The organism is Ureibacillus acetophenoni (assembly GCF_900220965.1).
Lineage (GTDB): Bacteria > Bacillota > Bacilli > Bacillales_A > Planococcaceae > Ureibacillus > Ureibacillus acetophenoni.
The window spans coordinates 1-57,671 of the sequence record NZ_OBQC01000010.1 but is presented as its reverse complement, the minus strand read 5'-3'; the positions used below and the strand labels follow the sequence as shown (position 1 = coordinate 57,671).

Annotated in this window: 45 protein-coding genes, 18 tRNA genes, 2 rRNA genes and 1 riboswitch (1 of these 66 running past the window's edge); of the genes, 9 read left to right on the top strand and 56 right to left on the bottom strand. The window is 36.6% G+C overall.

All coding sequences use genetic code 11. From position 1 onward, the window contains the following. The 9 genes from CRO45_RS13195 to CRO45_RS13155 all read right to left on the bottom strand — a co-directional run. Positions 1-3,102 carry the 5' portion of a helicase C-terminal domain-containing protein gene (locus tag CRO45_RS13195; RefSeq protein WP_097150105.1) on the bottom strand. It extends 333 nt beyond the left edge of the window, so 3,102 of the gene's 3,435 nt are visible here — the first part of the coding sequence; its start codon is at positions 3,100-3,102; its stop codon lies off the left edge, out of view. Next, positions 3,102-5,024 carry a 3'-5' exonuclease gene (locus CRO45_RS13190; RefSeq protein WP_097150104.1) on the bottom strand — a complete coding sequence of 641 codons (1,923 nt, stop codon included), beginning with the start codon at positions 5,022-5,024 and terminating at the stop codon, positions 3,102-3,104. The genes CRO45_RS13195 and CRO45_RS13190 overlap by 1 nt, the downstream gene beginning before the upstream one ends. 385 nt (positions 5,025-5,409) lie before the next feature. After that, positions 5,410-6,192, bottom strand: coding sequence for a DUF6339 family protein (locus tag CRO45_RS20290; RefSeq protein ID WP_235864595.1), 783 nt, complete (start codon positions 6,190-6,192; stop codon positions 5,410-5,412). A gap of 3 nt (positions 6,193-6,195) precedes the next feature. Further along, positions 6,196-7,041: a hypothetical protein gene (locus tag CRO45_RS13180; RefSeq protein ID WP_097150103.1), complete on the bottom strand. Its 846-nt coding sequence runs from the start codon at positions 7,039-7,041 to the stop codon at positions 6,196-6,198. After that, positions 7,031-8,962, bottom strand: a complete 1,932-nt coding sequence (locus tag CRO45_RS13175; protein WP_097150102.1) for a hypothetical protein — start codon at positions 8,960-8,962, stop codon at positions 7,031-7,033. Before CRO45_RS13175 ends, CRO45_RS13180 begins: the two co-directional genes overlap by 11 nt. A gap of 226 nt (positions 8,963-9,188) precedes the next feature. Continuing rightward, a complete protein-coding gene (locus CRO45_RS13170) occupies positions 9,189-9,437 on the bottom strand; it encodes a hypothetical protein (protein WP_097150101.1) in 249 nt (82 codons plus the stop codon). 207 nt (positions 9,438-9,644) lie between these two features. After that, complete coding sequence (locus CRO45_RS13165) at positions 9,645-11,549, bottom strand: PDDEXK-like family protein (RefSeq protein WP_097150100.1); 1,905 nt, start codon at positions 11,547-11,549, stop codon at positions 9,645-9,647. A 118-nt stretch (positions 11,550-11,667) separates the two neighbouring features. Then, positions 11,668-13,323 (bottom strand): restriction endonuclease, encoded by a 1,656-nt coding sequence (locus CRO45_RS13160; protein ID WP_097150099.1) that lies wholly within the window; start codon positions 13,321-13,323, stop codon positions 11,668-11,670. Positions 13,324-13,527: 204 nt separating this feature from the next. Beyond that, positions 13,528-14,304: an NERD domain-containing protein gene (locus tag CRO45_RS13155; protein ID WP_097150098.1), complete on the bottom strand. Its 777-nt coding sequence runs from the start codon at positions 14,302-14,304 to the stop codon at positions 13,528-13,530. Between the two features lie 205 nt (positions 14,305-14,509). On the opposite strand from CRO45_RS13155, the gene CRO45_RS13150 reads away from it, so the two are divergent. After that, complete coding sequence (locus tag CRO45_RS13150) at positions 14,510-15,421, top strand: endonuclease NucS domain-containing protein (protein ID WP_097150097.1); 912 nt, start codon at positions 14,510-14,512, stop codon at positions 15,419-15,421. A gap of 275 nt (positions 15,422-15,696) precedes the next feature. On the opposite strand, the gene CRO45_RS13145 is transcribed toward CRO45_RS13150, so the two are convergent. Then, positions 15,697-16,299 (bottom strand): class I SAM-dependent methyltransferase, encoded by a 603-nt coding sequence (locus CRO45_RS13145; protein WP_212613431.1) that lies wholly within the window; start codon positions 16,297-16,299, stop codon positions 15,697-15,699. Positions 16,300-16,517: 218 nt separating this feature from the next. On the opposite strand from CRO45_RS13145, the gene CRO45_RS20455 reads away from it, so the two are divergent. Next, positions 16,518-16,601 carry a putative holin-like toxin gene (locus CRO45_RS20455; RefSeq protein ID WP_408057151.1) on the top strand — a complete coding sequence of 28 codons (84 nt, stop codon included), beginning with the start codon at positions 16,518-16,520 and terminating at the stop codon, positions 16,599-16,601. Between the two features lie 184 nt (positions 16,602-16,785). Here CRO45_RS20455 and CRO45_RS13140 read toward each other — a convergent pair whose 3' ends face one another. The 6 genes from CRO45_RS13140 to CRO45_RS13115 all read right to left on the bottom strand — a co-directional run bounded on the left by CRO45_RS13140 (position 16,786) and on the right by CRO45_RS13115 (position 22,487). Continuing rightward, positions 16,786-17,247, bottom strand: coding sequence for a hypothetical protein (locus CRO45_RS13140; protein WP_097150095.1), 462 nt, complete (start codon positions 17,245-17,247; stop codon positions 16,786-16,788). A gap of 56 nt (positions 17,248-17,303) precedes the next feature. Further along, positions 17,304-18,641 (bottom strand): replicative DNA helicase, encoded by a 1,338-nt coding sequence (locus tag CRO45_RS13135; protein WP_097150094.1) that lies wholly within the window; start codon positions 18,639-18,641, stop codon positions 17,304-17,306. Between the two features lie 19 nt (positions 18,642-18,660). Then, entirely contained in the window at positions 18,661-19,572 is a 912-nt protein-coding gene (locus CRO45_RS13130) for a conserved phage C-terminal domain-containing protein (protein WP_097150093.1), read from the bottom strand. Next, positions 19,569-19,976 (bottom strand): ORF6N domain-containing protein, encoded by a 408-nt coding sequence (locus CRO45_RS13125; protein ID WP_170949489.1) that lies wholly within the window; start codon positions 19,974-19,976, stop codon positions 19,569-19,571. The genes CRO45_RS13130 and CRO45_RS13125 overlap by 4 nt, the downstream gene beginning before the upstream one ends. Positions 19,977-20,293: 317 nt before the next feature. Then, the gene (gene deoD, locus CRO45_RS13120) at positions 20,294-21,013 is read right to left on the bottom strand and encodes a purine-nucleoside phosphorylase (protein WP_097150091.1); all 720 of its coding nucleotides are present in this window, start codon (positions 21,011-21,013) and stop codon (positions 20,294-20,296) included. A 181-nt stretch (positions 21,014-21,194) separates the two neighbouring features. Next, the gene (locus CRO45_RS13115; RefSeq protein WP_097150090.1) at positions 21,195-22,487 is read right to left on the bottom strand and encodes a GntP family permease; all 1,293 of its coding nucleotides are present in this window, start codon (positions 22,485-22,487) and stop codon (positions 21,195-21,197) included. Between the two features lie 415 nt (positions 22,488-22,902). On the opposite strand from CRO45_RS13115, the gene CRO45_RS13110 reads away from it, so the two are divergent. The 5 genes from CRO45_RS13110 (at position 22,903) to CRO45_RS13090 (ending at position 27,658) form a co-directional block, all read left to right on the top strand. After that, positions 22,903-24,312, top strand: coding sequence for a YfcC family protein (locus tag CRO45_RS13110; RefSeq protein WP_097150089.1), 1,410 nt, complete (start codon positions 22,903-22,905; stop codon positions 24,310-24,312). 12 nt (positions 24,313-24,324) lie between these two features. Then, entirely contained in the window at positions 24,325-25,482 is a 1,158-nt protein-coding gene (locus CRO45_RS13105; protein ID WP_097150088.1) for a M20 metallopeptidase family protein, read from the top strand. Positions 25,483-25,757: 275 nt separating this feature from the next. After that, positions 25,758-25,958, top strand: coding sequence for a PLD nuclease N-terminal domain-containing protein (locus CRO45_RS13100; RefSeq protein ID WP_235864594.1), 201 nt, complete (start codon positions 25,758-25,760; stop codon positions 25,956-25,958). Positions 25,959-25,988: 30 nt separating this feature from the next. Next, the gene (locus CRO45_RS13095) at positions 25,989-26,894 is read left to right on the top strand and encodes an ABC transporter ATP-binding protein (RefSeq protein WP_097150086.1); all 906 of its coding nucleotides are present in this window, start codon (positions 25,989-25,991) and stop codon (positions 26,892-26,894) included. Then, positions 26,891-27,658: an ABC transporter permease gene (locus CRO45_RS13090; protein ID WP_097150085.1), complete on the top strand. Its 768-nt coding sequence runs from the start codon at positions 26,891-26,893 to the stop codon at positions 27,656-27,658. The genes CRO45_RS13095 and CRO45_RS13090 overlap by 4 nt, the downstream gene beginning before the upstream one ends. A 256-nt stretch (positions 27,659-27,914) precedes the next feature. On the opposite strand, the gene CRO45_RS13085 is transcribed toward CRO45_RS13090, so the two are convergent. From CRO45_RS13085 to CRO45_RS13075, 3 genes are all read right to left on the bottom strand, one after another. Beyond that, a complete protein-coding gene (locus tag CRO45_RS13085) occupies positions 27,915-28,811 on the bottom strand; it encodes an alpha/beta fold hydrolase (RefSeq protein WP_097150084.1) in 897 nt (298 codons plus the stop codon). Between the two features lie 259 nt (positions 28,812-29,070). Continuing rightward, the gene (locus CRO45_RS13080; RefSeq protein ID WP_097150083.1) at positions 29,071-29,925 is read right to left on the bottom strand and encodes a chemotaxis protein; all 855 of its coding nucleotides are present in this window, start codon (positions 29,923-29,925) and stop codon (positions 29,071-29,073) included. A 252-nt stretch (positions 29,926-30,177) separates the two neighbouring features. Beyond that, positions 30,178-30,912, bottom strand: coding sequence for a glucose 1-dehydrogenase (locus CRO45_RS13075; RefSeq protein ID WP_097150082.1), 735 nt, complete (start codon positions 30,910-30,912; stop codon positions 30,178-30,180). 208 nt (positions 30,913-31,120) lie between these two features. Between CRO45_RS13075 and CRO45_RS13070 the strand changes: the two genes are divergently transcribed. Beyond that, a complete protein-coding gene (locus CRO45_RS13070; protein ID WP_097150081.1) occupies positions 31,121-31,768 on the top strand; it encodes a TetR/AcrR family transcriptional regulator in 648 nt (215 codons plus the stop codon). Between the two features lie 803 nt (positions 31,769-32,571). Here CRO45_RS13070 and CRO45_RS13065 read toward each other — a convergent pair. The 14 genes from CRO45_RS13065 to CRO45_RS13000 all read right to left on the bottom strand — a co-directional run bounded on the left by CRO45_RS13065 (position 32,572) and on the right by CRO45_RS13000 (position 47,935). Further along, on the bottom strand, positions 32,572-32,880 hold the full coding sequence (locus tag CRO45_RS13065; protein WP_097150080.1) for a hypothetical protein: 309 nt from the start codon (positions 32,878-32,880) through the stop codon (positions 32,572-32,574). Beyond that, positions 32,877-33,806: an HD-GYP domain-containing protein gene (locus CRO45_RS13060; protein WP_097150079.1), complete on the bottom strand. Its 930-nt coding sequence runs from the start codon at positions 33,804-33,806 to the stop codon at positions 32,877-32,879. The genes CRO45_RS13065 and CRO45_RS13060 overlap by 4 nt, the downstream gene beginning before the upstream one ends. Before the next feature lie 485 nt (positions 33,807-34,291). Then, the gene (locus CRO45_RS13055) at positions 34,292-35,602 is read right to left on the bottom strand and encodes a M14 family zinc carboxypeptidase (protein ID WP_097150078.1); all 1,311 of its coding nucleotides are present in this window, start codon (positions 35,600-35,602) and stop codon (positions 34,292-34,294) included. Between the two features lie 52 nt (positions 35,603-35,654). Beyond that, positions 35,655-36,677 (bottom strand): M14 family zinc carboxypeptidase, encoded by a 1,023-nt coding sequence (locus tag CRO45_RS13050; RefSeq protein ID WP_097150077.1) that lies wholly within the window; start codon positions 36,675-36,677, stop codon positions 35,655-35,657. 476 nt (positions 36,678-37,153) lie between these two features. Beyond that, positions 37,154-38,023, bottom strand: a complete 870-nt coding sequence (locus tag CRO45_RS13045) for a MetQ/NlpA family ABC transporter substrate-binding protein (RefSeq protein WP_097150076.1) — start codon at positions 38,021-38,023, stop codon at positions 37,154-37,156. Positions 38,024-38,035: 12 nt separating this feature from the next. After that, entirely contained in the window at positions 38,036-38,698 is a 663-nt protein-coding gene (locus CRO45_RS13040; RefSeq protein WP_097150075.1) for a methionine ABC transporter permease, read from the bottom strand. Next, entirely contained in the window at positions 38,688-39,713 is a 1,026-nt protein-coding gene (locus CRO45_RS13035; RefSeq protein ID WP_097150074.1) for a methionine ABC transporter ATP-binding protein, read from the bottom strand. The genes CRO45_RS13040 and CRO45_RS13035 overlap by 11 nt, the downstream gene beginning before the upstream one ends. Before the next feature lie 87 nt (positions 39,714-39,800). Beyond that, positions 39,801-39,899, bottom strand: a riboswitch (SAM riboswitch). 283 nt (positions 39,900-40,182) lie between these two features. Then, positions 40,183-41,403, bottom strand: a complete 1,221-nt coding sequence (locus CRO45_RS13030) for a Zn-dependent hydrolase (RefSeq protein WP_097150073.1) — start codon at positions 41,401-41,403, stop codon at positions 40,183-40,185. Positions 41,404-41,594: 191 nt separating this feature from the next. Continuing rightward, a complete protein-coding gene (locus tag CRO45_RS13025; RefSeq protein WP_097150072.1) occupies positions 41,595-43,088 on the bottom strand; it encodes a tripartite tricarboxylate transporter permease in 1,494 nt (497 codons plus the stop codon). A gap of 16 nt (positions 43,089-43,104) precedes the next feature. Next, positions 43,105-43,554, bottom strand: a complete 450-nt coding sequence (locus CRO45_RS13020) for a tripartite tricarboxylate transporter TctB family protein (protein ID WP_097150071.1) — start codon at positions 43,552-43,554, stop codon at positions 43,105-43,107. Between the two features lie 13 nt (positions 43,555-43,567). Next, entirely contained in the window at positions 43,568-44,554 is a 987-nt protein-coding gene (locus CRO45_RS13015) for a tripartite tricarboxylate transporter substrate binding protein (protein ID WP_097150070.1), read from the bottom strand. Between the two features lie 174 nt (positions 44,555-44,728). Then, complete coding sequence (locus CRO45_RS13010) at positions 44,729-45,424, bottom strand: response regulator (RefSeq protein WP_097150212.1); 696 nt, start codon at positions 45,422-45,424, stop codon at positions 44,729-44,731. 10 nt (positions 45,425-45,434) lie between these two features. After that, positions 45,435-47,030 (bottom strand): sensor histidine kinase, encoded by a 1,596-nt coding sequence (locus CRO45_RS13005; protein ID WP_097150069.1) that lies wholly within the window; start codon positions 47,028-47,030, stop codon positions 45,435-45,437. Positions 47,031-47,074: 44 nt separating this feature from the next. Next, positions 47,075-47,935, bottom strand: a complete 861-nt coding sequence (locus CRO45_RS13000; protein WP_097150068.1) for a LysR family transcriptional regulator — start codon at positions 47,933-47,935, stop codon at positions 47,075-47,077. Between the two features lie 135 nt (positions 47,936-48,070). On the opposite strand from CRO45_RS13000, the gene tcuA reads away from it, so the two are divergent. Next, positions 48,071-49,570, top strand: coding sequence for an FAD-dependent tricarballylate dehydrogenase TcuA (gene tcuA / locus CRO45_RS12995; protein WP_097150067.1), 1,500 nt, complete (start codon positions 48,071-48,073; stop codon positions 49,568-49,570). A gap of 135 nt (positions 49,571-49,705) precedes the next feature. On the opposite strand, the gene CRO45_RS12990 is transcribed toward tcuA, so the two are convergent. From CRO45_RS12990 to CRO45_RS12880, 23 genes are all read right to left on the bottom strand, one after another. Beyond that, a complete protein-coding gene (locus CRO45_RS12990) occupies positions 49,706-50,608 on the bottom strand; it encodes a GGDEF domain-containing protein (RefSeq protein ID WP_235864593.1) in 903 nt (300 codons plus the stop codon). Between the two features lie 413 nt (positions 50,609-51,021). After that, positions 51,022-52,527, bottom strand: coding sequence for a right-handed parallel beta-helix repeat-containing protein (locus tag CRO45_RS12985; protein WP_235864600.1), 1,506 nt, complete (start codon positions 52,525-52,527; stop codon positions 51,022-51,024). A gap of 181 nt (positions 52,528-52,708) precedes the next feature. Continuing rightward, positions 52,709-54,796 (bottom strand): beta-glucosidase family protein, encoded by a 2,088-nt coding sequence (locus tag CRO45_RS12980; protein ID WP_235864599.1) that lies wholly within the window; start codon positions 54,794-54,796, stop codon positions 52,709-52,711. A gap of 982 nt (positions 54,797-55,778) precedes the next feature. Next, positions 55,779-55,850, bottom strand: a tRNA-Glu gene (locus CRO45_RS12975). Position 55,851: 1 nt separating this feature from the next. After that, positions 55,852-55,926: transfer RNA gene (locus tag CRO45_RS12970), tRNA-Asn, on the bottom strand. 11 nt (positions 55,927-55,937) lie between these two features. Continuing rightward, positions 55,938-56,014 (bottom strand) — tRNA-Ile (locus CRO45_RS12965). A gap of 13 nt (positions 56,015-56,027) precedes the next feature. Beyond that, positions 56,028-56,101, bottom strand: a tRNA-Gly gene (locus tag CRO45_RS12960). A gap of 3 nt (positions 56,102-56,104) precedes the next feature. Continuing rightward, a tRNA-Phe gene (locus tag CRO45_RS12955) sits at positions 56,105-56,180 on the bottom strand. A 17-nt stretch (positions 56,181-56,197) separates the two neighbouring features. After that, positions 56,198-56,273: transfer RNA gene (locus tag CRO45_RS12950), tRNA-Asp, on the bottom strand. 3 nt (positions 56,274-56,276) lie between these two features. Next, positions 56,277-56,351 (bottom strand) — tRNA-Met (locus CRO45_RS12945). Between the two features lie 30 nt (positions 56,352-56,381). Then, a tRNA-Ser gene (locus tag CRO45_RS12940) sits at positions 56,382-56,472 on the bottom strand. Positions 56,473-56,481: 9 nt separating this feature from the next. Next, a tRNA-Ala gene (locus CRO45_RS12935) sits at positions 56,482-56,557 on the bottom strand. A 31-nt stretch (positions 56,558-56,588) separates the two neighbouring features. Then, positions 56,589-56,665, bottom strand: a tRNA-Pro gene (locus CRO45_RS12930). A gap of 6 nt (positions 56,666-56,671) precedes the next feature. Continuing rightward, a tRNA-Arg gene (locus tag CRO45_RS12925) sits at positions 56,672-56,748 on the bottom strand. A gap of 22 nt (positions 56,749-56,770) precedes the next feature. Next, a tRNA-Leu gene (locus tag CRO45_RS12920) sits at positions 56,771-56,859 on the bottom strand. A gap of 8 nt (positions 56,860-56,867) precedes the next feature. Then, positions 56,868-56,939: transfer RNA gene (locus tag CRO45_RS12915), tRNA-Gly, on the bottom strand. A gap of 17 nt (positions 56,940-56,956) precedes the next feature. Beyond that, positions 56,957-57,038 (bottom strand) — tRNA-Leu (locus CRO45_RS12910). A gap of 21 nt (positions 57,039-57,059) precedes the next feature. Continuing rightward, a tRNA-Lys gene (locus tag CRO45_RS12905) sits at positions 57,060-57,131 on the bottom strand. A 6-nt stretch (positions 57,132-57,137) separates the two neighbouring features. Continuing rightward, a tRNA-Tyr gene (locus tag CRO45_RS12900) sits at positions 57,138-57,221 on the bottom strand. A gap of 9 nt (positions 57,222-57,230) precedes the next feature. Then, positions 57,231-57,303 (bottom strand) — tRNA-Thr (locus CRO45_RS12895). A 5-nt stretch (positions 57,304-57,308) separates the two neighbouring features. Further along, positions 57,309-57,384 (bottom strand) — tRNA-Val (locus tag CRO45_RS12890). Positions 57,385-57,397: 13 nt separating this feature from the next. Continuing rightward, positions 57,398-57,513, bottom strand: a 5S ribosomal RNA gene (gene rrf, locus CRO45_RS12885). Positions 57,514-57,578: 65 nt separating this feature from the next. Then, a 23S ribosomal RNA gene (locus CRO45_RS12880) occupies positions 57,579-57,671 on the bottom strand; the annotation flags it as partial.

The window sequence follows — 57,671 nt, the reverse complement described above, 5'->3', positions numbered from 1 at the left end:
TGATAGATGATAATCATAATGATTTAACATTAGGGCTGATAATAATCCAGGAAGAGTTTTTTCAACAGCATTATTTGCCCACCTATTTATCGGGACGGGCTCAACTAATAGATCTTTATATTCATTAAACTTTACAAAATGTTGATTATAACTTGAATCCTTTTCTCTATTTGAATTAAATACCATCAAGACTAGTGCTGGATACTTTCTACCTGCGCGTGAGTAGGCTTGAATATATTCAGCAGTATTTTTTGGTACTCCGAAGAAAATCATAAAGTTAAATGTGTCAGCATCGACCCCGTGAGAAATCATACTAGTTGCTGCGATTAAGTCAATTTCAGATTTTTCACCCGTTGGTCGTTCAACTTCGGATAAAATCTCTCTTACATCTTTAAAGGTATCGTCACCTGTCATCGTTTTTACATTCTGATCTGAAATACCTTGACTTTTTAATCTTTCGTTAATCATTGATCCTATTGAGTTTACTATCTGCATTCCTTCATTTTTAATCTGGTTATACTCAAGGATTACCCAATAATCTTTTAAGACCCTTTTGTATTGTTCACTAGATAGATCTGGCATATTATTAATGCTTATTCTTGAGTCTTCATTGTGCCATAGTCTGTGTAACTCTTCTCTATAGTATTGAATAACATCTAAAATACTATAAACTGGTGTTTTCCCATACGGTGCAATTCCAACAATGACTCTATTCAGATCCTCATAATCAGTGTAGGCATAAAAGCTTTTATCTATATAAGGCGATGGAGCAGGGAATCTAATAGCCTCCTTATGATACAAATGATAAACTTGTTGCTCATAATCAGAAATTGTTGCAGTAGCTGCAATAAATTTAATTGGTCTTTTAAGTGATGAAAATTCACTTAAAAAATAGTTAATAAATGTTTCATAGTGAGCATTAAAAGCTCCAAGAGATTCTCTTACTAAGTGCAATTCGTCTTGTATTATTAAACTTGGACTCGCATCATAAATCTCAACATTTTCAAGAGCCTCATCAGCAAACTTACACATATCCCCTTCTGATTCCAAACATTTACCTTGGCTAGTATAACCATGGAGTAAGCATTTTTTATGGAAGTTTCCAAATATATTTCTAAAGTTTCTTTGCATTCCTATTAATGCAGATTTATCAAGTGTACTGACTATAAACGTTGGTAAATAACGATATACTTCTCGGTCAATAATATATAATGGTAAAATTCCTTCATTACAGTTTTCATTTTTACATACATGCACTAATCTTCTTTCATTAACTAAAACGTCAATCGAAATTTTATCACTTTGGCAAAATGGACAACGGTCAATAACTAGAAATTTATCAATACGTTCTTGTTCACTCATCGCCTGAATAGAAGGTATCATATCTTCTTTTCTATCAGAATCATAAAGTTTGTTAGGAGTGTTACCACTTCCAACAAAATATCCAACTGTAAACGGCTCGGTACCCTTCATATCACTTTGGTTTCTTCTAATCAACTCTGCTTGTGCAGTAATATCTGTTGCACGTTGAAGTTGTTGTAATGAAAGTAATCTGAGGGGGAATTTAATTAGAGCAGTTGTTCCGGCATTTTTACCTCGAATTCGATCAAAAAACATATTAAAGATTACTGTACCCAAGTATGTTTCAGTTTTACCTCCACCTGTTGGAAAATAAATTAGATCAACTTTTTCATATTGTGCTAGTGGTTTTATTTCTCCAATTTCTCTACTAACAATATCTGGTATCATTGAGACGATGAAAACAATCTGGAATAATCTCCAGCTCTTGTAACCCTTAGATGAATTTTTAAACGTCTCATTCATTAACTTAAATGGTCTTAAAGCTAAATCTGGATAATTTTCAAGAACAGAAATCCCATTGGTAAATCTTTTTATTTCGTTTTTAAATCCATCTATTTCAGCATTAAACTGTTTAATCGCCGCATCACTATGTAACTTAATATTTTTATCGTTAATCCAATTTTCGATTTCAGTTTCCATTAATTTTTGTAAACTCTTCAGTACCTTTATTGGATTATCTATTAACTTTTGAAATTCGGCTTTAAACTTATCATCGTCTGTTTTTAATCGATACTGTTTATAGATAGGAAGACTACTAGTTTTTACTTTTGTGATTTTTTCTTTGCTAGGGCTTATATCCTCTACACTACAATTCTTACCTAGCGCTATTTGTGTCTTGTTGTACTTATAATCATCCTTTAATGCCTTTAATTCAATGGGTTCTACCATTGTTTTCAACAATTCAACTGTTAAAGAAGTATTGAAAAATGTATTAACAATATCTCGTTCCTTTTTTATATCCTCTGTATTATTAATAAAAGAAATCATAACTCTACAGTATTGGTCATTTTCTTCTTTAATTTCCGCCAATATTTTGCAATCCCAATTTTGGACAAATGGTCTTTTTGCAGTACGTTTAATAAAGTCTAACCATGTCTCTTTCGATTTCAAATCATTAAATGTTACTTGATCATTGATTTTTCCATATCTATTTGAAATTTCATCTATTTTATTATCAAGTAATGTTAAAATTTGATCTCTAACGTCATTTAAGTATTTTTTTCCGGAATAACCCTCACCACAAATTGATTTTAAATTAAGTTCAAAATCAAAGTTATCTAGGTGAACTTTATTGAACACTTGAATTACATCGCAAGAATATGAAGGAAATTGAGTGACATTATCGATTAATTCTTTGAATGTCTCAACTTTGTTGTCTGGATACCTATTATTGAATTCATTGATATAATGTTCACATTGTTCTTCGTATGTTGGATTTACTTTAACGTAATAATCACTTGAAATTTTAACAACAATAGTTTCTTTAACTAAGTTCTTTTTGGAGATTCTAAAAGTTAATCCAATTTGTTTAGGCTCAGATTGACTGAATTTATTATTTAAATCTGCTTTATTTCCTGATAATCTACCAATAAAAAATAAATCTTCTGGGTGTGAACCATCATTAAGTCTAGTGATAGATTTTCCACTTATTCTATCTGACAAGTAACTTTGGAGATGATTTACTAAGGCTACCCTGGCTTCGTATTCTTTCTTTTCATCTACTTTTTGCATGACCAGCATTAATTCTCACTCCTTTTTTTAATTTTTCTAATCTTATTCAACTTTTGGATCATCACTGGTGTATCATCAATAAGCTTAATATAAGGGTTATCCTCTCTATCTAAATTAACAACTGATAGATATTTAGATGGACGTGTAATCGCAGTATAAATAAGATTCATATTTTTTTGATATTCATTTTTTATGTCTGTAGAAGAATTTCTAGTTATTTTAGAAGGAAATAATCCATTTAAACCAAAAAGAATTATCGCTTGAAAATCTAGACCTTTAGATTTGTGAATTGTAGAAATCACTACACCTGTTCTATCATAATAATTAGAAATGTTGTCACCTAAATCTGTATAACTGATTTTATTATCTTCTAAAGCTTTAATTAAATAATGGTAAGGGTAATATTTCTTAAGATCATTTTTCCTATTTGGATATAAAATAGCAATTTCAGATAGAGGAATTTTCTTGTTGTAATGCAAATCATTTAAACACTCTATTACTTTATGAATTTCCTCATCATATTTATCTACTTTATAGATAACAGGGTACTCACCTTTTTCATTAAAGTGAGTTTTCGACCTAATAAATAGCTCCTCATCATCAAAATTATTTATATCATATTTCTTTAAATCCTTTTTGCTACCTATACCAAATGCAATAATAAAATTATTCAATCTGGTTGTATATCGGAAATTTGTCTTTAGGATTTTCTTATTTCCATCGAAATTAATCCCTTTTACCTCTTTCCATGGTTCACCACTTTCATTAATTATCCCTCTAATATCTTGTGTTTTATCCCCGCAGATATTAATGAAATACTCATTCTTGTTTTCTATTAACTTAGTCAAAAACCGATACCATTCTGGTTTAAAATCTTGTATTTCATCTATAAATATTCCATAGAATTTGTCTTTAATTTTACCTTCATCCAAAGCTTTTTGAGCTGTTTCAAATAGCTTATCAAAATAAGTATCATCACCTGTTCTATGACAAGGAATACCATTAGTCTCTAGTAGATCAATTAATAAACCATGGAATGTTCTATTTTTCAAATTTCTTAAGCGCATTCCTGAAGTATTAATAAATAAATTAACACTTTCAGATAACGGGGCATTATAACACGTTATTAATATATTTTTATCCGGAAATGCTTTCGCAACCCTAAAAGCTCTTGCAGTCAACAACACTGTTTTACCACTACCCGCGCCTGCTAGTAGTAATTCATGTCCATATTCAATACCGTTAACCATATTGATCTGATCTTCAGTTAGATCAAGTGTTTTTAGTTGGCGATCTAGTTTCCTATTTTTTTGTAATTTAAACTCCTTATACATATTCGAATTATCGAAACTATCATCTACTTCAATGAATTTTGGAATAGTATACTCTGGACATATTGCTAATTTAATATTTTCTAATTGAGCATCTGTAAAACCCTGAAAATGACTAAATTCATTTAGAATGGATTTTTTTAGCTTACCTTTTAGATCATCATCATTACTCCATTTATTGAAATCATTTTCAAATAAAAAATAATTATCGACAAAATTAGAAGTAGGAAAGGAATCTTTATTAGTTCCTTGAAAGTAAAATAGTATTCCTATTGGGAATTTTATTCCACCCTCATATAACGTCCTAAAACTTGAAAGCTTCGTTTCTATTTGACTTATATATTGTTTGATTATTATATTTTTATAGACATTAACGATTTGCTCATAATTATCTACATTAGGTGATACTGTAATAATTAAAACTAATCCAATTTGATTATCTATTAAACAAAAATCTAATTTAACATTGTTTACAGGTTGAAGCTTGAGAAGAACAGTCGAATTTAAATTAAATTTTGTAAGTCGATTAACTAATGCAAGCTCATTTGATGTTAGACCGAGAACATTAGATGTTTCATAATTATTAGGGACAATTTTCATAAAAGATCACTCCAAAAGAAGTATAATTTATATATTAATCTACCATAATCTCACATAACCTATGTTCATTTTACCATAATAAGAACTTTTTAAATGGAACTTTTTAACTATAAGAAACGGATTGACAATAAATTTTTGCATATATAAAAACTCATATTAAATACTACGCAATATTATTCTATCAAATTCTCATATTGTAGTAATTAACAGTTGTAGGGTTAGATGAAATATACTGATTAGTTCAAAAATTATTTCAAAAATTTTGGAGATTAATAAGATAATACATTTAGCAAACCTTAAAATTTAAGAGACTGTTTCTGAAAACAGTCTCCTTTAGAATAAACTATAGCATCTGCTATTAAAATTACGTTCAATTTTATAACTATCAATAGTTATTACTTATTAATTCTTGTAAGACATAATCCTGAATCCTAAATACCTTTCTAACCCTTTTTTCTACTATCTCTTTCACTTCATCCTCTTCTAGTAGATCAAGCACCATCGCTCCACCAGAAATGTTTAGAAACTTTGTCGATTCAACAAAATGATCACGTTTAATAGTAACACCCTCATCCCGCAGCCCAATCAAAGCACGCAATATCCCTTTCGTAATCGCACGATTTGACGTGAAGTTACTTGAAAAGAACACGACACAACGTGCTGAGAAGTCAGCTGAGCAGAAGAATTCTGTTAGCCAGTACGGATTTTCTTGATTGTTCTCGTCATATGTCATGTACCCTACCCACCAGAGGCGTGCTAATGCATGAACGAACAATGAACGTTTCGCGCCGTTTTCAAAGAACATCGCCGATTTGATACGTGTATCGTTTTTCTTTTCGATGTCTTTTTCAATTCGATAAAAGATGTAATCACGGAAGTACACATGGGCAATGCCAGACCAGAGCTTTTCTTGAGTTGCTAAAGAAACAGGTAGACCTTTCAATGATTCATAGATGATCTTCACATTTTCATAATCACTGACTAAGTAATCTTCACCCTTATGTAGTTCAGGCTTCTCAAACTCAATTTTCGACTCTAGCAGTCGCCCTTCCTGGCCAAAATACTCATCAAACCAAGCATCATCCCGTTTATAGTAGTGCTCTTTATAGGTTTCGAAGTTTACACGAAGGTCTTGTAAGGCGTCTTCAGATAAAAATTGGATTTTCATTGATTATTCCATCCCTTCGTTTAGTTTTTGGATTTCGTTGAATGCTTTTTCTAATGGGTTTTGTAGAACCATTTGAGCAGCACGAAGAACTGGAATTGTTCCATCAATGACTTGCGTTAATGGAATGTTGTTCTTTTTGAAGATTTGCTCAAGGACTTGGTACCATTTGTATTCGCTGTAGTCCGCGCTATCTTCTTTCAATGTATAGAACACTTCTACTAGACTTGGTAGAATCACAATTGATAGGATCGTTTCCTTTAGTCTAGAACCTGCATTGATTGCGTATTGATCGTAAATCGCTTTTGGTAACTCAATTATTATTTGTGGTGAGTTTAGGTATACGACCAGTTCTTTCGCGCTTTCTGAACGACGAATTGTTACGATTGAAGGCAAGTTTTGAGATTCTAAGTCTTCTTCAAATAGAGTGACCTCTACTGCTTCGCCAAGAGCTAGAATATTTCCCTTCTCATATGTGATGGATGTACCGTTGTAGAAGTCATTTAGTTTTGGATTGGTATATCCTTCAATTGTTTCGTTGGCCAAGATAAATGGATGTACATCGATTTTTCCGCGCAACAGGTTCTCAGGAATGGCTGCCACAATTTTTGTTTCTTCCGATTGATAGATTTTACGGAAACTTGTTTGCGGACACTCTACATGTAAAGCGTATTTAGCTTTCCCTTCATTTATAAGGCTAGCAATCTTACTGTCTTGAAGATTACAGTTTAAATTGATATACAGTTGACCAAATGTTTTCTGTGCTTCAACTGTTGTTTCAAACTTCGAGCCAATATAATCGTCGTTCTCTACTGAGAGCACTGGGTATGGGAATGAATTATTAAATTTCATATAGGTCCACCTCCATCACGCAGTATTGCTCGTAGTCTACTTTTACTTTAATATTTTTTAGTTTCTTACCTGTTAAGTTGATAAAACGTACTACATTTTTATCAATACTTATCACTTGGATGTCTGGTGATTGAACATCAAGGATTGGCAAGATATAATCACTTTGCTCACCTGATACTTTGAATTCTAGTTTTCCTTTTTCAAATTTCTTCTCAGGTTTGATGTTTACGCGATACAGCCCTTCATTCTTTTGCAGGCACACGTAACGTTTTTCCACATCGATTGGTTTATTTTTTTCTTTTTCTCCTTTACCTTCTTGCGCTCCACCAGTTCCTTCATCCGAAGGACCTTGTTCGCCGTGAGTATTGCCAGTTCCGCCCCCTAGGCCAAGACCTTCTTCACGCTCTTCATCGGAATGGCCGGCTTGATCGCCCTCAGGAATAATCCCTGCATCGGCAAGAGTATCTTCAAATTCTTCATTTCGTTGTTTTTTCTTCAATTTCTTCTTAGGCTTTTCTTTTTTCTTTTGGGCAATAGATTTGATTTTCAGTGTAAGAGATTCTTTTTTATCGTCCCCTTCACCATCCACTGTCGTCGTGTCAGGTAGGAAGTCGCTTAATCCAAAGGCATCCATTGTATCCGTTGTTTCAGCCTGGAATGTTTGCTGCACTGTTTCGCGAACGAATCTGCGTAAATCTTTAAAGGCCGTATCTGCTTCTTTCGGAGCTTCTTCAAATCGGCTCGGCTCCCAAAGAGTATGAGCAGGGTTTTCCATCTTCTTGAACACTTGGTTCATGTGCTTACCAGTGATAATGAGAATCCCTGTAAATGAAATACTACCACTAATGCGATTTTGTTCAAATAGACGCATCCCTGCTTTACGTGTCATTAACACACGGCGATTCAGGTCTTCACCCTTCATGATGAATAGAGTCGCTTCCCCCTCTTCGAACTTACCAATCTTTTTATAAGACTTCGCTGGATACGGAATTTGAATACTATCCTCGGAAGTTAGCAATCTAAAGTAATTCTTCACATGACGATAATCTTCATTCGTATCATCAAGCTGCGCAATAAATGAGCCGATGTTTTCATGCGAAATAACCTCATCATCCACTTTTACGACAAGCTTGTTTTGCCAAATTGTGATGAAGAAGTTGTAAATCACTGAGTTGCGAATCGCTTCCACCCAGTTCATATCTTTCGGTTCGAAAGCTGACACGAAAATGTCAGTTCCCGTTTCTTCACGGTTGAACCCTGGGTCTAAATTGATAAGACCTGGTATCGCATTTGAGTTTTCATTGTTTGTAAAATAACCCGTTCCCAATGTAATTTGGCCAGGCTGCTTTTCAAATGACATAATGTTTGCCACACCAATGTGAGATTGGTAGTCTGATAAGTCTTGTGATGAGTAGAATAAAATCCGTAGTTTTGAGTTCGCAAAAGGTGCGGACTTCCCGATACCGAAGCTACCTCCAGAGCTGTCTCCCTTGTTTGAAGATCCAGCTTCTCTTACAAGTGAGCTCCACGGCGAACCAAGTTCCCCTGTTTGCGCTCCTTCTAATCCTTTTGTATTAAAATCGCTAATTCGTAGGAATGGTATTTCCTGTTCATTTAATATGTATTTTGCTTGATCAATAAACTGTTCGGATTTTGGATTTTTACCTTTCCAAGTTGTTTCACATTTGTTGAATGCTTCTAATAATTCCGCGCGTTGTGGAAATTGATTTCGTTGGAGTTTAAAACTTTTGAACTCAACCACTACCGGTTTCGATTCATCTTTAATCGCATCCAGTGAGTTCTGACAAATCTCACGCGTCAACGAATCCAATTCATTTCCTTTAAACGTCTCAATCCCCGCATTATTGATGGAATTAATCGTCCCACCAGCCGCCGCCGGGAAATTCCAATATGATTGCATGCCAATCCCCTTTCCTATATACCTATCGTACTATGTCTATTGTAATATTATAACAGGTTTGGATCTTATGTTGGTTGGTGGAAAAAAGGGTGGGATGGGAAAAGATGCAGGGAAAATGATTGAGAGGAATGGGTAGGAGATAGAAAATGTTTAAAAGAATAGCCTATTCTGAATAACTAATATAAAAACATACAAAAAAAGTGGCACTAATGGCCACTTTTTTGTGTTATGAAATTTCGAGTCCTTTTCGCTCTAGAAATGCCTTTTTGAGAATCTTGATAGCATTACGGTAATATTTAAAAGTAGAATAATGGCGGGTTCTACCATATTTAGTGACAGCATCTTGAACCCAAATTCCATACTTTGTCGTTTTTATGTTCAATTCATTTGCTAAACGACCTACCATAATACCAGTGCAACCATTTCCAATTATTTTTGCTATTTCTTTTGCATAAAAAGCTTTTTTACTTTTCATAGCTTATCACCTCATAATTTTATTAGGCACAAAAAGCCTCTTTAATTTTTTGTCGAGAGTTACACTCTCATATTCGTGTGCTTAATTTAGAGGTGATTGAACTGCTGATTTTTTATAGCCCAGAGGCTTAGGGCTTCAACAATTACTATAATCATATTTTTTAGTGTTGGAGAATAGAACTAATATCTTTCAAAACAATCAACATTATTAATCTAACTTACTAACCATCTCATCATAAACTACTTTTAGCTTTTGTAAGATTTCCTGCAGATTTTTATTGTTGTATAAATTATCAGAGGTATTTTGTAACTCTGCTTCATTTAAACCTTGTATAGAAACGGTTTCAGTGTGTATTCGATTATATTTAGCTTCTTGTGTGAGCCCTGTTTTCCTAAACTTTATCCCTTGTTCCTGTAGGTTCTCCATTAGTAAAACCCTTTTGTCAACTTCAATCGGCCCAATTTCTAACGTAAAGTAGAGTGTATCAGGTCTTATTTCCATCCAAAATAGCATTGGTCCATTATCCCACCACCAGTTCTCTCTTGTTTCGCCCAATTTTTCTTTGTACAAATCAAACAGCGGAATTTTAAACGAGAGATGTTTTGATGACACTCGGTAATTTGATTCAGGGATATTTTTAGCTTCCATCCATCTTTTGAATGCATTTTGTATTTGAGAAATCCATGATTGGTTAAAATTATCTTTTACTTCAGGGTTTATCTTTTCATCGGTAACTGGTAACCAACCATTCAAGATGGCAGCCATTTGTATTCGTATTAAGGTAAATTCCGATGAATTATATAATTCTGACATCGCTTGTACCAGTTCATCCATATCATCCCACTTATTCACATCAATCTTTTTCGAAAAAAATCGTGTATACTTTGCTTTTTCTAGTTTAGAACTTTTCTTAAACGATAATCCTACTCCTTCTAATTGTTCGATTATTGAAAGTCGAGCTGAATATTCTATTGGACCAATTTCAGCAATCATCCGTAAACGACTATCTTTTGTTTGTTCAAACCAGACCACTAAGCCTTTTCCAAACCAATAATACGGATCTTTTATATGAATGTTGCTAATAGCTTCCCATTCGGGTGGTAATAAGTAAGGTAGTGTTGGATGTGCTTTATACAGGACCTCATCATTAAATTGTTGGTTGATAAAATTTTCGAAACTATAAGCTAAAATATTTTGACCATGTTTAAAAATATAATTAATTGTATTTTTATATTTCGTTATAAATTCAAAGTGGTATCCTGATTCAAACTTCAGTTCCTTGTAAGAAGTAGACGTTTCTTCAAAGAGTACATCAATCGTTTGTTTATGATTGCGATAGATGTCGATGGCTTGTAATATCTGATTCTGATTTGGATAAAATCTTTCTTTTAGTACCTGGTCGTAGTCTTCAATAAATTTATGGACATTATCATTTAATTGATCTTTATATAGCATAAGAACTGTATTTAATATAGATTCAATTCGCTCATATGTAAGGATAAAATATTGTGAGTTCGAAGGCTCTTCACCATCAAGCGTTAAATAAATCGGGATTACTGTATACTCCTCAAATGAATGTTGAATATAATCCAAATAATCATCTAATTGATTTTCAGACTCAGTGGAATATAATTTATTCTCAATCAGAAAAACCGTTTTTAGTTGTTCATTTACAATGAGTAAATCAATAAAACGGTTCATATTTGTTTTTACTTCTCGATAGACATGGCTATCCATTAGAGAATAGTTAAGTACTTCACTAACTTTTTCATATTGAGGATTGCTACTGTTTTCATCTATTAAAATTAGATGCTCCACTACTTTACGTAAAAAGTAATCACGCAGACTGTGGTTTTCTTTTGGATTTAACAACCAAGATAATATATTGGAATGACGTATTTCATGGTTTTCCAGTTTTAATATCTTTAGTACATTAAATGAATTCACATGCTGATTAAGTTGTTGAAAAACAGTATCATTTTCCAATTCAAATAAGTCTCGAATATCCATCTTATTTTGCTCCGTTTCTATCATTAATCTATAAGGTGTTCTTTCATTTTTATACATCTTAGCATTTACAGCATCTTTTGATTGAATGAATTGTTTCCTCAATGGATAAAAAATAACCCATCATTGAGTTGAATGCTCGATGGGTCTGTTTATGCTTTAGGCAATTTTATTAAGTAGGCTAATACTCCTTCAAAATACAATAATTATAAGTATGATATAACTACTGATTCTCCTTAAGTATTTTTTTAGCCTCTTTTAGATCTATTTTAGCTTTATGCCCATGTTTTTGTAACAAGTGAAGAAGATTATTTCCATTCAATAGTGTTAAAGGTTTGTCTTTCGCAAAATTATATGCATCTGGTCCATAGTCTGCAGTTGATACTAAAATCCCTTTTGTAGCACCTTCATTCATTACCGTACCATACAAATCACGGACTGCTGATACGCCTACTACATTCGTATATCGTTTTGCTTGAATTACTATTTTTCCACCTCTTATAGGATCAGGATCAAATGCAACTGCATCAACTCCTCCATCTTTACTTGCTTGTGTGATTTTAACCTCTCCGCCTGATTGGTTAAATTCCTTTTCAAACAATTCCCTTATTAAGTGTTCGAAATCTTGCCAGTCCATTGCTGCTAGGTTTGTTGATTCATCTAATGTCTCCGCTACATCATATGAGGATACAAATCTATCATCTTCCTTATTAATCTTAATTATTGGTGCTATCGGTGCAAGACTATGAAGTTTGCTACTTCCAACTCCCTTTAGATTTTTAAAACAAACTTTTGGGTCTACCAATGCTAAATTTATTTCTTCGTATTCTGACTTTACGGTTTGAATAGATAATATACAGGCAGTTATTTCTTTTCCAGTGCCCTTATCAATTGATTTTACCCACCCGTTAAATACAACAGAATCAATAGAATTAATATCATCTGCTTCATATAATTCATGAATTGTTCTTAATGTAATTTGATATAGTAAATTATCATACATTTTATTAAATGCTGATTCCGATAGATGATTCTCTTTAAATTCATCTTTTGATTGAACATACTTTACTTCTTTCAGACTCGGAACTTGTTCGGGAGCAGGTAATAAATAATCAACAATCAATGTTTTATTAAGCTCGTTATAGTCTAAATCATATTCTTTTGGAAAACTTTCTGGGTAATTGGAATTGGATAAGACCATATCACAATACTCAATTATTGAAGAGGGAACACCTCTTAAGTAACTCTCTTTTTGAGTTTCAATTGCCTCATTTTTTTCCTTTTGTTCTTTAAGAAATTTTTTCTCTGCCTCTTTCCATTTCTTCAATTTATCCTCGTATTTTTTATTGTTTTCTTCATTTAAACTTTCAATTTTTAATTTTTCTCTTTCCCATTGTTCATAATCCTGTTGATATAATTTGTTTGATGCATCAATCTTCTTATCTTTTTTAGATGAGATTAACTTGTCAATTAATCCTAGCTTTGGCTGATATCTAATATCATTTTTGTTAGGCTCAGTTGGAATTTGCAGTAACTCAACTTTCTTCGGTTTTGGCTTACTAAATTTAGATTTATCTTTGAGTGAGTCCCAATCAATTTTGTCATCTATTTCTAAAGTATATTTTAATATTTTTTCAATTTGTTCAATTTGTTCAATAGCTTCGTTTGTCAATTGATCAGCTAAAGCCTTTTTCTCTTCTTTTTCTTTAGCAGCTTTTTGTTGATATTGTTTTTTTCTTTCTTGCTCTTGCTTTTTTTTCCACATTTCATCCCAAGTTCTCATTTGCATTTCTGCTTTTTGATTCACTACATATAAATCGGATCCCTTTATAACCCTATATTTGTTTAGCCCATCATGCTTGATTTCTACTTCGTACATTTATCACATTCCCCTTTCTATAGTTTTATAAATATTATATTCGATGGGTAAATATCCCTAATTTAAATATACAGAATAATTAAAATTATTTCATTGGATATGGCCAAATAACCATCTATTATCTATTCATCAAAACATAGCCGTGATAACTATTGGTTGAATTTTATTAAGATGGTTTTAGTATTGTGAATTTCTTAAGTATTTTTATATTTCTCTCGTTAGCCTACACTTCGGATAACTACCACACCCATAAAACGAACCATACTTCCCCTTCTTAAGAGACAACTCACCTCCACATTTCGGGCAACGATTTTGCTTTATACTCTCGGCTTCTTTCACTCTTTGATCTTTCAGATTGGTTTTCAATGATTGGACATGTTGTTTTTGTAGATGCTTCTTTTCTTTCTTATCTTCAATGATTAAGTTCTCAAGTGCTCTATTGATTTGTTTCAACTCAAATTCACTTATTTTGATTTCATTCCATTCTTTGATGACTTTTAGTAGTTGTGGGAATTGGATGACTCTAGCTGATTTAAAGTCTTCTTTGAATTTGAAGGTAGATTGTGATGAAAATGCGATGATGGAGTGGATAGGTTCAAAATCTTCTTTGTCTATGTATTTTTTTAAAGCTTGGATGTGGCCATAGTTTTGCCAGATGGGATTGTAAAATTTCTCTTTCCGTTTATAGATGACTTGGGTCCAGTATTTTTGATTTTCTGATCCAAGTATCCAGCCGTCGTAATGTTTGGTTTCAATGACGAAAACGCCATAGATGGATGTAACAATGTGATCGACTTGTGTTGTTCCACCCTTGTCATTTGGGAGATATAGATCATGAAATACTCTGTAGCTTGTACCAAGCTCACTTAGCTTTTTATTAACAAAACGTTCACCTACCGCACCTTTGATGGCTGGGAATTTTACTCTGAGTATGGTCATTGCAACAACCATAACAACTACAATAATTATGAGTAACTCCATATAGTTCCGCTCCTTTCTAATAGATCCAAAGGTGTTAGTTTTACATTTATATTCCAATTATATAATATAAAAGCATGGTGTACTATCTGAAAATTCGCCAAAATTCTACAATATAATTTAAGGGTAAACTACTACTTCAATCCTTAATCGAATAACAGAAATCTATTAATTAACAAAGTAAAATTGCACAAATGGAGTGTTGAAATTGAATTATTTAATAGGATATAAAGATGCAGATAAGAACTTTGGTCATGAAGACCCGATGCTGAATGAATTCACATATGGAGAATCTGGTGGGAATACAGTAAATCTATTAAAGGTAAATAAGGGAGATTACTTATTCTTTCATAAAACAATTTTTAACAAACGATATATAACGGCTTATTACGTAGTTGAAGAAGTAATGTTTGTAAGTGATGCAAAGAAAAATCAATTAATATCTAATAAATATGACAACCCACATCTAAAAAAGGACATAGGAAAACTAACTGAAAATGAATGTATTGCATTTGGAAACCCAATATTCTCAAAAGTGCTTCAAGTTCCTTTGGAAATTACACCTGATTTACTAAGTAAACTATCTAAACCAGCAAATCTTAATCCTTGTCAATCTTTACTAGCTGCAATTTCTTCTTCACTTCGTACTTGGAAGGAACTGAATAGCGCAGATATAGACTATCTTTTGGATTTAATTAAAATAAATGAACAAAAAGGGAGATTAACAGAAAACATTCTTTCTTCTGAAGAAGTTTTCCAGTTATTAGAGAGAGACATTGAAAAGTATATTGCTAACAACCCATCAATCTTAGATCCTAACTACATATTAGTAAAATCCCAGCATATCTTTTCAGATGAATCTCGTCTTGATTTGTTACTTAAAAATGAAAAAAACGACGAATATATTGTAGTAGAAATTAAAAAAGGTCCCATCGATCGGAATGCTTTGAAACAAATTAAACATTATATGAAGCTTTGCGAAAAGGAATTAAATTATCATACTGTCAAAGGAATATTGGTTGGTAATGGGATATCCCCCTCATTTGAAGATGAAATTATCAGTGCTGAAAAAGATGGTATAACAGTTCGAAATTATGGTTGGAGATTTGCTTTAAGTTAAGTTTTTAAAAAAAGGGATAATGATAAAGTTAAACTCTTAAAACTTAAGCCACTGTTGAAATTTTGAAATCCCTCAACTGGCGAAAAAGGCATACGACATATCCAGAATTAAGCGCAATTGCACATAATTTTGAATATGTCGTATCTAAATTTCGGTAATCAAGAACTTAGTTTTTAAGATTAAATGGTGATTTTCAGTGGATAACTTTTACATTTAGGTGTAAATTTAACTTGGTAGCAAAGAGAACGCAGTCAATCTGCGTTCTTCAACCATTCCTATCTCTTTCTCACAATCCCATTCAACCACATTTCATCTCCGCGCCCTACTCTAACATCAGGTGTGACGGATGTTTCCAACAATTCCAGTTGTGTAAAAGGCTCCAACAACTCTTCTAAACTCTGTTCCGTTTGATTCGTAAAGTATCTTCCGTTTCGTTCCCCCTCGAAGTCCCCATGTTTAAAGGAAACATAGAAATAACCGCCTGGCTTTAGTGCCCTTTCTATATTTCCAATCACTTGAGGTAAATCGGTCGACGGAACATGTAGAATAGATGCGCATGCCCACACTGCATCAAAGGCTTCCACTTCATTTAGCTCATGAAACTTCATACATTGCACTTCTTGACCAATATACTCACTCGCAATCTTACACAATTCACTGGATCCATCTATGGCAGTCACTTTATAGCCTTTTTGGAGAAAGGCTTTGCTATCGCGCCCTGAACCACAGCCGAAATCTAGAATATGTACATCTGGTTCAAGGTATTTTAGGAGAACATTTTGCTTTTCATCGAAGTCTACTGCAACGGTGTCTGAAGTAAATGCTGATGCGTTCTGATTATAATAATTTATTGTTTTGTTAGTAGATTGATTTGTCAAAGGGATCATTCCTTGTTAATTGATTTCTATAATTTTCTATTCTTTAAAAGAGCCGATTCTCCCTTTCTAAATTGGAAAATAGTTGCTTTACTCTATTTTACAATTGATCATATAGTTGGGATTCATAAAAACGAACGTATGTGCTACAATTTATTTGTAATAGTTTGGTAACTCAAGGGTGGTTGGCTCACTCCTCTATTTAGAATGGGGGTGAGACCATGACAGTATTTGAAGCACTAATGCTAGCAATTGCTTTTACCACATTAGTACTATTAATCCTGTCTTTTAACTATAAAAAATAACCCATCCTTGAGTTTGAGAGCCTAGGATGGGTTATTATACCTTATTCGGCCAATCCCCTTGACGGGACCGACTATTATGTTGACTACTTGATGCTAGAACATCAGGTAGTCTTTTTTACATTACGCTATTTTTTCCTTTATTATACAAGAATTTTATGGTTTGAACAAGAATGGCTCCTATAGTTTATCCTTTACGATATACCTCCCCCACAAAGCAAGGAAACTCCCTAGCCCCCTTTATCAACTCCCGAAAACTCTTATACTGCTTCATCTCAGGAAAATACAGTGAGTCATCAATCATTTGATTATAACAACTGTACACCTTATTCACCCACCGCCCATAAATCCTGTAATGAAGTTCCCTCGCATCCAGCGCATTTTCAGCTAGATAGAATGCATAAGAACGTTCGCTACATTGAATGGCGTAGATCTTCACTGGCCGCATGTTGAGCACGTCTTTTATTCTTAAATTCTTAAACTCTAGTTCCTCTTCGTCCGTAAGTATTATTTCATCGAGTTTGCTGACCGGATCTTGTAAATTGATTTTCTCTTTTTTCTGAAGGTAGTAAATGAGATGCGCTGTATATGGCTCGTCATAAAGAATGGCGTCTTCATATAACGCCTTTATATTTGCGTGCAAGCTCATGCTACTCTCCTATTCAACTTTTTTTCTCCAGAATCACTAGGGTTCGCGACTCTCCCCTACTTCCCAACAACTCGATCCGTGATCTGCCCAGTAGTTTTGCGATAATTCACAATAACACTCCCTGTCGGACCATTTCGATTCTTAGCGACAATGAGTTCCAGTGGTTCATTTCCCCTTTTATCCACATACGCTTGCGTATCAGCTTCCTCACTCTCATACTCGTACTCTTCATTCGCATTCTCTTTCAATTCCGCGTAATAAGAATCCCGATACAACAGGATAACGACATCTGCGTCTTGTTCTATATTGCCGGAATCCCGGAGGTCGCTCATGAGTGGGCGTTTGTTTTGGCGGGATTCGACGCCTCGGTTGAGTTGGGCGAGGCAAACGACTGGACAGTTAAATTCTTTTGCCATTCTTTTTAGTTCCGAGCTGATTTGGCCAATCATGTAGGTTTGATTTCCTCCGCGCGTATCGTTTGAAAAAATAATCTGTAAGTAATCTATAAAGATAATTGGTTTTCGCTCTGGATTAGTTCGGATAATGCTTCTTGCTTGTGCACGTATTTGATTAACAGTTAGTCCAGCACGGTCATCGATATGGATTTTTGTTTTATCTACTTCTGTGAGCGTATGTACCCAGTTTTCCTTTTGTTTTTCTGAGAAGTATTTGTAGGGGTCTCGCATTCTTAATCGGTTCATTTTCCCTGTCGTTGCTACGAGGCGATGGATGAGCATCGTGCGGTCCATTTCGAGTGAGAATACGATGGGGAGGAATCCTGCTATTCCCGCGGTATAGGCAAAGTAGTTCATGACATCTGTTTTCCCCATGGAGGGCCTTCCTGCTACGATGGTAAGTTCCCCGTTTCTAAATCCGACTAACATGCGGTCGAGCTGTTTTATTTTCGTTGGAACTGCAGGGATTTGTTCCATTGGCTTTTCTGGAAGTTCGTACATGGCTACTAAATCATTTGTGATGCTTGTGTCTATTCTTGTGGTGTTCGTTTGGAGCTGGTCCAATGCCTTTTGTATATCTTCGATGGACCAGTTCCCGCTTTGAGCATGGAATAATAATTTCTGTTTTTCCCTTTCCCGCCAAGCGTCCAAGAACATTTCGTAATAGGAGTCGAATTTCTCTGAGTCAGCGAAGTTTTGTAGATTTGCTAAATATGGTGCTCCCCCTGTCTCTTTTGGATCCACCATTGTCAAAATCGTTATGTAGTCAACCGGTTTATCCTGGTATGCCAAGTGCTGCATCGCTCTGAAAATAGAGCGATGCACCTGTGATTGAAACATATCTGGTGTTAAATCTGCATCTAGAATCAAGAAGTTTTCAACTAACATTGTTCCTAGTAAGCTTCTTTCCATGAGTTCGTAGTTTAGTTGATTAGCCATTTGTTCTACCTCCAAACGTTTAATCTTCCTCGCCTAACGTGAAATCCAATTCAACTGGTTTCACTTCACGTCTTTTCCGCTTTATTGGAGTTTGTTGTGACTCAACTAAGTAGTTTTCAAAGTTTGTAGGGTTAAATAATGTGCTTGGTCGTAAGAAGCTTTTCATTTTTGGATCGTGTAACCATTGTTTTACTTTGAAATCAATGACACTTATAAAGTCCTCAAACTTATAACCGTCATTAAATCGGCCATTGATAAACCTTCTGGTTGAGTGACTATTCAATCGGTAGTTACGATTTGTTTTTTTGTTTAAGTACTGAATGATTTCAGCCGCAACGTCGTGATTCTTCACGACAATATCTTTTTTATATTCTTCTTTTAATTCTTCTTTTATAGATGCACCATCTGTGTCATCCTGCGTAAACAAAGTTTGACATGTACCCGACGTTTCTCCCGTGTTAGTGGTACTGCCAATTTGCGGGTTATTGGCAGAATCATTTAATGAATCGTGAATGCCATCTACATCAACAGCGTAATACGGGAATAGTTCTTTTGGGTTAAAATTAATTATCTTTTGGCTTTTCGGGTCATATTCAACCCCAAGTACGCGGTAAAGATTCTCGTAATCGATTCGATACCATTTCGTTTTTATGAGTTTATATGGATTGTATTCTTGGGTTGAAACGATAATTTTGTCGTTTTCTAAGTTGAGAATCGCTCGACTAATCGATCGTTCCGAATAGAACGGTAACTGCTTCTGCCAGTCGGTGTACGTATGTTTGTACCATGTATAACCATCTCTTTCATATGGTGAACTCAAAAGACGGTAATGGAGCTGTTGTAGAATTAGTGCTTCTTTAAGACCAAGTTTCAAAACAAGTGTAGGCAACGTTTGTAAAGGTGCTTCAGGGATTAGTAGTTTGTCTTTCATTGTGCATTCCACTCCTTTTCACAAATACGGTAAATATAAAGAGCCTCTAATTGTTTCGTTACATTTTCAAGTATGTGGACGGCCTCTTTCAGTTCTTCTGATTCACTAAAATGGTAGTAAACTAAATTCACATACGCCTTCCAAGCTTCAAGCCCAGATAGTAATTCTGCATGCTTGTACATTCCTTCGAACGTCCATAAATACGGAGAACTACATTCAACAAATTCATACGGAAACTGTGCTTCTAAAAATTCAAGTTCCTCAGCCGTTAATTGATAAAAATGAACTCCTTCAACAAATTCATCTTCGTGTTCGAGGAAATTCCAAATCAACGTTTCCGCAGGGCACTGATACATCTCCCCTAATCGATAGGTAGTAACAACAAATACATCTTGGTATTCCAACTTCATCTCTCCCTTTTGAAATAATGTCTTCATACATTTAAATAGTTTGAAAAAGGAAAAAAAGAGACATCGTGGATGAAAAAATTTTTATGGTGCCAGGTACAGAAACAATTCTGAATTTTTTCGGTACCAGGTACACACACAATTTACACACAATTTAGGGTTGATTTGGGGAATAAAAAAATGCTTAATTAAACCTTGGTTGGTTAATTAAGCATAATCAAGCATATTGGATTATCAGTCAAAAGGCGGTTTTGGTTGGCCCTTGCGTATAATTTCTAAACAGTAAGGGTTAATGTTGCTTTTAGACTCCCTACTTATACTAACTCTAAAGCTATATCGATCATCTTTGTAAATGAAGTCTGTCTTTCCTCTTGTGTTGTTTGTTCATGTGTAATCATATGGTCACTTACTGTTAGAATGGTTAATGCTTTTGCTCCGCTACTTGCAGCATTTAAATATAAACTTGTCGTTTCCATTTCTTCTGCTAGTATTCCCATTTTCGCCCACTTTTCTGTTGCAGTTACATCAGCATTGTAGAAAACATCACTACATAGTACATTTCCTACATGCACCTTGTGATTTTTTTCATCCGCTACTTTTTTAGCTTTCTCTAATAATTCAAACGATGCGGTAATTGGAAATTGACCTGGAAGTTCAAATTGATGGGCAAAATTTGAATTGGTTGCTGCGCCCATTGCAAAAATAATGTCATATAACTTAATATCTTTTTGCATAGCTCCACATGAACCTATACGAATTAAATTTTTAACTCCAAAAACATTAATGAGTTCCCACGAATAAATCGCCATGCTTGGTGTCCCCATACCGGTACCCATAACAGAAACTTTCTTTCCTTTATATTCTCCTGTGTATCCCAGCATCCCTCTGACTTCATTAAAAAGAACTGGATTTTCTAAATAGTTTTCAGCAATAAACTTTGCACGAAGTGGATCGCCTGGCAATAGAATCGTTTCTGCTATTTCTACTCCATTTGGCTTAATATGTGGTGTTTCTTTTAATTCATTGTTTTTCATCTGATTCTCTCCTTAATATCTTAAATTATTGTCAAACTGTACCTTTTGTAATCGAGTTTTTTTTCTATTTTTAAGGGGAATTCATTTATTCGATTTATTTTCTTGTATTGTTAATGTAAAAAATCAAGGCGTTGGAGTTCATTTCCAACACCTTGAAAAGCCCTAAGGTCAGAGTATCTAATTAATAAAAGAATGGTGCAACTAATAAGATTGAAAAGGCCGCTATTATTGGTAATAAAACAGAAGTTACAAACGCGTGTTTATAGCCCTTTGCATACGCAACTCCGCTTAATGTGAACATAACTACAATTACAGAGTTCCACGGCATTGAGTCAAAGCCTATTGCAGTTGTAGCCATCAATCTATGAATTAATTCAGGATCATATCCCCAAGATAAGAATTCCGAACCAAATAAATTAGTGATCATCGTTAAACTTCCCGAAGAAGAACCTGTCATTGCAGATACGACGGATACAGTTGACATAATTTTCAACATACCGTTTATTTGTAATTCTAATAACGTAGTCTTCATCACTTCAAAGAAAGGAACAGTTTCAACAACTTTTGCTACACCAACTACTACCGAAACATAGATTAACGGTAAAATACCATTTTCTACTCCTTTACTTACTGTAGTGCTAATATTATTTAATGATTTCCAGAATAGCAGTAGCCCAACTATACTAGCGACTAGAAGTCCCATCACGATATCCATTTTGAATATATTTATTAATAGTAAGGCTGTTAAAATAGGTATAACAGATAGAATCGCATTAGGTGCTTTTTTTGCTAAAGCTTCCTCGTCAATATCATTTGCACTAATACTTTGGAATTCTTTAATATCAAAATGTTGGTCCGCATTTTTTAATAAAATCTTTACAAATAATGCTGCACCTAAGAGATATACGATCGTTGCCACTATCCCTACTCCTGCACCTGCCATTAGGTCTGTACCAAAATAGGTTGTTGGGATAATATTTAGTACTTGTAATGAGCCTGGTAACATACCTACAGGAGGGATTGTACCAATTAAGGCGATACCTGGGAAATAAGACCAAGGTATACGTAGTTTTTGGAACAAACTTTTACCTATTGGTAAGATAAAGAACACAATAACGAAAATACTTACACCGCCATACAATAAGATCATTGTTATGGCAACTAATGCTGGTATGGACCATTTGTCTCCGGCTTTCGTTGCAACAACATTTGCTAACCTCCAACCAGCACCACTATCTTCCATAATTTTTCCAAACATTGCTCCAATTACAAACAATAATAAATACTGACTAGCAAAACTAGTGAATCCTGACATATATGGACCTGTCCATGTTTCAGCAATATCTAATCCACTAAAAACAGCAATAATTGCACTAGTAATTAATGTGACAATTAATAAATTTATCTTTTTCCAGGAACCTATCATAAGGAAAATAAACCCTAATAGAATTCCTAAACCGCTAAGTGCTACCATAAAAAACCTCCATATCTTGTTGCATAATCTAAGATGTATACTGTTTTCCCCTATAACCTTAATTCAATTATTGCTCAATCTACTATTCATTTTGTTAGTTCCATCGATGATTTGTAAACGTTTTCATAAGAACTATACCTAAGCGATTATGACATAAATTTGACACTATTTCATATACTTTTCTCGTTATAATTGTTATTCCAAAATGGTTATATGTATGGTTTGGAAGACTATTTATCACTTAGAACTACACCTTATTAGTAATCTAGAACGTTGCTAATGAACGTTCTTAGTGGTTTTTTATAACAATCAAAAAAATATCAAAATTATCATTGAATATTATTTGAATATAAATTAAAATAAACTGCATAAATATTCAACTCATCTTAGATTAGACATAAAGGAGTTTATATATATGAATCACGAACAGACAAAAGAGACAAGTAAGAACAAAAGAGTTCTTAACATAAACGCGTTTGTTTTACTATTTTCTATTATTGTTATTGCGGCAGCCCTCACACATTTTTTACCTGCAGGTGAGTATGAGCGAATTGAAGAAAATGGTCGAACTTTAGTCGTACCAGGTTCGTTTCAATATACAGAATCGTCACCTGTTGGATTTTTAGATATTTTTAGTAATATTCATATTGGGATGATCAATGGAGCGGGCATCATATTCTTCGTTTTAATTGTTGGAGGAGCATTTGGAATTTTAAAATTTACAGGTGCCCTCGATGCTTTTATCATTACAATCACAAAGAAATTAGGAAATAGAGAATTACTGCTAATTCCTGTGCTTATGCTCTTTTTTGCCGTAGCCGGGGCTTTAATGGGATTGGCTGAAGAAACGATTGTCTATATTGCCATCATTGCACCATTAGCTGTATCGTTAAAGTTGGATGCTATTGTTGGATATGCAATTGTTTCATTAGGTGCTGGGGTTGGATTTATGGCTGCAGTTCTCAATCCGTTTACTGTCGGAGTTGCACAAAGCATTGCAGAATTGCCTACATTCTCTGGCATTGGCTTAAGAATCGCGCTCTTTTTTGTATTGTATTTAGCTGCCGTACTATACGTATGGCGATACGCGAAAAAAGTTAAAGCCAATCCAAGCATAAGATTTTTAGGTCACTTTACAAATGAAGACGAAGCTAAAATAAACACAGATGTCATTTTAACTTTCCGTCATAAAATCATATTAATATTATTCTTACTAAACTTTGTTGCTTTAATTTTTGGTGTGATCAAATATGGATGGTATATTACTGAAATAGCAGGATTGTTTTTATTATTTGGTATTTTGTTTGGGATTGTAGGAAAGTTATCCCCAAGCCAAATTGCGGATAGTTTTATTGATGGAGCAAAAGATTTAGTTGGAGGAGCTTTAATCATTGGTTTTGCTCAAGCCATTCTCGTCGTTATTCAAGATGGAAAATTAATCGATACGATTCTTTTCTCTGCCTCTACTTTACTTAGTCAACTATCACCTTTTTTTACTGCCATCGGAATGTTCTTTTTACAACTTTTCCTAAATTTCCTTGTGCCGTCTGGAAGTGGACAAGCAGCACTTACAATGCCCATTATGGCACCATTAGCTGATCTTGTTGGCATAACAAGACAAACAACTGTACTTGCTTATCAACTTGGAGATGGTATTTCGAATTCCCTATTCCCTACTTCAGGTGTCTTACTTGCAGGACTAGCTGTTGCTGGAATTCCTTTTACAAAATGGATTAAGTGGGTTATGCCATTTATCATTATCCAAATCATTATTAGTATTATATTTTTAATTATTGCACAAGCCATTCAATATGGCCCATTTTAGTGGAGGTACTTTATGTTTCAATTACACTACGTTGACCAACAGCTAATTGATTGGTCGATTAAACAACGCAGACATTTTCATATGTACCCCGAATTGTCGGGACAAGAATATAAAACAGCGGCTTACGTGAAGGAAAAATTAGGTGAATTCGGGATTCCAATAATGGAAAAATTCTCAGAGCCTAACGTTATCGCATATTTTAAAGGAACAGATGGTGAAAAAACGATCGCTTTGCGAGCAGATATGGATGCTCTTCCCGTTATTGAAGAAGGAGACAAGCCCTATACTTCAACAGTTTCTGGCGTCATGCATGCATGCGGTCACGATGGTCATACTGCTACTTTACTTGCAGCTGCCAAGTGGATGAGTGAAAATGCACATTTAGTAAAAAACAACATTGTTCTTATTTTCCAAAGCTCTGAAGAAATGTCACCAAGCGGGGCACAACAACTTGTAAAAGAAGGTGTATTAGATGATGTTGATGCCGTTTACGGTATTCATTATATGTCCAATATTCCCTTAGGCAAAATTGGGTTTTCAGTAGGGCCTTTCATGGCTTCAAGTGACGACTTTGATATTGTTATTGAAGGTAAAGGTGGTCATGCTGGTAACCCACATGAAACGGTGGATCCTATTTATATTTCAAGTCACCTTATACAAGGATTACAGTCGATTGTTAGTCGTAATTTAAATCCTATACACGGTGGCGTGATTTCAATTACTGGATTTCAAACAGGCATGTCCTACAATGTTATTCCTGAAAAAGTGATACTTTCAGGAACAATAAGAGCCTTAACGCAAGAAGGTGCCGATATAATGCTTCAAAGAACAGCTAAGTTAACGGAGTCCATTTGTGAAAGCTTTGATGCAAAAGGACATTTAAAGTTAATCGAGGGAACTCCCCCACTATACAATCACCCAGAAGCTTGTGACGTTGCAAGAGGAATTATCGAGAAAACCTTTGGCAAAGAAGTCTTTTCATTAATTGAACCTGTACTTGGGGCAGAAGATTTTGGTTTCTACTTGAGGGAAAAAATAGGAGCATTCATTCATGTCGGGATGAAAAGCGAAATCAGCGCGTACCCACACCATCACCCCAAATTCGATTTAGATGAAGCTGCGATTCCAGCGGGTATAGAACTGATGATTCAACTTGCTGTGAATGCGTAATTAACCATCTTCAAAGAACAATTTTCTAATCATAAACTAAATTAAAAGATGAAAAAAGCCTTTGGTGAATACCAGAGGCTTTTTCAATGTTTAACTAATCTAACCACTGATTATCAAGCTCAGTTTCCGCTCTTTGTGGTACGGTTCACCGAAATTAATGTGGGTTGGTTTTTATTTTATTTACATCTCAATATTTTTGTTATAGTAAACATAGAACAAATCTGTTATACTAAGCATATAACAAACATAGGTATGTTAATAAGGGGGTAATGATATTGAACTTCAACTTTGAAATTAACTGGGCTTTGCTCGCTCCGCTCATTGTCATTCAGGCGATTTTATTAATTATTGCTTTGTTTGATCTTGTGAAAACTGAGAAAACGAATGGACCTAAATGGATGTGGGTACTGATTGTTCTGTTAATCGCTACTTTTGGTCCGATTTTGTATTTTGTCATTGGGAAAAAGCGTGATTAGATAAATGTTTCCTTGAAAGGTGTGGGATGGATGAAGCTGATGGAAGTACAATCCTTAACGAAGTCATTTGGAAAACATGTGGCCGTTAATGATTTATCTTTTTCAATCGAGGAAGGTCACTGTGTCGCGTTGCTTGGTGCAAACGGCGCAGGAAAGACTACTACGTTAGAAATGCTCGCAAGTTTGCAAAAACCAACAAAGGGTTCGGTATCCTTTTTAGGTGTTGAAAAAAAGGATTTCCGGGAAGATATAGGCTACCTGCCACAGTACCCTGTTTTTTTCTCTTGGATGAATGCTATGGAATACCTCGTGTTAATGGGTGAGCTTTCTGGAATGTCTAAGGCCAAGGCGATGGCCCGTGCTGATGAGTTACTTGAACTTTTAGGCATTGCCGATGCTAAAAAGCGTAAGATCGGTGGGTTTTCAGGAGGGATGAAGCAACGTCTCGGAATTGCACAGGCACTGATTCATGAACCAAAATTGCTCATGCTGGATGAGCCGGTTTCGGCACTTGACCCTGTTGGACGTAGGGAAATCCTTGAATTGATGAAATTATTGAAAGAAACGACGACGATTCTGTTTTCGACTCATATCCTTCATGATGCTGAGGAAGTTTGTGATGATGTCATTATGATTCATAAAGGTGAACTTGCCGTATCGGGGTCCCTATCGGAGCTACGCCGAAAGCATCAGGAAGATGTTATTGTCATCGCAGCGGATGAAAATCTAGATGCGTGGGCTGGGAGCATTGAAAGTTGGGATGTTGTTTCAAAAGTGATTTCAGCGAATGATAAGGTTGAAATTTATGTAAAAAGTGTTGCCGAGGCAAGAACTCAACTTCTAGCTGAAATAAACGAAAAGCAGCTGCCAATTACAAGCTTCACGGTAGGACAAACAAGTCTTGAAGGCCTGTTCATGGAGGTGGTGGGAAGATGAAAAAGTGGTTCGTTCTTCATCGAAAAGAATGGCTTGAGATGACCCTCAATTATAAAATCATCTGGATCCCACTTATATTTGTATTGTTCGGACTTATGCAGCCGATCACAAGCTACTATATGCCCGAAATCTTGAAAAACGCAAGTAACCTCCCAGAAGGGTCCATCATCCAAATTCCAATGCCTACAAGCGGAGAAGTCTTAACACAAACTATGGGACAGTTTAACCAGATTGGGGTTCTCGTTCTTGTTCTTGCTTTTATGGGGATCGTTTCTTCTGAACGGAGAAGCGGAATGATCAAAGCAATTCTAGTAAAGCCTGTTAGCTATCCATCGTATATTACCTCTAAATGGATGAGTGTTGTTCTACTTAGTGCAGGATCAGTATTCCTAGGCATGCTAGCTTCATGGTATTACACAGTATTATTAATCGGCGATTTTCCATTTATAGATATGGTTAAGGGTACCCTTATCTATTTCATCTGGATATTGTTTATAGTTACATTCACTGTTTTTCTTAGCAGCTTTTTGAAAAGCAGCGGATTTGTGGCCGCATTTACGCTTGTTTTGAGTATTTTATTATCACTTTTAACATCACTTTTCGAAAAATGGATGGAATGGAGCCCAGCCCAACTAACGAATGCCGCAGCTTCCCTATTCATGGCTGGGGATATTGAAGGACCATTGTTGCTCCCACTTATCACTACTGTCATTCTTACAGCCCTTTTCCTATACCTGGCTACTAGTCGTAAATCAAGTGTGTAACTGATTGGGATATCTGATAAATAAGGGGAGATTTTACGCTTAACGGTCATAACCGACGCTTAAAAAGCAAAAATAAGGGGAAAATTTACCCTTAACAGTTCAAAAAAAGGCAAAATCCACCGATTTAAATAAAATAAGCGGAAAAACTACCTTTATTTTAAAAGAAATAGAGGTAGTTTTTGATTTAAAGGGAATTTCTCCGCTTATTTTCGATAATAACCAACCTCAACTATGATTAGAGAATTAGAACCCACATTTAGGAAACTTTTTTAATAGAAGTACCCGAGTGGATTTTTATTTTTTCTTCTCTAACTGATGGTAGTTGAGTAGATTGATTTTTTATGAAATCTAAAGTAAGTTGATTGAATTCTAATGGTTTTTCTATGTTACATACGTGCCCACACTTATCAATTATGTATAAATTTGAATTTTTTTCATTTTGAACGTGAGATTTAATTCCGTCTATAAACATATGATCCTCATTTCCACATATATAGAGTTTCGGAATTTCATTAGTCAATTTACTCAGCTCATTATAGATCTTGTACGAGTCTCTTATAACAAAAGCCCATCGAAGGTAAGATTGTTTGCTCAGTTTATTGGCCTCTCTGATAAAAATCCCTCTAGATTTTTTGTGATTAACTTTTGGCATCAATATATATGCGAAGGTCACGTAGGGCAATTTATATGGAAGTAAATTTCGTATTCCTTTTGCCAACGTTGTTTTGCCGAGTATCTCTCCCCACTTACGCCATTTACCAGATGCACCTGCTAATACCATCGATTGTATTCTATTAGGAAAATGCATGGCTAAATACTGCATCAAAATTGTACCTGATGAGACTCCTACAAAATGTGCAGATTCAATATTCTCTTTATCTAAAATATCAATTACTAGTTTACTTGTTGCATATAATGTATTTGCTTCTTCACTAGGTAAATTACTCGACTCTCCATGTCCAGGTAAGTCAATTAAAAGTAGATTATATTGTTCTTTTAAGGTTGGAATTTGTTTATAAAATATCGAGCAATTTCCACCTAAACCGTGGAACAAGACGATCCATTCTTTATGAGCATGGTTTGTTATCGTCTCATAATATAATTCATGTTTATTGGTAAAAAATTCATTCGTTTCATTTGAAAATTTATTCATTATCTATCCCCCTAGGAACATTCAAACTTAACCATAACATCGCCTTCCTATTAGGGAACTAGATAAATGATAATTCATCTAAAAACAGTATAAACTTACTAGAAATTTGCGGAGTATAATAAATTCAAGAAAATCTATGAATTACTTTCTCAATACTTTCGTCAGTAAATAAAGATTAACCCACCTTTGAGTTCGTCGCTCTGATGGGTTAATCCTAATTATGAACCAATCCCCCTGTTTAAGTATGGTTAATCCCTAATTACAAATGATTAATCTGTCTCCACGTACGCACTAAACCATCCACGATTGGTTCAATTACTCGCATATCAGTTAGATAGGCTGTATGGCATAATGGGTTCCAACTTGTTAAGAAGTTACCTACCATTACTACTCGATCTTCGTCAACAGCGGCATGATAGTTTTCATTTACAGGCTTTAGTGGAAAACCTAACACATCATTTTTGCTGTAAAAGTTGAGCCATTCTCCATGTAATCCGGGATAGTAGTTTTGGAGGTTTTTTGAAGGAATGTGAATCGGACGGTTAAAGTTTGTATATCGTAAACTCCATAATGGGAGGGATGTACCCATTGTATAGAATAAGGTTAACGTATCGCCTTTTTCCAAAGGGGAAGAATTGTTAATGATTGAAGTGACTTCATGTCGTTTAAATTGTAAATCATAAAAATAATTAATTGCCATTACCGATCCTAAACTATGTGCAATGACACATAATGGTGCATTTTCTCCAGCCTTTTTAGAAAGGTTGTTCAGACCTTCCCCTATTTTCTCATGTACTTTCTCATAATTATGCTTTGCCGTCTCCACAGGTTGATAAGCAATTGCATCACCTAAATAATTGATGAGGAAACTCCTTAGTCCTTGATAATTTAATTGATTATCCCGAACCAGTTTATTAAACAGATTTTCCTCACTATCTCTAAACACTGTGGCCCACAGAACCGGTTGAATGACAAGTTGGGAAGCAGGATCTTCCACAAGATGCTTCATTTTTTCAGTGAATATTTTAGTAATCTTGGCAATCGTTTCGTTTGCAAACCCTTCTTTTTGATTTCCCATACCATGAATAATTGCTACGGCTACTTTTTTATACATTGCCATCCCCTCTAATAGAAAATATCTATTTCTTTATGACAATATATTCAAAGGTTGATAGATTTGAAACGACGATTTCACTACACCGTGCAAATTTTCTAAACTGCGGGCATTATTACTTCTATGTAATTTCTAATCTCACTTTCGATCGGTAATCACCTACCTTACAAGCGAATTTTAGCGAAATAAAAATGCTTAATTAAACCTTTAGAAGGTTAATTAAGCATTTTTACTATAAATTACGGCTTTCCATTACATTGCTGTTAATCCACCGTCAACGACAAATTCAGAACCTGTTGAATAGCTAGATTCATCAGACGCAAGGAATAGTACCATATTAGATACTTCTTCAGGTTGTGCTATACGTTGATATGGAATGTGTTTTGCAAACTCTTTTATTTGTTCTACTGCATCACCTTGTGTAACCATTGGCGTTTCGATTACACCAGGATGTACAGAGTTAACACGAATTCCTAATGCACCGAGTTGAAGCGCTGCTGCTTTTGTAATTCCACGTACAGCGAATTTTGTGTCTGTGTAGCCTATTGCACCACCAACAAGTCCATTTATAGATGAGATATTAATAATTGAACCATTTCCTGCTTTTTGCATGGAAGGAACTACCGCTTTCATGCCTAAGAATACAGATACTTGGTTAATATCAACGATTTTGCGATATTGTTGTTCTGTCATTTCCATTAGTGGAACACTCATACTGATCCCAGCATTGTTTACTAATATATTAATGGGACCAAAAGCATTTTCTGCCTCAGCAATTACATTAGCCCAGTCATCAGCATTGGTTACATCTTGCTTCACAAATTTAACGTTTGCACCTAGTTCATTTGCTAAAGCGTTTCCACCTTCTTCATTGATATCCGTGAAAACTACTTTTGCACCTTCTTTTACAAAAAGTCTTACGTGAGACGCTCCCATTCCTTGTGCGCCACCAGTAATTACTGCAACCTTATTGTCTAATCGACCCATAATAATTCCTCCCCATTCTAATCGGGATTGATTCCTAATCATCATTCCCGTAAATGTTTAACAGTATAAAATTGGTTACCACTACTTCATCCAGATAAAGTAATGATAGTTTAACTATCATTACTCAAATTGTAATTGAAGTTTGATATAATTGCAAAATAAATAGATCATGTATGACTAGAAATAGTTTTAACCAAAGGAGATTATTATGGACCTTTCCAACAAAACTGGATTAAGAGAAAAAAATAGAAACAAACGTTACCAAAGTATTGTCAATACTGCTGAAGGATTATTTGCAAACTTTGGATTAGAAAACGTCAAAATGCAAGCAATTGCTGATGAAGAAGGAATTGGCATCGCTACCTTATTTCGATACTTTCCAAAAAAGGACAAATTGATTGTCGCAGTTGCAACCTCAATCATGGATGAAGAACTTTTCCAATTTCAACGAATTGCCGATGAGCCAATCAATGCGTATGAAAAGTTTAGTAAGATATTTGATTACCTAGAGGAGAGTGTTACCCAACCCTCCATCAATTCTTCGAGGTTTATTGATGCATTTGAAAATTATGTAGCTACATCAGCGCAAAGCTTGGAAGATATCGAACTATATGACGAAGTGAGAGAAGAAATCTATGTTTTGATGTTAAGCATCATGCAAGAAGGAGAACTCGATGGATCTATTCGTAAGGATATAAATATAAAGGAAACCTTGATAACATTCATCAATAGTTTTGGATTATTCTCTAGAAAGTTAGCCCTTATGAAATTAGTTAACTATTACGATTTAGAGGTTAGCCCGAAGCGACAATTAGAGATTATGAAAGAACTTTACTTATCACATATTAAAGCTTAGGAAGCGTTGATGATGCACTATTGTAAAGTGACTCATACTCATTCCTTTGATTTCTATTATTATGTATTCTTTAAAGGCTCCGATTCTCCTCTTCCTATAAAAAAAGTAAGCTTACTCTATTTTTCAATTAGGAGTATAATTGGGATATATAAATACGACATACGTGCTGTAAATTAGTTGTAATAGTTTGATAACTCAAGGGTGGTTGGCTCACTCCCCTTAATAGGAAGACAGACTAAGAGCACCACGTCCTATGGCAACGTCTGCATGACCTGCATCCTGCAGGCCCGGTGTGATGCAAATGACTGTATATGAGGCATTAATGTTTGCAGTAGCATCCGCAGCGTTAATTGTATCAATACTTTCATCAAAGCATAAAAAATAACCCATCCTTGAGTTAGCCGCTCAGATGGGGCACATACATACCACTGTAGCCAGTCCCCCTTGAAGGAATCGACTTCTATGTTTGACTACTTAATGTTAGCGCATCAGGTAGTCTTTTTAACATTACGCTATTTCTTCCTTTACTATACAATTACTATACAAGGATTCTAAGTTTGAACAAGAATGGCTCCAATAGTTTGCCCGTAGCCAAGGATTTTAGCTAATTCGCATTTTTGCAAGCTATATGTAATCTCATTTTATTTCTTTACAAAAAACATCAAAAAAAACCTTCATAGCAATGATTGCTAGAAGGTTTAGGTCTACACTTTGTAAGTCCACATGCCGGGAAAGATTACTTGACTTATATTATCCCAATATATTTTTCCCGTCCGTGACTTACCCTCGATTGTCTCTCAAGATCATTTCTTTACTACAGGAAAATTGTAAGTAGGCTTCGGTGGATCGATCGCAAGAATATTAACACCGTTGATGCCTATCCAAATATATGAGTGATCTACTTCTACACCCGTAGTATTTGTAAGTGTGTTGTGCAGGCTCTCTTGTAATTCGAAAGTAGTTGTTGCTGTTTCACCAGAGAATGTAGGCAGGAGATTTGAATTTAGGTTAATGTGAATGTCTCCACTAGAATCATAGGCAGCGCCTGCAGTACCAGCAAAAGCAAATGTAAGCAATATCGTAGAAATAATACCAATCGTAAACTTTTTCATCTAATTTCACCTCCTTTAACATCACTAAGAATAGCAATAAAATGGTCCACTACCTCGGGATGATAGAGCGTCCCTCTTCCTTTCAAGATTTCGGCAGTTGCCTCCTCATGTGTAAGTGCTTTTCGATAAACTCGATCTGTCGTCATCGCATCAAAGGAATCTACAACAGAAACTATGGCAGCAGCGACGGAAATTTCCTCGCCTTGAAGCCCTTTCGGATAGCCAGTTCCATTAAATCGTTCATGATGTTGTTCCACGATAGCAGCAACTTCTAAGAAAGGAAAATTAGCTTCCTCTAAGACTTCTTTTCCGTAAGTAGGGTGCATTTTCATGACTTCCCACTCTTCTGAAGTTAGTTTTCCTGGCTTATTCAAGACATTTTCGGGAACTTTGACCTTCCCGATGTCATGTAGAAATGAGCCTAAATTAAGTTGATAGAGTTCAGTGGAATTAAGCTTCATCCGCTCCCCGATTGTCATGGATAATTGCAAAATGCGTTTACAATGGTCCGCCGTGTAGCCATCCTTTTCTTCCACTTGAATGGCCAATTCTCGCATCCCCTGCAGAACATTACTATAATGATAAAAAACCGGCTGCGATGTAACATACAGAAATTCGGTCTCTTCGTTGGCCTGAAAAAAGCAGTCATGTGTTAGCAAACTTGCATTAAGTGAATCGCCTGCTTTTAAGATCCTAATATTATCTTTTACTTTGACACTCATTTCTCCTGCTAATAGGAAAATAAATTCTGAACCAGTCCACCCCTCTGATGGTCCTATTGCCCAACTACTTTCAGCTCTAAGCCGGTGATGAATAATTTCCGTACCATCATAAGAAGAAAGTAATGCAACGTCCATGCCATCAGTGGATACTACTTCCAAAGCCTGTCCTGCAGCTAAGAATCGTAAACCAAAGTTATCTAGCATATGTGTACCTCTTTTTCCAAATATTATAGTTTTCGTTTTATCTATTTACTAGTAGTGTGTTAGTTTAATAAACACTTAGATTGCAAAACGATTAGTATTCACGTGAACGTTGATAAATATGTTAATAATGAAACTTCAAAATATTGTTCTTCTATAATTTCAGCAATTTTGTAGATTTTTTCAATCTATTTATTTTATATTTATAAATATTTCGAATTTACACTTAATACATTTATCCTAAATTATATACTATTAAAGTGAAAAAATAACTATTTCAATTTTCTAATCTTATGTTCAAACTATATTAATTTTACGTTTTGGTTACTATAGTAGATTTACACACTAACTATTGATTATGTAGAAAGGATGGCTGAGGCTGTACCCTGAAACAACCCCTGTAACGAAAATTGATTCCACACAAAAGCACCATTTTTCAACTAGTGAAAAATGGTGTTTTCGATTTTAACCTATTCTATTTTCCATTCTTAATTCCTTGAAGTAGGGTCTTTGATTGGGTTGGCACTCTCTGGAATTTCATCGTATACTTTTGTATCGACTTCGTGTATTGAGCCATCAGCCAGACCTTTGAAAACGGCCATTAAAGGCTGAGTAACTGTTTCTTTTAACATACCAGACTGCTTTTGTCCTAGCGTCTGACTTTGACCTTTAATTTCAATTAGCATAATCGACGTGTCGTTTAGAGCGAACGCACCAAGAGCAGTACCAGGTAAATTCACATTAGGATATTTTTGAACAGCGCCAAAATGTGAATTTCCCTTTTGTAGAGTAAGTGCTGATAGAGCATTTACTTGTTTTGCAAGCGTAAGTACATCTTCATCTACTTCATACTGCTTCCCTGTAAATGGATCTGTATATGGCTCAGCTACTACTGCTGCAAATTGGACAGGCACAGAGCGATTATCCTCATCAGATACTGTGTTGAAACCGCGGTGATGAACATCTACAAAGACATCCGGTTGGAACTCTTGGAATACACTTGTAACCGTTCGTGCTTCTGCTGTTACATAGAAGCCACCATATCTACTGTTATTCGTCGTTCTCGAGTTTAGGAATGAAGCAACTTCGTCGAGATTATGATTCTCTACTCTAAAATCTAGATTCGGATTGTAATCCCTGTTCTGATCATACCCTGGAATTCCGTAAACTACGCGGCCTTCATTATTTTGCGCTCTTTCACTACCATCTTTATTGTAGTACCAAGGGGCAACTGTATCCGCTGGTAACCCAATGTTTTCAGGCAGCCAAGTCTGGTGCGTATAGCGAGTCGGATACCACTTACCTTCGTATAAATTATCTGCGCCTTCTGGGTTAATGCGTGGCATGATCCAGATTGATACTTTATCTAAAATCTCATTAACTTCCTGCCCATTTGATGAAAGCTTCTGAATCAGATCGATCGCAGCTTCCGCACCAATTTGCTCATTTCCATGAATTTGAGCGGTAATTAGAATACGCTTCTTATTCGGATCGTTATCACCAAACTTAACTAAATAGATTGGTTCACCCTTGTCCGCTTCCGTTTGATATCCATCTGGTGCAAGATTGGAATAGCCAGCAATTTCAAGCTTCATCTTCCCATTAGCAGACTTTTCAAGGTTTTGTAGTTTCTTTGCTAAGTCCTCGTTTGACATAAAACTTGCTAAAGAATTGTTTTGATTGTCTTCGATGTATGGTCCGTTAGGTGTAGACTGCGGTGTTGCAAAAGCGGCAGAAGAAACTCCTAATGTGAGTGCCAATGCCGCTGGTAAAATGACCGTTGAAAACTTCTTTTTCATGAAATCCCTCCATATGATTGTCCAAATCTAGCAACCTATAAAAATGCTCTCATTATCTTTGCGTTTCTAATGTATCCCAGAAACTAGTATCAACAGTTTCAATTGAACCATCCGCTATTGCTCGAACTGCAGCATCAAGTGTCGTAATCGTTTGTTTGATTAAGTAACCATTACTCTTTTGACCAATGATTGCCCACTCACCTTCGTGATCAGACATTCCGCGCATTTCGAAAAGTAATGTGGAAATATCGTATTGAACTGCGGCACCATTTCGGCCAATATTCTCACCACTACCGCCATTATATTTTGCTATATGTCCCCATCCAGTAGAATCAACAGCATTAAATACAACTGCCCCTAGTTTTTTCGATTTCTCTAATACTTCTGGTTTCACATTACTATTTGTTGGATAAAGCATCGAACCTGATACTAATTTCCCATCACGTCTAGATTGAGTACCTTGATGATGTAAATCGATCATGTAATCAATATCATACTTTTGTAAAACATTTTCATGAAGGGCTTTTGTTTCAGGATGCACTTTAGCAACGTGATCACGATTTAAGTCCGCTCCTACTGCATTGTAACGTGTTAAATGACGTCCCCCGTCTGCTATATAATCTTCAAGAGAAAAATCTACATCCCCCATCGCACCATCTGCATTCAACATTGGTAAAATAAGAATATTGACATTATCAAGTACGCCCTTTGTTTTACCTGTACCAAGATGTTTGATGAATTCTAATGCACCTTCTGTAGTTAATTGTTCATTCCCGTGCTGTTGTGTTAAAAATAGAATCGTTGGGTTGCTTGGGTCTGAAATATATTTTGCTAGGTGGATATCTCGACCTTTTACCGTTTGACCAATTACCTCAAGTTGCATAGCGTCTTGCTTAGCATCTTGCGTTTTAAGGAACTTTACCATTTCATCGTAAGTATAAAGATTAGCAGTTTGAATCGATTCATTTCCACCATAGTTAGGTCCTTCACCTACAGCATAGGCAGGTAATACTGGCGTGACAGCTCCCAATGCTAATAATCCAGTTAATGATAGTGCTACTACTTTCTTTTTCATAAGACCCCTCCGTTTTCTTTTTTCGAAATTATTAAAATAGTTTGCATATTTAGAATATCTATTATTACTTTAATGGTATATAGAGGGAATCTATCAATTTATATTCTTTTAATTTGGGGAAATTGTTATAACTTAATAGTTTCTAAGTATATTCATTTACTTACTTTTTCGATTTTTATCGCATGTTTGCATAGAGTAAAAGTCACTCACATAGTTAGAGAACCTGTTTAGTATATGACTCGAATTTATCCCCCTATTTAACTTAGTGAAATTCATTGTAAATATAAATATCTGGGACAAAATGAAAAACACCATTTTTCTCAAGGCGAAAAATAGTGTTTTAGTAATATTGATTTTTGTTCCAGGGATCTATCTCTACTTCAAATAAAAATAACCCATCCGAGCGTTGTGAGCTCAGATGGGTTATTTTAATCTCTTTTAAATGGAACAATGTTTATAGTTATCTATTTGATACCTTATTTATAATATTTCAGCATATTTTCAAACATTGTTGCTGTTTCTTCTGCTGTTTTACGGATGATAATTTGACTACCTTTAAACTCTTCTTTAATCGCCTCTTCTACTTCTGGTGTATGATAAAGTTCAGCGATTTTCAAGTAATCTTCATTATCTGCTTCTTCTGCTCGTGCTGCCATAATGTTAATATATGGTTCAACCGTTTCTGACTCTGAATTTTCGTAGTAAATTGCATCAGTAGTTGGTGTTAAGCCTGCTTGTGCTGCAATACCATTGTTTATTAATGAAATTGTTACATCAGGTAGTACACGTGCTGTTTGTTGTGGTTCCATTGGGATAATTTCAAGTTCAAGTGGATTTGACGTAATTTTCGTTTCATCTCCAGTAATACCAAAATCATCACTTAGTTCAAGCACTCCTGCCTCTTGCAATAAATTTAACGCACGTGGAAGAGTTGATGCATCATTAGGAATAGCAACTTTATCGCCTTTTTGTAAATCGTCTATAGAAGTAATTTTGTCTGAATAAACCCCTAATGGTGCAAATACAGTTGTACTAATTGGAACTAAATCTTCACCAGACTCATTAACAAAGTTAGAGAAAAATGAAATTGTTTGGAATGCATTTAAGTCGATATCACCAGCTGCCAATGCTTTGTTCGGCAAAATATAATCAGTAAACTCTACTACTTCTAACGTGATTCCCTCTTTTTTAGCTAATTCAACCATTACTGGCCATTGAGCTCCGTCTGCTCCGTTTACACCAATTTTAATTACTTTATCTGATCCTTCTGAATTTTCATTACCGCCACATGCAGCTAAAGCAAGTGCAGCAAGTGCTGTTAAAGCTAATAATAGTAATTTTTTCACTTTTATTTACTCCTATCGTCTCATTAGTTTTTTTGCAATTGTATTGCCTATCCATTGTGCAATTTGTACTAAAATAATTAATATAACAACTGTTACAATCATGACGCTCGTATCGAACCTTTGATAACCATATGTAATGGCTACTTGGCCTAAACCACCGCCACCAACATAACCAGCCACAGCCGAGAAGTCGATTAAGCCAATTGATACGAATGTTAACCCTAGCACTAAAGGTCCAAGTGCCTCTGGAATTAACACAGTGAAAATAATTTGTAGTGGGCTAGCTCCCATCGCCTTTGATGCTTCAATTACTCCCGGATCGATACTCATTAAGTTTTGCTCCACGATACGTGCAACACTAAATGTAGCCATAATGGCCATTGGGAATATGGCTGCCCCTGTCCCAATCGTTGTTCCCATAACTGTACGTGTCACAGGCATTAAGAATACTAGAAATACAATGAATGGGATTGGACGAATGATATTAATGATGAAGTTCAAAATACCAAAAATCCATCTGTTTTCTAATATATTATTTTGACGTGTAACGAATAGCGCCAAGCCAACCGTTATACCGAAAATAGAACCAAAAATTAGCGTAAGGGTCACCATGTAGATTGTTTCACCAGTCGCCTCAATAATGTGCTGGTAAAAGGTACTCCAATCAACTTTCATCTAAGATAACCTCCTTAATGTCAACAATTGCTTGTAGTTCTTGAATTGCTTTAGATACTTTATCTTGATCTCCTTTAAACGATAAAACTAAGTTCCCCAACAAATTTCCTTGGATTTCACGAACTGAACCATAAACAATATTGAAATGAACATCGTATTTTTGAGTCACCTGCGATAATAATGGTTGGTTAGTAGCGCCACCTGTATATGTAACTTGGTATATATGTTTATCACCTGCAGCATGCCACTCTTTTAGTAGTTCTGCAGAAGGTAAATCTTTGTTAACCGACTCAATGAAGCGTTGTGTCGTAGGATGTTCAGGTTTTGTAAACACATCAAGCACATCCCCTAATTCAATTACTTCACCATTTTCCATTACTGCAACGCGATTACAAATCGTTGTAATTACATTCATTTCGTGTGTAATCAATAGAACTGTAATACCTAATTCTTTGTTTACCCGCTTTAATAGCTTTAAAATATCCGCTGTCGTTTCAGGATCCAGCGCAGATGTTGCTTCATCACATATCAAAATTTCCGGATTCGTTGCTAATGCACGTGCAATCCCAACCCGTTGCTTTTGTCCACCTGATAATTGCTCCGGGAAGTTTTTCGCCTTATCTGATAAACCAACAAATTCTAATAGTTCTGCTGTACGACGTTCGATTTCAGCCTTAGGAACGCCTTCTAACTTCAGAGGATATGCTACATTTCCTGCGACAGTACGTGATGAGAATAAATTAAAGTTTTGAAAAATCATCCCAATTCTACGTCTTAATTGACGTAAATCTTTCGCAGACAGTGAAGCTAAATCTGTATCGTTAATTTTGACCATTCCAGAGGTTGGGGCCTCTAGTAAGTTTACGAGCCTTAATAATGTACTCTTCCCTGCGCCACTAAAACCAATGACACCGAAAATATCGCCTTTGTTTACTGTTAGTGATACATTTCTAACAGCATGAACTTCACGTTTAGCTATTTTAAAAGTTTTAGAAACATCTAAAAACTCTATCATTTTTATCCCTTCTTTCTCAAAACCGCTGATTCCCAAAAAAAAATCATTTCTTAGAAGCTAAGAAATGAAAGATTGCAATGGCTCTCATTCTTATCTTTCAAGTGAATTACTTGCAGGATTTGGCACTGGCATAAAGCTGCTGCCGAGACTTCAGTGGGCCTGTCCCTCCGTCTCTCTTGATAAGAATCTATTAAATTTTGTAAAATTTAATTGTTTCTAATTTTAATAATATTAAATCAGTTTGTCAATATAGTTTTTTTAAATAATGATTTTATTCTGAAATTTACTTTAATTCGGATTCTCGATGGATATAATTATTTAATTCTCCTAAATATTGTTATACTGGTATATCAGTCCTATAACATAATAAAAGACGCAGAGAGACAGGCTCCTTGCCCACGAAAGTTCAGTTCGGCCAGGATGCCTGTCTCAATATCGCATTTATATGAATTTGCTAAAGATATTACATTTATATAGATTGGTCCAAACGTACTAATGTATCAAATAAAACATTTGTAGCAATTTCACAATCATCTATTGAAGAATATTCTAATGGATTGTGGCTAATGCCATCTTTTGAACGAACAAAGATCATACCCATTGGGCAAATTCTTGCTAAGTTCATGGCATCATGTCCGGCCCCACTAACAAGGGAAATCGGTTTAATTCCTTTGGAAACAACGGCTTCTTTAATAGTTGCTTGCATAGCTGCATCTGCTTGCACAGAAGATACTGTTTGCAATTCGACAATCTCAGACTCCACATTACGTTTTTGGGAAACTTCTTGGATCATTTCACTAATTTCATTCACAATCTTTGCACAACGCTCATTATCAAGATCACGAACATCTAGCGAAAATGTAACTTCACCAGGGATTACGTTAACACCATTCGGTTTAACTTGTAATTTTCCTACCGTTGCTACTGCATCCTTGTATTTAAACGCAATCTGTTCGATATTTAAAATCATTTCACTCGCAGCAACTAGAGCATCTTGACGAATTGGCATCGGTGTTGCCCCCGCATGCTCACTAAGGCCTCTTACAGTAATTTCCTTCCAACTTGGACCAGCAATTCCCGTTACAATCCCAACCGGTACATTTTCACTTTCTAATACTTTTCCTTGTTCAATATGTAGTTCAAGATAAGCGGCTACTTCGCGAACTTTTGCTTCACCTATTTTTTCAGGGTCATATCCATTTTGAGTCATAGCCTCTTTGAGGGTAATCCCTTGATCATCTCTTCCCTCAAGTTCTTCCTCTTTTAATATACCTGTCATCGCACGACTTCCGAGTAATCCAAACCCAAAACGTGTTCCTTCTTCGTCTTTAAATGAGACGATTTTAAGAGGTGATTTTAGCTGAATACCTTGATCTTTTAAGCTTTGTGCCACTTCAATTGCCGCAAGTACCCCAAGGGCTCCATCAAATTTCCCACCATGTGGAACCGTATCAATGTGCGAACCAATCATAATTGGTGCCTTTTCTTCTGTTCCTTGACGTTCACCAATCACATTTCCAACCGCATCAAAGGAAACAGATAACCCAGCTTCCTCCATAAGTTTTTCGATGTATTCGTTCGCTTTCGCCTCTTCCTCAGTAAATGAAAAACGATTTATGCCACCTGATGATTGCATTCCAAACTGACTAAGTTCTTCGATATGTTTTGCTAGTCTTTCTCTATTAATCATGGTCGTTTTTATCTCCCTTTTTCTCTTTAGCAGTTATTTTAACACACGGAATAAATCGGAATACGATAAAGTTTTAAATATTATGTACATTAACCATTTTCTAATAAATTGTGTAAATGAAAAAGGATGCGCACAATGCACATCCTTTTCCACTTCTATTTTTCAACCAAATGGACAATATCTTAAACTATTTAGTTTGCACTTTTTTTATTCAAAAACAGTTTCATTATTAATGGGTAGAATAGGGATAAAACTGTTAAAATCAGCAATACAACAGAAATCCACGAAGAGAAGAAAATACTTACACTACCATTAGACGATACTAGTGCCATCCGGAAATTTTGTTCCATATCTGCTCCAACTATTAGTGCTAATACAAGTGGAGCAATTGGGAAATCCATTACCTTCATTAATAGTCCTATTACACCAAAAATCAATAATAGATAAAAATCAACCGTACTGTAACTTAATGTATAAGTCCCAATAAAGGCTAACATGATAATTAATGGATAAAGTACCTTGGCAGGTGTTTTCAAAACTTTCACGAGCAGTCCCACTAAAAGGATATTAATGATCACTAATACAATATTCCCAATAAACATACTGTTAATGAGACCCCAAATCATTCCTGGGTCATTTTCAAATAACATTGGACCTGGTCTGACACCTAGCATGATGAGAGCACCAAGCATAACAGCCGTCGTTCCTGATCCAGGAATCCCCATTGTCAATAACGGAATCATTGCCCCAACTGAAGCAGCGTTATTCGCAGATTCAGGTGCTGCAAGCCCCTCAACTGCTCCTTTTCCGAATTCATCTGGTTTTTTTGATATTTGCTTTTCCGTTGAGTAACTAATCATCGATGCAATGGATCCGCCAGCACCAGGAAGAACCCCGACAATAAAGCCTAATGGCGCACTTCGTAATATTGGCCACTTTGACCTTTTCCATTGTTCTTTAGAAAACCAAACTTTCCCCATATTGCTTTTCTTGTCTTGCGATTTCTTTTCTTTATTAATCGTTAAGAAGTTATAAAATACTTCACCTATTGCATAGACCCCAATGATAACTATTAGAAAATCAATTCCTTCACTTAAATGGGGATTGTCCAATGTAAAACGATGAATTCCTGTTTGCGGGTCTATCCCAACAGTACTTAGTAAAAGACCTAAACACATAGCGATAAACCCTTTTATCATCTTACCGATCGAAAGTGATACAATCGCTGAAAGTGTTAATAACATCAATAGGAAATACTCGGCTGGACCAAATTTTAATGCAAAATTCGCTAACGGTTGTGCTAAGAATATAAAGCCAAACGTTGCGATAATCCCCCCAATAAATGATGCGACAGCCGAAATTGCCATTGCTTGTCCAGCTTGCCCCTTTTGCGCCATTGGATAACCGTCAAATGTCGCAGCAATTGCCGAACCGTCTCCTGGTGTATTTAATAATATCGAACTCCTAGACCCTCCGTACATCGCTCCATAATAAATAGCTGCCATCAAAATAATGGCACTCGTTGGATCCATTCCGAATGTCACAGGGATTAGGACGGCAACTGCTGTTGCTGGCCCTAATCCTGGAAGCATCCCTACCACCGTTCCTAAAAAACCACCGAGAACAATCCAGAAAAGATTAATCGGCTCAATAGCGGTCAAAAGTCCTTCCATAAACCCTTCCATACTATTCCCCCTTGTTCTACGGTAAACTTACTCCTAATAATTGACTAAAGCCGTACCAAGTAATAAATGAAAAACTAATAGATACTACGATGTTAATAAGCCATTTTTTCATTCCATTTAAATAGAATAAAAGTACCCCTAGAAATAGAAGAGTAGAAACAAAAAATCCTACTCTTTCAAAAATGTTAGCGTAAATAACTCCTAGTATGATTGTAAACCCGATTAGACGCAGTGTTTTTTTGTCCATTAAATCCTTAATGCCCTCATGAAATGCCTTAAGAGTCTTCAGTTCATTGAACAAATAAACGATGCTTAAGACGAGCATAAGGACACTTAACCCAATCGGAAAATACGAAGGACCATTCGGATTACCAAGTGTGGCTTTTGGAATAGCAAAAGAGCCAATTAAAAAAGTTAAGCTTATCAAAATCATTAATACGGGCATCCCGATTTTGATCCATTTCATCAACATCGCTCCTTTACTGAACTAATCCAGATTGATCGATTAATTCTTTGTACAACTTCTCTTGTTCAGCCATAAACAATCGAGTTTCTTCACTAGTTTGATAGAATGAATCCCAATCATTATTTTCAAGTAGTTGCTTCCATTCCTCAGACTCTACCATTTTTGATAATTTTTCATCCCAATACTGAATTTCTTCTTCTGTCATATTAGGTGGTCCCATAATTCCTCTCCAGTGTGGGAACACCATGTCCAACCCTTCTTCTTGCAATGTTGGTACATCTTCTAGCTCTTCTAATCTTTCATCAGATGAAACTGCTAAAATTTTTACTTTTCCTGCAAGATGATGCTCTTTCACTTCTGATAATGAAGTCGTCACTGCATCTACGTGTTTCCCTAAAAGCGCTGTAACAACATCCCCACCTCCACCATCATATACAAGGAAATTCAGATCTTTTGCTTGAATGTCTTTCATGCCAGTTGCTTGTACAAAAGACAAATGGTCATCGTTCCCTAGTCCAGGACCTACCCCGATTTTTACAGATGTTGGGTCTTTCTTTATTTGTTCAAATAACTCATTAATATTTTGATATGGCGAATCCACCGATACGGCGATTGCTTGCCATTCTGTTGCTAAAGTCGCTAAAGGTGTAAAGTCTTGGTGCGTTAATTTACTTTGACCTAGTAAATTATTAGTTAAAAGTAAGCTTGAATTAACAGCTAAGTAATGGCTATCTTTTGTATTTAAATAGTTCCAACCAACTTCACCGCCGCCTCCAGGCTTATTAATTACGTTTATATTATTCTGTACAAGCTCATTATCCTTCAAAATTTTTTGAACCGAACGTGCTGTTAAATCCCAGCCTCCCCCAGGCGATGCTGGTGCTACAATTTCAATATGTTTGTTTGGATATGCAGAACCTCCAGACGAATTTTTCGTAGTTCCACAAGCAGACAATAGTAATACCAAACCGAGTATTAGTAAAAATCCCCTTTTTTTCACGATCCCCACTCCCTTTTAATTATTCTGAATTTATAATAAATTTAGAATAGATATTGTGTAAACGTTTTCTAAAATTTGTTTTTTATAAACATTTTGGTAATATTGTTCATTTTGTTCATATGTTAACTAATTCACATGCGATTTTTAGTCAATGTAAATATAAAAAGGAAAGGATTATAGATACCTTTCCTTTTGTAATTCCTTATAGAAATAATTCCTTTCTGGACGCCCAACTACTCCGTACGCTTGTTCAACATATGCATGATCAATACTTACTAAATACTCTAAATACCTTCTTGCAGTTGTTCTAGAAGCTCCCATCATTTCACCGACTTTATCTGCAGTTAACCCACCTTCTCCATTTTTGAGTATATTCCTTACCTTTTCTAAGGTTAAATAATCGATACCAGAAGGAAAATCCACTTTTTGCTTCCCTTTATTTTCAACTGTAAAAAAATAATCAATAACATTTTGATTGATCTCTGTTACAGAATTCAATACTTGTCTATTTTTTTTATATTTTTCAATTGTATTTATAAAAACTTCCATTGGAACAGGTTTAATAAGATAAAAAGCCACTCCGAATTTTAAAGCCTTTTTTAAATATTCCATATCTTTTGCAGCAGTTATGAGTATTACATCAAGCATCGGGAATTTCCCCCTTATTTCGCTTAATAACTCAATCCCTAATTGATCAGGCATATAAATATCTAATAGTAATAAATCTACAGGTTGATTACTAAGTAGTTTCATTGTTTCTTTTGCATTTAGTGCTTTTCCTATTACATTCATCCCTTTTATTTGGGATAGATACTCTTCGTGAATTTGAGCAATTCTGAAATCATCCTCTGCTATTAATACATTAATTATATCCACTACATCAACTCTCCCCTTTTGGTAAATACACTGTGAAAACAGTCCCCTTTTGCAATTCACTGCTATATTCAATAAACCCCTTCAGTGATTCAACTTCTATCTTTACGTTAAAAAGACCAAATCCTCTATTTTTACCTTTTGATGAAAGACCCTTTTGAAAAATTTGATGTTCAATTTCTTTTTGAATCCCTTTACCGTTGTCATACACTTCAAAAATAATATCATTCCCAATATCAGTAACGAAGAAGCTCACCTTTTTTTCATCTTTCTCTTTCACAGCATCAAAGGCATTGTTGATGAGATTCCCTAAAATGACAATAAGGGAAGATGTTGGGATCTCTTGAGGTATTTGAGTAAGTGTGCTTTCTTCATCAATAACAAACTCAATTTTCTTTTCAGATGCCTGAGCAATTTTCCCCAATAAGATTGCTTGTACTCTTTCATCTTGAATCTTTGTAAATATTAAATCTTCATTGATTGTATATAATTGTGTTTCACTTTTAATTAATTCAATTGCCTCTTCTTTTTTATTCAGTTGAAGAAGCCCTAAAATCGCATAGAGTTTATTGGAATATTCATGGGATTGGGCTCTTAAATCATCCGAGTATTGTTTTACTTCGGATAGTGCATCAATCATATGTTTAATTTCTGTTCTGTCACGAAAAGAAGCAACAGTACCAATCCTCATTCCATCTTCTACTATCGGCTGTGTATTAATGATCATTATTTTCTCATTGTATTGCATTTCAACATTTACAGACTTTTCGTTGCTACTAATGATCTCTAGTAATTCGTTCGATTCTATGACATTTGAAAGTTTCATGCCCTCTGCTTGGTTTTCGATATCTAATAAATAATGGGCCGATGAATTCATCATTGTAATCCATCCATCCTTATCTACTGCTAGAATTCCTTCCTTTACGGACTGCAAAATTGCATTTCTCTCTCTGAACATTGTAGCAATTTCATAGGGTTCTAAATTTAACGTGTCCTTACGAATACTGTTTGAAAGTAGATAACTACCAATAATTCCAATTAGTAAAGTAATCAAAGACACATTTAGCACTTTCTTAACGGAATCCCAAATGGATGAGTAGAGATTAGCTAAATCAAATAGTACGACAACTGCTCCTTCGATTTTATAGTAATCTCCATAATCAACCTTTATAGGGGCAACTGCTTTTATAAAGGTTTTATCGTCTTCCTTCGTTTGGATCACATAATAACTTCCAAAAATTAAAGCATTACTACTTTCTTCTATGTTGAATGTTCGATTTCTATCCTTATCATCTGACCATGCCAAAATTGAACCATCTCGGTTTTGAATAAAGAATGTCATTGGTTCAACCTCAGACTTTACATGTTCTATGAATTGATCCAGACTTTTATTGTCCCGATTTAATTGATAGCTTTCGTGGAGTGCAGGCATGTATGATAGGGCTTTTGCTGTTTGTAAAGATAGTTTCTCTGCTTTTACTTTATCTTCATTTAGTTGTATATAGATAAACATCAAAGTTAATGAAGCAATAATGAGACTAATTAATAGAATTACTAAACCGAGTATTTTTACTTTTAATGTTACAAATCGGGATTTTTTCATCATCCTTCTCCCTGGCACAGATGTTTTAGTTGATCCAAGCTATTTTAAATACAATCATCATTTTTCATAAATTTAATAAAGGCTTTTACTACTGAAAGATCCAAAGAATGTTCATTGAATATTAACCAGGTATTTCTAACCAGCTGTTGCCCTTCTAAAGTAAGCTCATATTTTTTTAAATGTTCATAGCCTTTTAAACAAATTTCCGGTAAAAAGGCATACCCTAACCCATTTTCCACCATCTCTCGGCATGTATCTATTAAATCCACTTCCATCGTAATTTTTGGTGGGGCTTCAAACGTTCCTTTCCACCACGTATCAATGACGTTCTTGAGTGAAAGATCTGTATTGTAATGAATTCTTCTTAAGTTAGGCAAATCACTTAGCTCAATCTCTTCTTTTGAAACAATATAAATTTTTTCTTTGTCTAGTAAGATTTTCGGTCCCTTCCAGTCATAAGTATCCCGTACAATTCCAATATTCGTTTCTTCCTTATTAATCATTTGAATGACTTCATAACTAAAACCAGATTTAAGTTTAATATCCACCTCAGGATATTCACTTAAAAACTCTGACAAAATGACTGGCAGCTTATAACGTGCATACGTTTGAGAGACTCCTAGACGTAGCGTTCCTTTAATTTTTCCATTTAAATTCGCTAAGTAGTCCTTCAGTTCATTTAATCGATGGAGCATACTAATCGCATATTGTACAAGGTACTCCCCTTCTACGGTAAAATCGACTCCTCTTTTTCTTCTCGATAAAATTTTTACTCCTAGCTCTTGCTCGAGTTGTTGAATTCGATAAGTAAGGGAAGGTTGTGATATATATAGTTGTTCCGCAGCTTTTGTAATATTTCTTTCTTCATAAACCATTTGCAGAATACGCCAGTCCTTTTCATCCATAGGCAGTAGCTCCATTCAAGTTATAGAAATTTTCTATCGATGAGTATCGATTTTCAGTATTTTATTAATTTATTAATTTCAATTATATTATTTTTAAGAATATTGTAAATATTACTATAGGTGGAGGAATTGATTATGACTAAAAGTTATGATGTTGTCGTTGTTGGGGCAGGAAACGCCGCTTTATGTGCTGCCATTTCTGCAAAAGAAAATGGGTCTAATGTACTTGTACTTGAAAAAGGTCCCGAACATAAAAGTGGTGGTAATTCCTATTTTACAGATGGTGCTATTCGTTTTGCATATAATGAGCTAAAAGATATTCGAAAAGTCATTCCTGCGTTACAAGATGATGAAGCTGACAAAATTGTAATGCCAGAGTATAGTGCTTCTGATTATTATGAAGATTTAATGAGAGTGACAGATGGGCAAAGTCATCCTGAATTGGCCAATCAGTTAACTACAAAATCTTATGAAACGATTGTTTGGATGAGAGAAAATGGGGTTGAATTTGAACTGAACTATGATAACCAATCCTTTAAACAAGACGGAAAAATTCACTTCTGGGGTGGACTTCCGGTTAAAACAAAAGATAAAGGTATTGGCTTGATGAAACAATTATTTAAACGTGCCAAAGAATTAGAAATTGATATTTGGTATGAATCGCAAGCTACTAAACTACAAGTAAACGATGATCAAATTACAGGCGTTAAAGTACTTCGCCAAGGTGAAGAAGTCACTGTTGAAGCAAAAAGTGTTGTGTTAGCATGTGGTAGTTTCGAAGCGAACAAAAACTTGCGTTCAAAATATTTAGGCACTGAATGGGAAGCTGCGATCGTTCGAGGAACAGAATTTAATACTGGTGATGGAATTGAAATGGCACTTGAAGTTGGAGCACAAAAATTTGGTGAATGGGATGGATGCCATTCAATCGGTACAGACTTCAACGCACCTAAGGTTGGAGACTTTACAAAACCAGGCGATATTTTCAAAAAGCACTCCTACCCTCTTGGAATTATGTTAAATAATGACGGAAATCGCTTTGTTGATGAAGGTGCGGATTTTAGAAACTATACGTACGCAAAATATGGACGCGAAGTGTTAAAGCAACCAGGACATGTTGCATATCAAATTTTTGATGCTCAAGTTCGCCCTCTTCTACGTAAAGAATATAATTTAGAAGAAGCTACTTTCTATGAAGCGGATACACTAGCTGAGTTAGTAGAAAAATTACCTGTAAACAAAGAGCAATTTATTAAAACAATCGAGGAGTATAACAATGCCGTACAAGACGGTGAATACAACCCTTCTGTTAAAGATGGAAAAGGAACAAAAGGAATTACTCCTCCGAAAACAAACTGGGCAATGAAAATTGAACAAGGTCCATTCTATGCCTTCCCTGTTACTTGCGGTATTACATTTGCCTTTGGTGGTCTGCATGTTAACAAAAACGGTGAGGTATTAAATAAAGATGAAGAACCAATCAAAGGTCTATTCGCAGCTGGAGAAATGGTTGGCGGAATCTTCTATAAAAACTATCCTGGAGGTTCTGGTTTAATGTCCGGCGCAGTATTTGGAAAGATTTCAGGGGCTCAAGCTGCAAACTATGTGAATGAATTCCATAAGATATCAAAATAAAGGTCAGCTCAGTAAAAAATGCTTAATTAAACCTTTGAAAGGTTAATTAAGCATTTTTAATTCTTGTTTTCGAAAAATTTATGATTTCTACACTTATCAGATGGGACATGCTAATATCTCATACAAATTTGGTAATTAGGACAATGTAACTGCCCCACCTTCGTATTTCAAATCTCTCCCCTTCGCCTTATACATCGCTTTATCAGCCTCTTTCAGCATCGTTTCTAGTACCGCCTGTGAAATATCTGTTGTGTAGTAAGTTCCTATACTAGCGGAAACATTGATTGTTTGTTGATTTAGGAACATTGGTGTTTCCAGGGTACTCTGGATTCGATTTTTTACGATGTCGAGATTTGCATTGTCAAGATTCGAGAATAGTATGACAAATTCATCGCCACCTAAACGGCATAGTAAATCTGTGTCTCTCACTTCACTTTTTAACCTTGAGGCGATTTCCTCCAACAATTGATCGCCCATTTCATGACCATACGTATCGTTCACTGTTTTAAAACCATTCATGTCAATGAACACGAGTGCGATGGATTTGATCTTTGTCGTCTTTAGAAAATTAAATTTTTCCTTTAGCAACAACCGATTCGCCACCCCAGTTAAAGGATCGAGATACGCAAGTGCCTGGAGTTTATCATTTGCCTCATTAATTTTTCGAATAAAAAATAATAGCAAGCTCGTAACCATAACTCCAAACATTACTAGAAAAATAAAATCTCCCTGAACGACATTTGGGAATAACTCTTCATGAAGGTAAAAGAACGCGTAATATGTAAGAACGAATGAAGCAATACCGGCTAACACAACCACTCGCGAATTTAAATAGATAGCACAAAGCGGTAGAGCTAACCACATGAAAAGATAATTTACCAAGTACGGAGAATCATTTAGTAAAAAGTAAAAATAAATATACACACTGCTGACGATTATATACATTGTAATCTTTGGGTTTACTCTTTTGTAGATGAAGATTGTCAGAATCGCACCCAATACGATAAAAAGATAAGATGGTGGAAATATACTTTCCAAACCTTCAACCAATATATTGATTGTTATATGTATAAAATAAAAAATACTTATTATTAGTAGTAGTATGGAATTCCGTTTATGTATTAATTCATTACTAACCATAGCAATCTCTCATTCTCTTTAGGATGCAGGATAATTTGTTTGGATGGATGATTCCAATACTTACAAATCATCACATTATCTTAATTATAACTGATACAGTGTATAAAACTTTGTAAATTAATTGAAATTTTCTTTTCTAAAAGATTGCTAGTTTTAAGTTCTTTTTCCATGAAAACTGATCTCGAGCAATAAAAAATGCTTAATTAACTTTGGAAGGTTAATTAAGCATTCTCTAAGTTAAAATGATATCCTTACCAATTCTACGGGGCGTTTTTATTTGGCCTCAACCATATTTTATTACAGAACTAAACCTACTGGGCGAACTGTTTCACCTTGACCTCGTTGGCCACTTTTAGCTCCTCGCCGTCGATCTCATTAACGATATTATCCACCACATTAAGGTCGTCACCTGCATCAATCCTAATACCATTGGCGGAGTTTCGGATGACATTGGACTCTATTTGGATGCCTCTAGGGATTCCATTTCCTCGTCCGCCATTACCACTGTCCTCACTAAGGCGGATTGCCCAGAACCCGTCAGATCCTCCAGTGATATGATTCCTTTGCAACTTCGTGCCCGGCGCATTTCGTACCTCAATGCCAGCCTTTGAATCCTCCCTTGCAAAAATATTGTTATTCTCGATGAGAGTATCAGGAGTTCCTAGTATGACGAGGATTCCCTGACGATTTCCTATCAGGGTGTTGGAATGCACCCAATTCCCAGATCCTGAGGCGTCGTGCTTGTTCTTAGAACCTCCGGAATTGCCCAGAGCGATGCCCGCCCTCTGACCACCAACGATTGTGTTGTCGCGGATTTCATTCAGATATTCACCTTCACCATGTAAGTCAATGGCATCGAGGTGACTACCGACAATGGTATTGTCCGCCACAAGATTATTATGCGTAGGAAACTGCAGTAGTATGGCATGTCGAAGATGCCTACCATCAAATGTATTGTCGATGACAACGTTGTGCCTAGAATCGTTGATGGCATCTGGATCATGTTGATCCCTTGAACCCTCGATAGCGATGCCGTAGCCCTGTCCGCCCGGGCCAACAGCAGTTGCCCCACTAATGTAATTACCAGAGAGGGTCACTTCCCGGCTAGCTTTGACAGAGATGCCATGGCGTTCGAACATGCTGATGCTCAGGTTCTTCACCAGAACCTGGGAGCTAGGCTGTCCTTTGTCGGTTCCGATGTAGACCCCGTACATCGGACCTCCACCCATGTTACCATCGTCGGGATTTTCTCCGAGTGGACCATTGTGACGGGAAGTGATAGTGAAATCAGCGACAATGACATCGTGGACGCCGGAGCCACGGATTACCCGACTGTCATCTTCGCCGTCAAAGGAGGTCAGCAACACCGTTCTCTCCTGGTCTTCTCCGCGCAAGTCCACGCCGTTGCGCAACACAATGTTTGCCGACTCGTCTGCCGGATCAGTAGAGCGCAGGTCATATGTGCCGGCTGGTAGTACGACCTCATCTCCTGGTTCTGCTGCTTCTAATGCTGCCCGAATAGCTTTTGCATCATCAAGTGAATCTGGACTCGGATCTGCCCCAAAGTCCGTAACGTCAAGGGTCTTGCCCGTGGCTGGAATAGGCATCGGTACATCAATCGGTTTACCGGATTGATCCACCAAACCCGGAACCTGCCAGTCGCCTTGACCGGACGTGGCAGGTTCCACGGCATTATCGTTTCCAACGGACTGATCAGGTCCCTTAACTGCGCATGCAGATAATAGTACCGCAAGCCCAATGGCTATCCACCAAAATTGAGTCTGACCTCGTCTTCTTTTCTGAACGAATCCCTTCATCAAAGTTTTCACATCCTTCTTTGTCTTTTTTGCCCACTTTCCTCATCAATAAAAGTATCCAGAATAATGGTGAGCCCGCGAGCTCAACGATTCACGCCGAGGCCCGCGGGCTCACTATATTAGGGATACCTTACGACCTAAATAGGGTCGCCAATATCATCCCCTTGATAGAAGCCTATCATTAGGATTTGTTGTTCCCGTTATTTTTTCCATTGTTTCCTTTTCCCTTGTTCTTGCCGTCTTTAAAGTTCAGAGGGACATCCTTTTCCAATGGAGTATCTGCAGAGGAACCACCAACGTGAACGCGGTACTTTCCGTCAACAGTAGCCCACTCACCATCAGCCCAGTTCGCTAGGTTGTCTGGCTCTTCTGGAATAAAGTAAGAGAACGGATGGTTAGAGTCAGCATGGTTAATACGCACAGTCACACGCTCGCTCTCACCAGGCTCAAGGTAAACCTTCTCGAAGTTAACAAGACGCTTAGTAGGCTGTCCGGCCTCGTTCGGTAGAGTCAGATAAACCTGTGCTGCCTCCTTACCAGCAACATCACCAGTGTTCGTAATCGTGAAGGAAACGTCAATACCAGCCAACGAGCTGTTGTTACCATTGCCACCACGGACTTTCTTAACTTTAAGGTCTTCATACTCGAAAGTCGTGTACGACAGGCCATAACCGAATGGGAAAATCGGCTCTACATCGTTTGCCTCGTACCAGCGATAACCCATTTCTAGACCCTCTGTGTATTTAGCAATTAGCTGATCGGAACCGTCACCGTAAGGGCCTGGTCCACCTGGCTTACCAGTATCTTGACGAGTTCCAGGGAACTGCTCTTCCGTAGCGAAGGCAGCTTCACGCTCAGTAGCACCCCACGTCATAGGTAATTTACCAGAAGGATTCACTTTACCGTAAAGCAGGTTTGCTACTGCATTACCATCCTCCATACCTGGGTACCAAGCTTGAAGTACTGCAGGTACCTCATCCAACCAAGGCATAAGTACCGTACCAGAAGTCTTCAGAACTACAGCTGTGTTCTCCGCATTGGCTTCTAGAACTGCATCGATTAGCGGTTCCTGCTCTACCCAGTCTTCACGGTCCTTATGTTCGTCAAGGTCGATGGCTGGGAAACCAAGCGTATCGCGGTCCACAGTCTCATGTGGGTTGTCACCAATCATTAGTAACACGACATCAGACTCAGCAGCAAGCTTAGCAGCAGCCTCTGGGTCACGACCATCGTTATAAGTTACTTCAGTGTCGTAGCCTAGCTCTTCGATAACATTTTCTAATCCTTCTTGCGGAGTAACCGTGTAAGGAGCATTTACGTTCTCGTTATTGTCTCGTACAGAACGTGGAGACATTTTTGCCTCTTCACCGAACCACTCAAGGCCGATTAGTGCTATAGTCTCTGGCTCGCCGTCCAATGGTAGGAAGTTATCGTTCTTTAACAGTACAGAACCTTCCTCAGCCATCTTCCGTGCGCTTGCACCGTTTGCAATCGGATCGAAAATTTCAGGCATGAATTTATCGTAAGGCTCATCCATATGTCCGTACTCAATCATCTTGATGTAGCGTGGACGAAGAAGATTGTCAATGTCTTCCTCTGTTACTGCACCAGAATCAAGTGCATCCTGGATTTTTTCTTCAGTGTAGTACTGTGGTGCCCAGTCTAACTCAACATTCGTACCTGCCTTGATGGCAGCAACTGTGTCGTGAATTGCACGACGGTCACTCATAACGTAACCATCAAATCCCCAGTTACCACGTAGGGCATCTTGTAGTAATTCAGAGCTATCACAAGCATAAGTACCGTTAACATCCGGGAATGAACACATCACTGAAGCTGGGTCAGCATCTTTGACAGTCATTTCGAAAGGCAACATGTACAACTCGTTCATTGCTTGAGATGGAACTTGTACACCCATTGTCCATCGCTCAGTTTCTTGCTCGTTACCAGCCAAATGCTTAAGCTGGGCCTGAACTCCTTGAGCCTGAATACCTTTGACTTGCTCAGTCGCTAGTGTACCCGTTAAGTACGGATCCTCACTAAAGTATTCATAGTTACGGCCACCGTACGGGTGACGTATTAAGTTCATGCCCGGCCCAAGCAACACGTGATGCGCGAAGGCACGAGTTTCTTCGCCAAGAATTCGACCAGCCTCATAGTTCAGCTCACGGTCGAAAGTTGCGGCTAATGCCGGAGTAGATGGCAATCCTGTTGCCAGCGGGTCATTACCACATGATCCACCTTTTACACCCGTACCACCGTTAGTCATACGGACTGTAGGAATTCCTAATTCCTCAATTCCACGGATTTGACGACCAGTATCCTGCCAATCACACCCAGGCAGAGTACCTTCTGGAGCAAATTCTCCGTTTTGATACTTACTAGTACCGCCCCTTTTGATAACAACCGGATCACCTGTGTTGTTCTCATTAAAGCGCGAGATGGCGATTTGCTGAATCTTCTGTTCCATCGTCATCTCATCGAGAAGTAACTCTGTACGTTCCTCAGCAGACAGCTGTGTGTTCATCCATGGACCGATTTCTGCTTTTTCATTGGCCAGCGCATTCGCAGGAACTAACGAAGTTAAAGAAATCGTAGCTGTCAAAAATATGGAACTAATGCGTTTTTTCATCTAATATTCTCCCTTCTATTTACTTGTCAATTAGTACTGTACTGAAATAATTCGTTCTATCATTTCATCGCTTCCTAACGACTTTCACTTGGATTAGTATAGGGGAAAATTATTACCCTCGTATTACCCTGATATAACTATTAATTACAGATCATTAACAAACTCCGAGAGAATATTAAGCCGATAAAAACTCTAAAAATGTATACAATTACTACAATATTCAATGATTTGCACTGTAGATTATTAAAAATAAATACACTAAACGTGAAATGTTCTTAATCTTTCTAAAAACACTAAAACAAGAAGTTGTAATACTGCAAATTCATTAATATTCTAAAAGTTATTTGAGCACCGATCTCGAGAACAATTTTTGTGATTTTTTAGTCCCGTAGAATCAATCTCAAGAACAATAAAAAAGCTTAATTAACCCTTTAGATAGGTTAATTAAGCTTTTCTTTTAGAGTTTAGATTTTTAATTAGTATAGATTATCGTCTTTTTTAGTTGAAACTCCAATAACCCAATCTCTTGATACAAGTTATTCATGTTCTAGTGACAGTTTAAGTAGTCTCTAAATAAAAAAAACACGACAGTCGATATGCTGTCGTGTTTTTTTACTTATGACCCGTACGGGATTCGAACCCGTGTTACCGCCGTGAAAGGGCGGTGTCTTAACCACTTGACCAACGGGCCGTGGCTCCGAAGGTAGGACTCGAACCTACGACCAACCGGTTAACAGCCGGTTGCTCTACCACTGAGCTACTTCGGAATAAACTTATATGGTGGGCCTAAATGGACTTGAACCATCGACCTCACGCTTATCAGGCGTGCGCTCTAACCAGCTGAGCTATAGGCCCACTTATGTATGTATGGAGCGGGTGATGAGAATCGAACTCACGACATCAGCTTGGAAGGCTGAGGTTTTACCATTAAACTACACCCGCAAATGGTGGGTCCGGACGGAATCGAACCGCCGACACTTTGAGCTTCAGTCAAATGCTCTACCAACTGAGCTACAGACCCACAATTTTTTATATAAATGGCGGTCCCGACCGGGATCGAACCGGCGATCTCCTGCGTGACAGGCAGGCATGTTAACCGCTACACCACGGGACCATTTGGTTGCGGGGACAGGATTTGAACCTGCGACCTTCGGGTTATGAGCCCGACGAGCTACCACTGCTCCACCCCGCGATAATAAAATAATATTAAATTTAATAAAAATGGCGGAGGCGGTAGGATTTGAACCCACGCACGGTTTAACCCGCCTGTCGGTTTTCAAGACCGATCCCTTCAGCCACTTGGGTACGCCTCCGTTATTATATGGTGGAGCCTAGCGGGATCGAACCGCTGACCTCCTGCGTGCAAGGCAGGCGCTCTCCCAGCTGAGCTAAGGCCCCATAATAATTATTTCAATTATATACAACTTCATGGTCGGGAAGACAGGATTCGAACCTGCGACCCCTTGGTCCCAAACCAAGTGCTCTACCAAGCTGAGCTACTTCCCGTAAATATGGCGCGCCCGGCAGGAGTCGAACCCACAACCTTCTGATCCGTAGTCAGACGCTCTATCCAATTGAGCTACGGGCGCATAATAAATATGTTATTTTAAATGGTGCCGAGGACCGGAATCGAACCGGTACGGTAGTCACCTACCGCAGGATTTTAAGTCCTGTGCGTCTGCCAGTTCCGCCACCCCGGCACATTGGAAGCGGAAGACGGGGTTCGAACCCGCGACCCCCACCTTGGCAAGGTGGTGTTCTACCACTGAACTACTTCCGCATGTGTTTTAAAACTAATGCGGGTGAAGGGAGTCGAACCCCCACGCCTTGCGGCGCTAGATCCTAAGTCTAGTGCGTCTGCCAATTCCGCCACACCCGCTTAAATGTTTCATTATTAAGATGAGCCATGAAGGACTTGAACCTTCGACCCTCTGATTAAAAGTCAGATGCTCTACCACTGAGCTAATGGCTCATAAAATGGTGGAGGGGGACGGATTCGAACCGCCGAACCCGAAGGAGCGGATTTACAGTCCGCCGCGTTTAGCCACTTCGCTACCCCTCCAAGTAATGATGCCGGCGATAGGAGTCGAACCCACGACCTACTGATTACAAGTCAGTTGCTCTACCAACTGAGCTACACCGGCATATATGGTGGAGGATGACGGGCTCGAACCGCCGACCCCCTGCTTGTAAGGCAGGTGCTCTCCCAGCTGAGCTAATCCTCCACGAAAAAAACAAGCGAAGCGACGTCCTACTCTCACAGGGGGAAGCCCCCAACTACCATCGGCGCTAAAGAGCTTAACTTCCGTGTTCGGTATGGGAACGGGTGTGACCTCTTTGCCATCATCACTTCACTTATTCAATTGAGAGTTCGTTCTCTCAAAACTGGATAAAGACATTGAAAGCGTTCAAGTTTGTTTTGGTTAAGTCCTCGATCGATTAGTATTCGTCAGCTCCATGTGTCACCACACTTCCACCTCGAACCTATCTACCTCATCGTCTTTGAGGGATC

Excerpts from the sequence above, each read along its gene's own strand:
- CRO45_RS12985 (WP_235864600.1), bottom strand. The coding sequence starts at position 52,527 with ATGAAGGGATTCGTTCAGAAAAGAAGACGAGGTCAGACTCAATTTTGG.
- CRO45_RS13020 (WP_097150071.1), bottom strand. The coding sequence starts at position 43,554 with ATGAAATGGATCAAAATCGGGATGCCCGTATTAATGATTTTGATAAGC.
- CRO45_RS13040 (WP_097150075.1), bottom strand. The coding sequence starts at position 38,698 with ATGAAAGTTGATTGGAGTACCTTTTACCAGCACATTATTGAGGCGACT.
- CRO45_RS13160 (WP_097150099.1), bottom strand. The coding sequence starts at position 13,323 with ATGTACGAAGTAGAAATCAAGCATGATGGGCTAAACAAATATAGGGTT.
- CRO45_RS13130 (WP_097150093.1), bottom strand. The coding sequence starts at position 19,572 with ATGAAAGACAAACTACTAATCCCTGAAGCACCTTTACAAACGTTGCCT.
- CRO45_RS20290 (WP_235864595.1), bottom strand. The coding sequence starts at position 6,192 with ATGAAAATCCAATTTTTATCTGAAGACGCCTTACAAGACCTTCGTGTA.
- CRO45_RS13005 (WP_097150069.1), bottom strand. The coding sequence starts at position 47,030 with ATGAAAAAATCCCGATTTGTAACATTAAAAGTAAAAATACTCGGTTTA.
- tcuA (WP_097150067.1), top strand. The coding sequence starts at position 48,071 with ATGACTAAAAGTTATGATGTTGTCGTTGTTGGGGCAGGAAACGCCGCT.
- CRO45_RS13110 (WP_097150089.1), top strand. The coding sequence starts at position 22,903 with ATGAATCACGAACAGACAAAAGAGACAAGTAAGAACAAAAGAGTTCTT.
- CRO45_RS13025 (WP_097150072.1), bottom strand. The coding sequence starts at position 43,088 with ATGGAAGGGTTTATGGAAGGACTTTTGACCGCTATTGAGCCGATTAAT.
- deoD (WP_097150091.1), bottom strand. The coding sequence starts at position 21,013 with ATGAAAAACAATGAATTAAAAGAAACACCACATATTAAGCCAAATGGA.
- CRO45_RS13190 (WP_097150104.1), bottom strand. The coding sequence starts at position 5,024 with ATGAAAATTGTCCCTAATAATTATGAAACATCTAATGTTCTCGGTCTA.
- CRO45_RS13060 (WP_097150079.1), bottom strand. The coding sequence starts at position 33,806 with ATGCTAGATAACTTTGGTTTACGATTCTTAGCTGCAGGACAGGCTTTG.
- CRO45_RS13180 (WP_097150103.1), bottom strand. The coding sequence starts at position 7,041 with ATGAAATTTAATAATTCATTCCCATACCCAGTGCTCTCAGTAGAGAAC.
- CRO45_RS13115 (WP_097150090.1), bottom strand. The coding sequence starts at position 22,487 with ATGGTAGCACTTAGCGGTTTAGGAATTCTATTAGGGTTTATTTTCCTT.
- CRO45_RS13095 (WP_097150086.1), top strand. The coding sequence starts at position 25,989 with ATGAAGCTGATGGAAGTACAATCCTTAACGAAGTCATTTGGAAAACAT.
- CRO45_RS13065 (WP_097150080.1), bottom strand. The coding sequence starts at position 32,880 with ATGAAAAAGTTTACGATTGGTATTATTTCTACGATATTGCTTACATTT.
- CRO45_RS20455 (WP_408057151.1), top strand. The coding sequence starts at position 16,518 with ATGACAGTATTTGAAGCACTAATGCTAGCAATTGCTTTTACCACATTA.
- CRO45_RS13085 (WP_097150084.1), bottom strand. The coding sequence starts at position 28,811 with ATGAATAAATTTTCAAATGAAACGAATGAATTTTTTACCAATAAACAT.
- CRO45_RS13155 (WP_097150098.1), bottom strand. The coding sequence starts at position 14,304 with ATGGAGTTACTCATAATTATTGTAGTTGTTATGGTTGTTGCAATGACC.
- CRO45_RS13135 (WP_097150094.1), bottom strand. The coding sequence starts at position 18,641 with ATGGCTAATCAACTAAACTACGAACTCATGGAAAGAAGCTTACTAGGA.
- CRO45_RS13080 (WP_097150083.1), bottom strand. The coding sequence starts at position 29,925 with ATGTATAAAAAAGTAGCCGTAGCAATTATTCATGGTATGGGAAATCAA.
- CRO45_RS13140 (WP_097150095.1), bottom strand. The coding sequence starts at position 17,247 with ATGAGCTTGCACGCAAATATAAAGGCGTTATATGAAGACGCCATTCTT.
- CRO45_RS13105 (WP_097150088.1), top strand. The coding sequence starts at position 24,325 with ATGTTTCAATTACACTACGTTGACCAACAGCTAATTGATTGGTCGATT.
- CRO45_RS13055 (WP_097150078.1), bottom strand. The coding sequence starts at position 35,602 with ATGAAAAAGAAGTTTTCAACGGTCATTTTACCAGCGGCATTGGCACTC.
- CRO45_RS13175 (WP_097150102.1), bottom strand. The coding sequence starts at position 8,962 with ATGCAATCATATTGGAATTTCCCGGCGGCGGCTGGTGGGACGATTAAT.
- CRO45_RS12980 (WP_235864599.1), bottom strand. The coding sequence starts at position 54,796 with ATGACTAACGGTGGTACGGGTGTAAAAGGTGGATCATGTGGTAATGAC.
- CRO45_RS13050 (WP_097150077.1), bottom strand. The coding sequence starts at position 36,677 with ATGAAAAAGAAAGTAGTAGCACTATCATTAACTGGATTATTAGCATTG.
- CRO45_RS13170 (WP_097150101.1), bottom strand. The coding sequence starts at position 9,437 with ATGAAAAGTAAAAAAGCTTTTTATGCAAAAGAAATAGCAAAAATAATT.
- CRO45_RS13030 (WP_097150073.1), bottom strand. The coding sequence starts at position 41,403 with ATGATTAATAGAGAAAGACTAGCAAAACATATCGAAGAACTTAGTCAG.
- CRO45_RS13070 (WP_097150081.1), top strand. The coding sequence starts at position 31,121 with ATGGACCTTTCCAACAAAACTGGATTAAGAGAAAAAAATAGAAACAAA.
- CRO45_RS13000 (WP_097150068.1), bottom strand. The coding sequence starts at position 47,935 with ATGGATGAAAAGGACTGGCGTATTCTGCAAATGGTTTATGAAGAAAGA.
- CRO45_RS13075 (WP_097150082.1), bottom strand. The coding sequence starts at position 30,912 with ATGGGTCGATTAGACAATAAGGTTGCAGTAATTACTGGTGGCGCACAA.
- CRO45_RS13035 (WP_097150074.1), bottom strand. The coding sequence starts at position 39,713 with ATGATAGAGTTTTTAGATGTTTCTAAAACTTTTAAAATAGCTAAACGT.
- CRO45_RS13090 (WP_097150085.1), top strand. The coding sequence starts at position 26,891 with ATGAAAAAGTGGTTCGTTCTTCATCGAAAAGAATGGCTTGAGATGACC.